Here is a 54,652-nt window from a genome sequence, read left to right on the forward strand (position 1 = left end):
CGAGGTTCGTCAGCCGGAGCGGGGTTGGTGGCCCCGTGCGGCACCACAACCCCGCACCGAGCCTCCGACGACGCACCCGCCAGCGAAAACCGCACCGTGCGACCCCGGCTCCGCGAATCTCGCACGGTGCGAGGTTCGTCAGCCGGAGCGGGGTTGGTGGCCCCGTGCGGCACCACAACCCCGCACCGAGCCTCCGACGACGCACCCGCCAGCGAAAACCGCACCGTGCGACCCCGGCTCGACAGCACGACAAGCCCGCACGGTGCGAGCCGAGCGCGTCAGCGCCGCGCAGGCCGCGCGGGCGGGGGCGGCGGGACGCGCTTCGCGGCGACGACGTCGGCGAGCCGGACCTCGACCGGGCCGCGGCGGGTGGTGATCGTCACGGCGTCCGGCGTCCGGGCGACCAGGTCACCGAGGGCGTCCTGCGCGCCGTCACCGTGGTGCGCCCGGACCACCAGGCGGTCCCCGATCGCGGCGTCGTGCAGCACCCCGAGGGCACGGGCCCGGGCGATCGCCGCCTGTTCGTCCGCATGCACCGCCCCAGGGTACGGGCCGCCTAGAGTGTCGGCATGGAGAAGGCCCGGGTCGACAGCTGGATCTGGGCCGTCCGGATCACCAAGACCCGGTCGGCCGCGACTGCCGCGTGCAAGGCCGGTCACGTCCGGGTGAACGGCGAGCGCGCGAAGCCGGCCCAGCCGATCGGGCCCGGCGACGAGGTGCGGGTGCGGCAGAACGGCTTCGACCGGATCGTCATGGTCACCGGCATCATCCTGAAGCGGACGAGCGCCCCCGAGGCGGCGAAGCACTTCGAGGACAAGACCCCGCCGCGGCTGTCGAAGGAAGAGGCCGGCTTCGTCCCGATGCGTGATCGCGGCGCCGGACGGCCGAGCAAGCGGGAGCGCCGCGACCTCGAGAAGCTCCGCGGCTACTGACGCTTCGCGGGCCCGGACCCGGGCACGTGGACATCGACCACGATCTCGAACGTGTCGGACTCGACCTCGATCCGTTCCCCGGTCCACGGCGCCTCCAAGTGCCCGTCGTCGTCCGGATCGGATCCGCCCAGCGCGCGACCGGACGGGATGCGGTGGACGGGGGTGCGGGTGCCGTCCTCCGCGACGACGAACAGGTCGGCCACCCGACCACGGAACGCCGTGATGCCGAACGGGTCGTCGTGGTGCCGGGACTCGGCGAACCGCGGCGTCCTCCCGTAGGCGGTGAACGCCGCCGTGGTCTGCCGTTCGTAGGCGGGCCCGCAGCAGTCGTGCTCCCACCCGCCGACCACGACGACGACCTCTTCGCGCATGCCGTGATCGTACGACGCGTCGGACGGTGCCGGTCGGAGCCCGGGTCGAGGGTCAGGCGTCAGGCGTCAGGCCGCAGGCCGCAGGCGTCAGGGTCAGACGAAGCGGACGGTCTGCTGCAGGCGGTCGCGGATCTCGAACACGTCGACGGAACCGGCCGGCGACCAGACGCCGTTCAGCACCTGGGCGAGCGCACTCCGGCGGACGACGAGCGCGGTGGGCTTCTTCGGGGAGCCGACGAGCTGCACGTCCTCGGTGACGGCAGCGTCCGGCACGACGAGCAGCCGCCCGGAGAACCGAACCCGGGTCTGCTTCTGCACGGCACGGGCGGCGCGGACGAGTTCCTTGACGGGTCGCTCCCCCGGCGCGAGCGTCTCGCCGACGATCTCGCCGTGCTCGACGCGGACCGGAGCGCCCCAGTCGATGGACTCGACGGCCCAGAGCCCGCTCGGGGTCAGGACGGCGTGGTCGAGCTTGCCCTCGGCTCCGGCGTCGAGGTCGTGCCACACCGTGACGCCGATCCCCATGTCGGAGACGATCAGGGCGGTCGCTTCTTCGGCCAGGGCCTCGGCGAGCAGGCGCCGGATGTGTCGGGGCGCGGAGCGGATGAGCGTGGGGTCGTAGGGGTCCTCGATGGGGTCGCCGAGCCCGACCCACTCGCGTTCGGCCTGCAGGAAGACCTCGCGCGACCGACCGCCGGGGTGTCCGTGGGACCGAGCACGGGGGCGGGTGTCGCGACGCGCTGCCGGGGGTGCGTAGGCGTCGCGACCGGTGTCACCCCTGCCGGCGGTCGCCCCGGACGCGCCGTACGCGCCGGACCCGATGTCGTACGCGCGCCGGGCCGCCGGCGTGCCGATGCGCTCCCATGCGAGCTGGACCTGGCGGAAACGCTGGGCGTCGCCGCCGAGGTCGGGGTGCGTCTCGCGGGCGGCCCGCCGGTAGGCACGGCGGAGCGCTTCGTCGTCAGCCGTCGCGGGGACGCCGAGGACTTCGTAGGGGGTGGCGTCGGCCGGGCTGTCCGTCATGGCCCTGCGACATTACCGGAGGCAGTGTCGGAGTCCGCCGCATGGTTGCTGGGTGCGGTCTGGGCCCACGCCGCCGGTTCCGTACCGACGCGCCAGCGGCGGGGCGGCCGTGCCGGTGGGGAGAGGGGAGGCGCGGCCGGGCAGCCTCGGCACACGGTCCGCATGTGGTCGCGTCAGACCACCGTGGTCGCGACGGGCGCACCGAGGAACGCCGCGTACCGCGCGGCCGCTGCCTCGAGTGCGCGGACGGACGACGCGTCGAGGGCACCGAAGGGTGTGACGGTGACGAGGTGCCCGGCCCGGCGCTCGGTGCACTTCCAGGTGCCGACGACGCGACCGCGGACGACGGCCATCGGCAGGAACATGCCGTTGGCCCCGGGGACGACCCGGTCGGCGTGGGCGGGATCGAGCTGCGCGGACCGGTCGGCGTACCCGAGCAGGTACTCGTCGAAGCCGGGGAGCAGATGCCCCGTGGGGACGCGCGCGGCTGCCTGCCGGTCGGCGAGGGCGAGGAGCCCGTCGCCGAGGTCCTCGACCGCGTCCCCCGCCGCGGCCCGCGCTCGGCGGAGGTCACCGAGCGGCAGCTTCGTCCAGCTCGCGGCGTCGGCCTCGGTCGCGGGGCCACGGCCGCGCAGGTACCCGAGCAGGACCCGGCGGAGGGCTTCGTCGCGGTCCGGCGGGTCAGCGGTGGCGGGTGCCCACTCGTCGAGCAGCACGAGCCCCTGCCCGACGCGGGCGGTGGGGCCCCAGGCGACGAGGCCCTCCTGCGCGAGCTGCAGGACCAGGTGGTAGCCGCGGCCTCCGGCCGGGTCGATGCCGGCAGCGCGGTACGCCGCGAACAGGTCGTCCCGGACCAGCGCACGACCACCGACCAGGGCCGCGATCGTCGCGTCCCTGGCCCGGCCGAGCAGGGCGTCGTCGATGCCGAGCTCGGCGGCGCGCCGGGCGATCGTGCGGAGCGTCCGCTCGGCGGTGAGCGAGAGCAGCAGTCGCAGGTCGTCGGGACGCAGGGCGTGCAGGGTGCCGCGCATCGGCCATGAGCGGACGAGTTCCCCGCGGTCGAAGGCCTCGCGGACGTCGTCCCGCGACGATCCGGGAGCGCGGACCCCGATGGTCCAGAGCACCTGGCCGAGGTCCTGCCCCTGCACCGCCAGCATCCGCTCGACGACCTCGGTGGGGCGCAGCCCGGGCACCGCGATGCCCTGCGCCGCGAACCGCGCCGTGCGGAGCCGCGCGGCGCTGGTGGTCACGCGACGGCGGCGGTGACGGCGTCGGCGTGCTGCTCCAGGTAGGCGACGTCGGCGCGGTACAGGTCGGCGTGGCCGTGCTGCAGGTCGCTGACGAACTTCGGGTTGCCGGCGGCGGCCTCGTGCTCGATCGTCGTGACCAGGGCGACGAGGGACGCGATCATCGTCTCGGCCAGGACGCCCCGGGAGCGGTCGTCGAGGGCGTAGGCGCGGCAGAACTCGGCGGCCCGTGCGAGCCGCTCGTCGAGGTCGGGGGCGGTCGATCCCTCGACAGCGCCGGTGGTGAACGGTGCGAACCGGTAGACGGCACTCGCGACGTCCCAGACGCGGGGCCCGGGGTGGGCGGTGTCGAAGTCGATCAGGCCGACGGCGGCGATGCCGTCGTAGACGCAGTTGTACGGGGCGAAGTCGCCGTGCACGATCGTCTCGACGGGGGCACGGTCGGCCTGGGACCAGAGGTCGTCGGTGGCGCTGCGCGGGAAGCTCGCGGCGGCGTCGTGGAACTGGCGGAGCAGTCGGGCGCTGGTGACGAGGGCGGCCTCACTGGCGATGTCCTCGGTCCAGGGGTACTCGCCCGCGACACCGGGGACGAACGAGACCGTCTCGAGGGTGTCACCGAGGGCGATCGGTTCGGGGGCTGCGACGAACCCCTGCTCGTGCAGGTGGGCGAGCAGCCGGTGCACCGTGGGGGTCCACGGCCCGGCGGGGCGGTGGACTCGGTCGTCGGCCCTGGTGATGCGCTCCAAGGGGAACCTCCTGCGTGTTGCGTCTCCGTTGACGGAGGGCCAGCGTACCGGCAGCGACCGACGGCCGCTCGGACACCATCCGGAACGCGGCGGTCCAGGCGGCTACAGCTGATCGCGCAACCAGGACGGCCCGTGGACGATCGCGCCGAGGGCCTCGACGCGGTCGCGGAGCTCGCGGTCGGCCGTCACGACGACGACCGGCCCGTCTCCGGCCTGCACCGCGGCCCGCGCGGACTCGACGATGGCGTCGTCGCCGGAGGCCGGAGCACGGACGACGTCGACGGCGCCGGTGGCGGCGCCGCGGTCTGCGCCCGCACCGCCCACGTCCGCAGCGGCCCGGGCCTCCCCCTCGAGCACCACGGTCCACCGCGGCCACCACCGTGCGAACGGCAGGTCGAGCAACGATGCGGAGACCCCGCCCGCGGCGAGCGCCGACACCTGTTCCAACAGGCGCGATGCGGCGCCGGCTCGGTCCTTCCACCAGCCGTCGGGCACGCTGCCGACGACGTTCGCTGCGTCGACGACGACGTGCGGTGTGGTCGCGATCGTGGCGCGGAGTGCCGGCCACGACCTGCCGAACCCGGGGTGCAGGGGCAGCTCGTCGACCTGGTCGATCGGGATCCACGACAGCGCGAGGCTCTCGCGGTCGGCGATGACGGGTTCGAAGGGTCGGGAGGCGCGCCCCACGACGGTCGTGTAGGTCCAGAAGCCCAGGTCGAGCAGCGCCGTGTGGCGCAGGGCGATCGCGTCGTCGGGCACGCCGGCTTCCTCGGCGGATTCGCGGAGGGCGGCGGTCACGGCTGCTTCGCCCTGGTGCCGTGCGCCACCGGGGATGCCCCAGGTGCCGCCGTGGTGGCTCCACTCGACGCGGTGCTGCAGGAGCACGCGGCCGGCGCCGTCGTCGACGAGCAGGCCGGCGGCGCCGAAGCGTCCCCACGCCTTGGTGCCGTCGGGGCCGACCGCCCAGGCGTCACCGGGGTCGCGGGGGCCGGGTGGGGGCCCGGGGGGCGTTGCGTCTGGCACGGTCCAACCCTGGCACACGGTGCCCGGAGCGGGCCTCGAAGTGGTCACCGGGCGTCGTGTACGGTGTCGCTCGAGACACGGGGTGCCGCATCCAGCGGCTGAGATCACACCCGTCGAACCTGCTCGAGCTCGTACTCGCGAAGGGATCGTCCATGGAAACCGCTGCGCCCTCCCCTGCCTGGGCCCACCGAACCGCCGAACTGCTCGAGGCCGTGCGTGCCCGGGCCCCGCTGGTGCAGTGCATCACGAACACGGTCGTGCAGAACGTCACGGCGAACGTGCTGCTCGCACTCGGGGCCTCGCCCGCGATGGTCGACGTGGCGACCGAGGCGGGGCCGTTCGCCCGCGTCGCGGACGCCCTGCTGGTGAACACCGGTACCCCGCACGCCGAACCGCGGGTCGCCGCACTCGAGGCCGTGCACGCCGCCCGTGACGCGGGGACCCCGTGGGTCCTCGACCCGGTGGCGGTCGGCTCGCTGCCGGTGCGCACCGCTCTGGCGCGCGATCTGCTCGCGCTGCACCCGACGGTGCTGCGGGGCAACGCCTCCGAGGTGCTCGCCCTGCTCGGCGACTCGGCCGGTGGCCGCGGGGTCGACAGCACGGTGGGCACGGAGGACGCCCGGGTCGCGTCCGTCGCTGCTTCGGACGGGAGGCTCGTGGCCGCGGTGGCCGTGTCGGGTGCGGTCGACCTGTTGGTCGCGCCGGGCATCGGTGTGGTCCGGGTGGCGAACGGCACCGACCTGCTGACGCGGATCACCGGTGGTGGGTGTGCGCTCGGCGCGGTCGTCGCCGCGTTCACGTCGGTCGCGCCGGAGGACGCGGGTGCCGCTGCCGTCGCCGCCACCGCCGTGCACACGATCGCCGCGGAGCTCGCGGCGCGGGATGCCGGTGGGCCGGGGACGTTCCAGCCGCTGTTCCTCGACCGGTTGGCGTCGCTGACCTCGGAGGACGTCGTCCGCGAGGCCCGGATCACGGTCGAGACGGCTCCTGCGGTCGATGCCCCGGCGGTGTCGGCATGAGCGGGCTGCAGTCTGCGGGGTTCGGCGTCTACCTGGTGACCGACGGCGCCCTGGCCGACCGGCACGGCATCGGGGTGCTCGGGGTCGTCCGTGCCGCCGTGCACGCCGGGGTCCGGATCGTGCAGGTACGGGACAAGGACGCCTCGGCGCGTGACCTGCTGGCACTCACCGCGGCCGTCGCCGACGCCGTCGGGGACCGTGCGACGGTGGTGGTCGACGACCGGCTCGACGTCGCCCTCGCCGCACGGCACGCCGGACACCGGGTGGCGGGCGTGCACCTCGGCCAGTCCGACGTCCCCGTCACCGCCGCCCGCGCCCTGCTCGGAGCGGACGCCCACGTGGGCCTCACCACGAACACGCTCGCGCACCTTGCTGCCGTCGAACGGCTCCCCCGCAGCACCGTGGACCTGCTCGGCGTCGGGGTCGTGCACCCCACGACGACGAAGGCGGACCACCCGCCGGCGCTGGGCCACGACGGGTTTGCCCGGCTGGCCGCCGCGACCGACGTGCCGTGCGTGGCGATCGGCGGGGTGACCCTCGACGACGTCGCGCCGCTCCGGGCTGCCGGTGCCGCGGGGGTCGCGATCGTGTCGGGCATCTGTGCCGCGGCCGACCCCGGATCCGCGGCGGCGGCGTACGTGGCCGCGTGGGGCCCTGGACCCGATCACGGGACGGAGGCGGGGCCGTCAGGTGCTGGCGATCCGTCCCTCCAGGCCGACGCCACGCACCACGGGGCGGACGCATGAGCGTCCCACGGGTGCTGACCATCGCCGGGACCGACCCGACGGGCGGGGCCGGGATGCAGGCGGACCTCAAGGCGATCGCCGCGCACGACGGGTACGGGATGGGGGTCGTGACAGCGCTCGTCGCGCAGAACACGCACGGGGTGCGATCGGTGCACGTGCCGGACGTCGGGTTCCTGCGGGAGCAGCTCGACGCGGTGTCGGACGACGTCGTGGTCGACGCGGTGAAGATCGGGATGCTCGGCACCGCCGACGTCGTGCGGGTCGTGACGGACTGGCTCCGGGAGCACCGGCCGCCGGTGGTCGTCGTCGATCCGGTGATGGTGGCGACGAGCGGGGACCGGTTGCTCGACGAGGACGCGGCCGCGGCCATGGGGGCGCTGTTCGCGCTCGCCGACCTGGTGACGCCGAACCGGGCCGAGCTCGTGGTGCTGGCGGAGCTGGCCGGGGTGTCGACGTCGGCGTCGTCGCTGGATGCCGCGCGTGCCGTGGCGGCGCGCTGGGACGTCCTGGTGCTGGCGAAGGGTGGGCACGACGAGGGGCCGACCTCGGACGACGTGCTCGTGGCACCGGACGGCACCGTGCGGGTGTTCACCGGCCCCCGGGTCGCGACGACGAACACGCACGGCACCGGATGCTCGCTCTCCAGTGCGATCGCGACGGTCGCCGCGCGGCACGGCGACTGGGAGCTCGCGGTCGGGGTGGCGAAGGAGTGGCTGACGGCAGCGCTGCGCGGGGCCGACGCGCTGTCGGTCGGGAGCGGCAACGGCCCGGTCGACCACGGGGCGCAGGCGCGGGCAGCCCTGCCGGCGCTGTCGTACACGGACGTGTGGTGGGCGGATGCGGCGTCGGTGCTGCAGGAGACGATCGACTGCGCGTTCCTGGTGGGGCTCCGGGACGGGACGCTCGAGCCGGAGGTGTTCGCGGGCTACCTGGCGCAGGACGTCCACTACCTGCGGGCGTACGAGCGGCACCTGGCGGCGCTCGGGGTCGGTGCTGGTGCTGGTGCTGGCGGTGCTGCTGCGTTCTGGGCGGCGGCTGCGCAGGGGTGTGCCGACGAGGCGCGCGACCTGCACCACCGTCGTCTGGCCGGTTCGCACGCCGACGACCCCGTGCACCCCACGTGCGCCGGGTACCTCGCGCACCTGCAGGAGGCCGCCGACTCCGGCTCCCGTGCGGTGCTCGCCGCCGCGGTGCTGCCGTGCTTCCGGGTCTACGCCTGGGTCGGGTCGCAGCTCGGGGTCGCTCCGGACGGGCACGCCTTCGCGGACTGGATCACGGCGTACGGGGACCCGGGGTTCGCGGCGTCGAGCGCCGAGGCGACCCGGCTCGTCGAGGAGGCAGCCCGTGCGGCGACGCCCGACGAGCGGGGGCGGATGGCGCGGGCGTTCCGGCGTTCGGCGGAGTGGGAGCTCGCGTTCTTCCGGATGCCGCTGGCAGGGGCTGCTGGTGCCGGGGCCACCGCGGCTGCGGGCGACGCGGTCACGGCTGGCGGTGCGGTCGGTGCCGCCGAAGTGACACTGCTGCGCTGACGGCCGTCGAACACCCCGCGAAAGCGACAGATGTCCGGAGAAGTTCCGCAGGGATCTGTCGCTTTCGGGAACGGGGCGCGCCGGCACAGGCGGGCGACCCGGGCTAGCGGGCGACCGGCGGCAGCCGCACCAGTTCGACGGACAGCTCGGCGCCGCTGACCGTGCCGCGCATCCACGTGTGGTCCGGCTGGCGACGGCGGTCGGTCGGCGAACCGGGGTTCAGCAGGCGCATCCCCGACGGCGCCACGGTGTCCCACGGGATGTGCGAGTGGCCGAAGACGAGCACGTCGGTGTCCGGGTACTCGGCGTCCATCCGGCGCTCCCGACCGGTCGATGCCCCGGTCTCGTGCACCAGGGCGAAGCGCAGGTCCTCGACACCGAACCGGGCGACGAGCGGCAGCCGGTCGTCGAACTCCGGACCGTCGTTGTTGCCCCGCACGCCCTCGAACCGGCTGGACCGCGCCTGCACGGCGTCGAGGGTGGCCAGGTCGACCCAGTCCCCCGCGTGCACCACGAGGTCGGCCGCGTCGACGTCGTGCCACAGTCCGGGCGGCAGGTCCTTCGCGCGCTTCGGCAGGTGTGTGTCGGACAGCAGGACGAACGACGTCGTCACGACTCGGTGGGTGCCGGCATCGGGAGCCCGGCCTCGTCCGAGGCACCGAGGCGCTCCAGCAGCCCGGCGAGCAGCGCGATGTCGTCGTCCGACCAGTCGGCGAGCCGTTCGTCGAGCGCGTCGCGGTGCAGCTGCACCGACCGCTCGAGCGCTGCGCGGCCGGCGTCGGTCGCCTCGAGCGGCTTCGCGTTGCCGCTGCCACCGTCGGTCGTCCGTACCAGCCCGGTCGCGAGGAGCCCGGACAGCTGCCGCGAGATCGTCGACCGGTTCAGCCGCAGGTAGCGGGCGATGTCGATGGCCATGCAGCCCGGGTGCTGGACGACGAAGTCGACGAGGGACTGGTCGACGACGCTCAACACCTGGTCGGAGCCGCGGGCACGGATGCTCGCCCGACGGGTGATGCGGGCGAGCTCGGTGTACGCCCGGCTGATGTCGCTGTTGCGGACCCTCGAACTCGGGTGGTCCATGGTGGCTCCAGCCTGTCTGTGCCGGCGCCGGCCGGCGGTCTTCTCGTCCGGTCACACTACCGGCGGGTCCGCGTGGAGTGGGGTCAGTGACCGGAGGCCGCGGCCTGCAGCGCGGGGATGTCGAGCTTGACCATCTGCATCATGGCCTCGAACACGCGGGCGTTGGCCTCCGGATCACCCGATCCGCTCATCAGCTCCCCCAGCATCGACGGGGTCACCTGCCACGCCAGACCCCAGCGGTCGGTCAACCACCCGCACGCCATCGGGCTCCCGCCGTCGGCGAGCAGTGCGTCCCACAGCCGGTCGAGCTCGTCCTGCGTGTCCACGTCGATCTGGAACGAGACCGCGTCGGTGTGCGGGTGCCCGGGGCCGCCGTTCATCGCGCGGTACGGGGCGCCGAGCAACGTGAACTCCACGACCAGGGCACGGCCGTCGGGCATCCGGCTGACGCTGTCGACGCGACTGTCGGGGAACAGTCCGACGTAGTACTCGGCCGCTTGCTCGGCCTGGTCGTCGTACCAGAGGAACGGGGTGATGGTGGGCACGGGAGCCCCTTCGTTCGGTGCTCAGTCCGCGGCGCTGCGGCTGAGCAGGTCGGCTTTCTCGGGGTGTTCGTCGAACCACTTGCCGACGAACCAGCACATCGGGACGATGCGCTTCGGGGTCGACGACTCGACGTCGGCGACGGCGTACTCGACGAGTTGCGCCGCGTAGCCGTGGCCGCGGTGCTTCGGGACCGTGTACGTGTGCGGGAACGCCACCGCGTCACCGTTCACCCGGTAATCGAGCACGCTCACGAGCTCGGCGCCGACGTACATCGCGTAGCGGTCCTGATCGGTCTCGTCGCGGAACTCGGGGTCCATGCCGCCATCATGCTCCCGGCGGGGCGATCGCGCCCCCGGGGAATGCACGACGGCGGGCAGCGTTGCAGGGACACCATGACAACCATCGGAATCATCGGCGCCGGCAACATCGGATCCCAGCTCGCTCGACTCGCGGTACGGAACGGCCACCAGGTCGTCATCGCGAACTCCCGCGGCCCGGAGACCCTGACCGACCTGGTCACGGAACTCGGCGACGACGCACGCGCAGCGACCCGCGACGAGGCAGCCGCAGCGGGCGAGATCGTCATCGTGACGGTGCCGCTCGCCGCGATCGAGACGATCCCCGTCGAGCCCCTCGTCGGCAAGGTCGTCATCGACACGAACAACTACTACTGGGAGCGCGACGGCCACATCGCCGCCCTCGACGACCAGTCCACGACCACCGCCGAGATGCTGCAGGACCACCTGCCCGGCGCCCGTGTCGTGAAGGCGTTCAACCACATCGGCGCCGACGACCTCACCGGCCACGCGACGCCCGCCGACACCCCGGACCGTCGTGCCCTCGTCATCGCCGGCGACGACGACTCCGCCAAGCAGACCGTCACCGAGCTCATCGACGCGTTCGGCTTCGACGTCGTCGACGCCGGGCCGCTCGCCGAGGGCTGGCGCATCCAGCGGGACACCCCCGGCTACGGCCCGCGGATGACCGCCGCCGAGCTGCGCGACGCCCTGGCCGCCGCGACGCGCTAGTCCGCAGCACCGCGCGGCACTGCCGCTGGCGACGTTTCGCGCTGAGCGACACCCCACGGGCTCCGCAGCCCGTGACCTGTCGCTCAGCGCGAAACGACCGGGCGCGAAGCAGCGCGAAACGCCCGCTCAGGCCCGGTCGAAGATCGTCGTCATGTCGGCGATGTCGTCCTCGGTCGGCGCCCAGGTGGTGCCGGCCTCGACGTTCTGCGTGATCTGCTCCGGCTTCGTCGCCCCCGCGATGACGCTCGACAGCCCCGGCTGCGCCAGGAGCCACGCGAACGTCGCCTGCAGCATCGTCACGCCCCGGTCGTCGCAGAACCGCTGGTAGTCGTCGAGCACGTCCCACGGGGCGTCCTCGAGCACCTGCGGCTTCGAGGTCGTCAGCCGCCCGTCGGCCGGGCCGCCCGCCTTCGTGTACTTGCCGGTGAGCAGCCCGTTGTCCAGCGGGAAGAACGGCAGGAACCCGAGCGCGTACGCCCGCACGGCCGGCAGGACCTCGGCCTCGGCGTGCCGGGCGAGCGGGCTGTACTCGTTCTGCGCGGACACGAACGCGGTGGTGCCGGCGATCGATGCGGTGAGCTCGGCCTCGGCGATCTGCCACCCCGCGAAGTTCGAGTGCCCGACGTACCGGATCTTGCCCTCGCGGACCAGGTCGTCGAGGACCGACAGGGTCTCCTCGATCGGGGTCACCTCGTCGGGCCGGTGCATCTGGTACAGGTCGATCCAGTCCGTGCCGAGACGGCGGAGCGACGACTCGACCGCGAGCCGCACGTACCGGCGGGACCCGCGGACGCCCCAGTCCGGGCCGTTCGCGCCCTGCATGTCCATGCCGAACTTCGTGGCGAGGACGATCTCGTCGCGGCGGCCGCGGATCGAGCGTCCGAGCATCTCCTCGGACATGCCCGGCACGCCGCCGTAGATGTCCGCGGTGTCGAAGAGCGTCACCCCGGCGTCCAGGGCCGCGGCGACGACGGCGTCGGTGCCCTCCTGCGACTCGGACGCGGTTCCCCGCCGCCCGAAGTTGTTGCAGCCGAGGCCGACGGTGGAGACGACGAGCCCCGAGGGGCCCAGGGGACGGTGTTCGATTCCGGTCATCACCCGAACGTACCGGCGACCCCGAACTGGGGCTGCGATCCGCACAGCGGTTGCCGCTACAACTGAGCATGGATCAGTCGACGGAAGGAGCGCCGCAGTGGCAGCGCATCGCATGCCCGAATCGGACCGGCCCCGTCGGCCCGTCCCGGCCTGGGTGACCGCGCCGCCCGTCGACGAGGTCGCGCCCGAGCGGGTCGCCGCCGCCGGTCACGTGAACGCCTCCGGCCGGGAGGCCCGCCCCACCCCCGCCTCGTCACGCGCCGCCCACGCGGCGCCGGTCCCACCGACCACGGTCGCCCCGGCAGGGAACGCCGCGGCTGAGCGGTCACCCGCAGCGCATGCGCCGGCCGCGCACGCACCGACGTCCGAACCCGCGTCGATCGCCGCCCTGGTCGAGGCCGACGGCCCGGTGCCCGACTTCCCGCCGCAGCAGGAACTGCTGCCCCCGGCCCCGATGTCGCCGAACGTGCACACCGTGCCGTTCGAGACCCCCGCGGTGCCGCCGTCGTCGGTCGTCCCCGCCTCCGGGCTCGTCGTGCCGGTCTCCCCGGTCGCCGCCGCACCCGCCTCGGCGGACGCCGCACCACTCGTCGCACCGCTCACCACCCCGTCGCCGGAAGCCGCCCCGGCACCGCCGACCGCCACCCCCGCGGTGCCCGTCCCCGGCCAGCCCCGGTTCTCGGTGCCCGGCCTCGAGCACGTGGTCGTCGAGGGCACCGAACCCGAGCCCGTCGGCCCGATCGGCTACCGGACGCCCCGACGCTTCGCCCACCAACAGGCCGCCGCACGGTCGGCCGCAACCGCTCCCGCAGTCGCACGGTCGTTCGACGCCGTGCTGCACGCGGCGCCGACGACCGCCGCTCCCGGCGGCCCCGCCGTCGCGACCCGGAACACCGCCGCGACCACGGCCCTGGTCGCACCCGCCCCGGTGCCGCAGGGTACTGACGGGGGCGAGGCGGGCCTCCCGACCGAACTGCTCGACCAGCCCGCGGCCGCAGCCGCCCTGCCGGAGCCACGCCGTGCGCTCGGCGCGACCGCCGGCGCGGTGCTCGGTGCCGTCGCCGGGATCGCGACGATCGGTCTGGCGGCCTGGTGGTTCACCGCTCCGGCGACCGTGCACGGCGTCGGCGTGGTGCTCGGACTGCTCGCGCTGGTCCTCTCGATCGTGACGCTTCGCGACCGCACGGCCACGTGGCAGCGGCCGGTCGCGCTGCTCGGCGCCGTGCTCGGTGGCGTCGGCACGGTCGTGCTGCTGTGGGCGGTCGCTGCAGCGCTGCTGCCGCTCGTGGGCGTGACGCTGCCGGACGTCACCGGCACCGGCACGACCCCGACGCTCGCCCCGTAGCGCCGCACGCGCTCAGACGGCGCGGACGACCCCACGGGACAGGATCGCGTTCGTCAGCGCGTCGATCGGCTCTCGCTGCACCGTCGGGTTCGCGATGAGGACGTAGTCCACCGCCGGCAGGTCCGGCAGCCCGAGCCGCTGCGACACCTTCACCAGGTCGGCCGGGATCAGCGAGTGCGGGAACACCGCGACGCCGATGCCCGCGCGCACCGCGGCGAGCACCCCGTTGACGTCGCGGGTGTTGCACGTGATCCGCCAGGTGCGGCCGGCTGCCTCGAGGGCGTCGATCGCCATCTGCCGGCTGATGCTCGGCGCCTGGTACGCGATGAGCGGGACGGGTTCGCCGGGTTCCAGGGCGATGCCGTCCTGCGCCATCCACACCATCTGGTCGGTGGCGACCCGGGTGCCCTCGGCGGACTCCCCCGCCGTCTGCTTGATGAACACCAGGTCGAGCTGGCCGGCGTGCACCCGGCGGAGCAGCGGTGACGACTGGTTCACCGTGAGCTCGAGGTTCACCTGCGGGTGCAGCCGTCGGAAGTCCCGCAGGATCCGCGGCAGCTGGGTGATGGCGAGGTCGTCCGCCGCCCCGAACCGCAGGCGTCCGCGGGTGGCCGCCCCGGAGAAGTAGGCGTCGGCGGTGGCGTGCGCGGCGAGGATCGTCCGTGCGAACCCGGCCATCGCGTCCCCGTTGTCGGTCAGGGCGACGCCGCGGGTGTCCCGGGCGACCAGGGTGCGCGCCACCGCGGTCTCCAGGCGCCGGACGTGCTGCGACACCGTCGGCTGGCTGATGCCGAGCCGGGTGCCGGCCTGCGTGAAGCTGCCGGTCTCCGCCACGGCCAGGAACGTCTGCAACAGGACCGGATCGAGCACGTCGCGCCTTCCGTCGGTGCGACCTCATTCGACATCGCAATGGAGTGATAGCCACCATAGGGGTATCGAATGGCCCGGCGCCACGTAGTTTCGTTGGGGTACCAGATCCACACCGACGTCCGGAGAACCCCGCACCGTGAGCGCGTCACCGACGACCCTCCCCCCGCCCACCGAACCGCTCCCGATCCAGGCCACGCGACCGCCGTGGCGCCACACGCTCATCGCCCTGTCCGTGCCGAACTTCCGGCTGTTCACGGCGACCAACCTGGTGGCGATGACCGCCGGCTGGATGCAGCGCATCGCCCAGGACTGGCTCGTGCTGCAGCTGACCGGGTCGGTCGCGCAGGTCGGCATCACGGTCGCCTGCCAGTTCGCGCCGATGCTGCTGTTCGGGCTGCTCGGCGGCGTCCTGGTCGACCGGTTCTCGAAGCGCGCGCTCATGATGATCACCCAGGGAGCCTTCGCGGTGCTGTCCGCGCTGCTCGCCGTCCTGACGCTCGCCGGCGTCGTCGAGGCGTGGCACATCTGGGTGATCGCCTTCCTGGTCGGCATGGTCACCGTCATCGACAACCCGGCACGGCAGGTGTTCGTCACCGAGATCGTCGGGCACAAGCACCTGCGGAACGCCATCAGCGTGAACTCGTCGGTGTTCCAGCTCGGCGGCATGATCGGCCCGGCGCTGTCCGGGGCACTGCTCGTCGCGGTCGGCGCGGGGTGGTCGTTCGGTGTGAACGCGATCGCCTGCGTCGCCGTCGTCGTAACGCTCGGGTTCCTGAAGGTCTCCGAACTGCACCGCACACCACCGGCACCCCGCGGCAAGGGGCAGCTCGTGGAGGGCCTCCGCTACGCCGTGCACAAGCCGACGATCATCGTGCCGGTGATCCTCGTCGCGTTCTTCTCGGTGTTCGCGCTGACGATGCCCGTGCTGCTGTCCGCCTTCGCGTCACAGGTGTACGACGTCGGCGCCGGCGGCTACGGGGTGTTCAACTCCGCCGTGGCGATCGGCGCCCTGGTCGGTGCGCTGCTCTCCACCCGCAGGGCCGTCGTCCGGCTCCGCACCATCGTCGGCGGGGTGTTCTGGACGGGCGTGCTGCTCGTCGTCTCGGGGTCGATCCCGGCGATCGCACCGTTCACCGTCGCGCTGGTTGCTGTCGGGATGTCGCAGCTGCTGTTCCAGACCGCGTCGAACTCGCTCGTGCAGCTGTCGTCGAACGTGGCGATCCGCGGCCGGGTGATGTCGCTCTACGTCCTCGTGCTGCTCGGTGGGCAGGCGATCGGCGGGCCCCTGATGGGGCAGATCGTCGACCACTTCGGTGCGCACGTGGGGATGATGGTCGCCGGTGGCGTGCCGGCTGCGGCCGCCGCCGTGATCGCGCTCGTGCTCGCCCGCCGGGGCGGCCTGCACCTGGCGGTGCGGATGCGCCACCACCTGCCGGTGCCGGCGATCGTCGCGCACTGACGCGGGCCCTGGCGGTGACCACCCGCCGGCCTGGAGGCCCGTGGCGGCCCCGCCCCGTGCCTCCCGTCCGCCCGTTGGTCGCGCCCGGCGGTACGCAAGACACCGGTGTCCACGCTCGACGCCGCAGGATCCCGCGGTGTGTTGCGTGAACACCGGTGTCTTGCGAGGGGCAGTGCCTCAGTAGGCGACGCCGAAACGCGTCTGGTGGTGCGCCGGGGTGACGATCTCGTCGACGAACGCGATCGCGTAGTCGGCGCCGGAGATGTCCGAGTTGCCCTCGGCGTCGGCGAGCAGGACCTCGTCCGAGGCGCGGTAGGTGCCGCGACGCTCGCCCGGGTTGTAGCTGCCGAAGGCCGCGGCGGGGCTCACGTAGAACCAGTCGACCTCGGTGTCCGACGCACGGAGGGCGTCGAGGATCTGCGCGTGGCTCTTCGCCTCACCCTTGAAGGCGTCCGGGAAGCCGTCGGTGTCGAAGAGTCGGGGGCCGTCCTCGGACACGCGCATCGAGCCGGCACCGCCGACGATGCCGAGCCGCGCACCGGCTGCAGCGGCGGCGTCGACGAAGTGCTGGAACTTGTCCTTCAGCTCGCTGCCGTCGGCCTGCACGGCGTGGAGCGAGACGATGACGACGTCGGCACCCTTGGTGACCTCGGACACGAAGTCGGCGTCGAACGCGTCACCCTGCGCCAGGGTGAGACCCTCGGCCGGCTCGAGCTTGCTCGTGTCGCGGGCCACCGCGGTGACGGCGATGCCGCGGGAGAGTGCCTCGTGGGTGATGGCGGAGCCGGCGTAGCCGGTGCCTCCGAAGACGACGATGTTGGTCATGGTGTTCCCTTCGTGGACGTGCTGGGCGTCAGCGACGTTGACAGTCACCGTACAAGAGTTACTCTCTTTGAGTAAGTAGGCACCTGGCGGTGCGTTGCGGAGGAGACCATGTCAGCACTCGAGTACAGCCCCTACGCGGCGGACTGCCCCAGCCGGCAGCTGCTCGACCGCATCGGCGACCGGTGGAGCGTGCTGACGATCGGCGCCCTCGCCGACGGTCCCGCACGGTACTCGGCCGTGGCGGCCCGGGTGCAGGGGGTCTCCCAGAAGATGCTCACCCAGACACTGCGGGCCCTCGAGCGCGACGGCATGGTGACGCGGACGGTGTTCCCCGAGATCCCGCCGCACGTGGAGTACGAACTGACCGAGCTCGGGCGGTCGTTGCGCACGGTGCTCGTCCCGCTGGAGGACTGGGCCACCTCGCACATGCCCGACGTCGCCGAGGCGCGCGAGGGGTACGACGCGCGCTGAGCACCCCGCACTCGGAATCCCCGACGGCGACGAGTGGTTGCCTGGGGACATGCGATCGATCGTCTACACGAAGCCCGGTGCCAGCAGCGTCCTCGAACTCGTCGAGCGGGAGATCCCGGAGCCCGGAGCCGGCGAGGTCCGCGTCCGCGTCGTCGTCTCCGGCGTCAACCCGACCGACTGGAAGGCCCGTGCCGGCGGCACGTACGGCGACGGACTGCCCTTCCCCGAGATCACGCCGAACCAGGACGGCGCCGGTGTCGTCGACGCCGTCGGCCCCGGAGTCGACGGGCTGGCCGTCGGCGACCGCGTCTGGCTGTTCATGGCGGCGGCGTCACGGCCGACCGGCACGGCACAGGAGTACACGGTCGTGCCCGAGTCGCGCGTGGTCCCGCTGCCCGACGGTGTCTCGTTCGACGTCGGCGCCTCGCTCGGCGTCCCCGCGATGACGGCGCACCGCGCCCTCACCACCCACGAGGACGGCCCCGCACGTCTAGGCCCCGGATCCCTCGACGGCTTCACCGTGCTCGTCGCCGGCGGCGCCGGTGCCGTGGGGCACGCCGCGATCCAGCTCGCCCGCTGGGCCGGAGCGACCGTCATCACGACGATCAGCTCGGACGCGAAGGCAGCCCTCGCCACGGCGGCCGGCGCCCACCACGTCGTGAACTACCGCGAGGAGGACGCCGCCGAGCGCATCCGGTCGATCGCACCCGACGGTGTCGACATCGTCGTCGAGGTGTCGATCCCGCAGAACGCCGCGCTGGTCGCCGACGTGCTGGCGAACCACGGTGTCGTGTCGATCTACGCGAACAACGGCGGCGACGAGGCGAGCCTGCCGATCCGCCCGAACATGAGCGTGAACGCCCGCTACCAGTTCCTGCTGCTCTACACGATCGGCGACGAGGCGCTGTCCGCGGCGGCCGAGGACGTCACCGAGGCGCTGCACGACGGTGTGCTGCCGGTCGGCGAGGACGCCGGGCTTCCGCTCACCCGCTTCGCGCTCGAGCAGACCGCCCAGGCGCACGACGCGGTCGAGCAGGACACGGTCGGCAAGGTGCTCATCGACGTGACCGAGGCGCCGTAGCTGCGACACCAGTTCCGGCTCCGGCTCGGGCTCAGCAGACGACGAACGGCTCCCACGCATGCGTGGGAGCCGTTCGTCGTGGACGATGCGGGAGGGGTCAGCGACCCAGACGCGCGGCGATGGCTGCGGTGACCCGGAGCCGGGCTGCAACGCGCTCGCGTTCGATGTTGGCGGCGATGACGTCGAGGTCTTCGTAGTCGGCGTCGGTGGTGGTGTCGTTCCAGTTCGGCGAGGAGATCCGGGCACGCCCGAACGACGGCGGAGCAGGGTTCACGGTCGTCATGGGGGCATCGTACGTCGAGCGTCCGACAGAGCGTGTGAGCATCACGGGCCTTTCCTTGGATTGCGGTCGCGCTCGGGGAACGAGTAGGTCAACGAGAACGCGACGGCCATGAACGACGCCATCATCGCGATGTTCTTGGCGTCGAGTTCGGTGAAGGCGTCGGGGACCGGGGAGTCGACGGTGAGCATGCCGAACGAGTACTGGTCGGACCGGATCACCACCGAGACGTACGAGGTGTACCGCGGCTCGAAGCCCGGCAGGTCCTGGTCGACGTCCACGTCGGCCGAGCGGTCACCGACGATCCGGGGTGATCCCCCGACCAGCACCCACTCGAGGTTGCGGTCGCCGTAGGGCGTGCCCGCTCGGAAGACCCCGGCGGTGTCGCCGGCGCCACCGTGACCGATCGGCTCGAGCGCCCGCAGATCGGTGGACAGCTGGTACACGTTGGCGCGGACGTCGGGCACCTTCGGCAGCAGGTAGAACGCCAGGGCCACGGCGACGCGGTCGGCGACGACCGAGAGCTCGCCGTGGCGCTCGGACCGGGGCAGCTCGGTGAACCGGACGAGCCGGGTGGCGATCTGGCCGAACGCGTACCGGACCGCCGTCGACTGCTCGAGCTCCGCCGCGGTGGCGTTGTCCTCGGCCACCGACCGGGCGGCGTCGCTGCGCCGGGTCCGGACCACCTGCACGGTCACGGCGCCGACGAGCACGACGAGCCCGAACGCGACGAGCGACAGCCGGACCGCCGGCGTGACGAACAGGTTCGGCAGCTGGAACGCCGCGGTGGGCGCAGCAGCCACCACGATCGGCCACACGACCGTGCCGACCCGTCCTGAACGCTGGTTCCCCATGACCACGACGCTAGGTCACGCCACCGACGCGGACGGAGTTGTCCACAGGCGGGTTCTCCACAGGATCCATCGGCCTCCACCGGCCCGTCGCACGCAGCTGGTAAGCAGGACTCATGACCGACGTCAGCACGCCCGTTCCCGGATCCAGAGCCCTCGTCCTCGGTGGCGGAGGTGTCGCCGGCATCGCGTGGGAAGTCGGTGTCCTCGTCGCCCTGCAGGAAGCCGGCGTCGACCTCGACGCGGCCGACCTCGTCGTCGGCACCAGCGCCGGCAGCGTCGTCGGCGCGTTCGTCCGGAACGGGGCCGTCCAGCAGGCCTACGACCAGCAGCACACCCCGGCGCCGACCACCTACCAAGAGCCGGCCCCCATCGACGTCGAGGCCGTGCAGCAGCACATCGGCGCAGCACTGCAGGGTGCGACCGGCGAGCAGGACGCCCGGGCTCGACTCGGTCAGGCCGCCCAGCAGGTCGTCGGTGGTCAGAGCGACGACGAGCGCACGGCGACCTTCGGCGAGACGCTCCCGTCCACCGAGTGGCCGGAGAAGCCGCTCGCCGTCACCGCGGTCGACGCCACCGACGGCACCTTCCGCCTGCTGACGGCGGCCGACGGCGTGCCGCTCCCCCGTGCGGTCGCCGCGAGCTGCTCGGTGCCCTTCGTCTGGACCCCTGTCACCATCGACGGCCGCCCGTACGTCGACGGTGGCGTCCGCTCGGGCACCAACGCCGACGCCGCCGCCGGGTACGAGCGGGTGCTCGTCATCGCCTGCGGCCCCGAGGGCCCGTCCCCGTGCGGGCCGTGGCTCGACGTCGCCGTCGAGGCCCTGCGCGCCGGTGGTTCGTCGGTCGAGGTCGTCGTGGCGGACAGTGCCTCCCAGCAGGCCTTCGGCACGAACTCGCTCTCGCTCGCCACCCAGGCACCGTCAGCCGAGGCCGGCCACGCCCAGGGCACCGCGGTCGCCGAGCAGGTCGCCGCCTTCTGGGCCGAGGACCTGGCGAGCGTGCACGCATGAGCACCCCGTTCTCCGACGTCGACCAGTACGTCGCGCTCCCCCGTGTCGACGGCATCGACATCAGCGCCGACGGCACCCGCGTCGCCCTGACGGTCAGTGCCCTCGACCCCGACGGCACCGGGTACCGCCGGTCGATCTGGCAGGTACCAGCAGCCCCGGCGGAGGACACGGACGACGCCGGCACACCCGCCGCACGCCCGGTCCGCCTCACGCGCTCCGCCAAGGGCGAGGGCGGCATCGCCTTCACCCGCACCGGCGACCTGCTCTTCGTCTCCGCCCGGCCCGACGCCGACGCCACCGACCTCGAGACAGCCCAGCTCTGGGTGCTGCCCGCGACCGGTGGCGAGGCCCGTCCGCTCACCCGCCTGGCCGGCGGCGTCGGTGGGGTCCTGGCCACCGCGGCCTCGTCGGACGTCGTGGCGCTGACCGCCGACCTGCTGCCGGGGGCCGGCTCCGACCCCGCGACCGTGCTCGAGGCCGACGCGGAGCTCCGGAAGAGCCGGAAGGACAAGCAGGTCCGCGCGATCCTGCACGAGACCTACCCGGTCCGGTACTGGGACCACGACCTCGGGCCGGCCCAGACGCACGTGCTGACGCTCGACACGGCCGACAGCGACAGCGACACCGGCAGCGACGCCGTCGGCGCCAGCGCCGAGCCCGTCCAGCCCGTCGACCGCACACCGGCCCCCGGACGCTCGCTCGACCACGTCGACGGGGCGCTCACGCCCGACGGTTCGGTCCTGCTGGCCTCCGTGGGCGTCCGGGAGGCCCGTGGAGACCGCTCGACGCTCGTCACCATCGACCTGTCCAGCGGCCACCGCACGGTGCTGTTCGACGACGTCGACGTCGACCACGAGATGCCGGCGCTCAGCCACGACGGCCGGACGATCGCCTGGGTCCGCACCGTCCGCTCCACCCCGGCCGGCGCGAACCAGCAGGAGGTCTGGGTCGCCGGCATCGACGGCTCCGACGCCCGCCGCGTCGCGACCGGCTGGGACCGCTGGCCGAGCGAGCTCGTGTTCGAACACGGCGACCGCGCGCTCCTGGCGGTCGCCGACCAGGACGGCCGCGCGCCGGTCTTCCGCATCCCCCTCGACGGCGGAGCCGTCGAGCAGCTGACGCACGACGACTGGGCGTACTCGAGCCTGCGCGTGGCGGCGGCGACGGGCGTGGTCGTGGCGCTCCGGGCCTCCTGGGCGGCCCCGCTGCACCCGGTGCGGATCGCGGCGGACGGCACGGTGACCCCGTTGGCGACTCCGGCGCCCCTGCCGGACGTGCCCGCCCACCTGGAAGAGGTCGAGACGACCGCAGCCGACGGCGCCCGCGTGCGCGGCTGGCTCGTCGTGCCCGACGGTGAGGGGCCGCACCCGCTCGTCCTGTGGATCCACGGCGGACCGCTCAACTCGTGGAACCAGTGGTCCTGGCGCTGGAACCCGATGCTGCTCGCAGCCCGGGGCTACGCCGTGCTCCTGCCGGACCCCGCGCTGTCCACCGGTTACGGACTCGACTTCGTGAACCGCGGCTGGAACGCCTGGGGGCAGGCGCCGTACACCGATCTGATGGCAATCACCGACGTGGTCGAGGCGCGGGCGGACATCGACGCGACCCGCACCGCCGCGATGGGTGGGTCGTTCGGCGGGTACATGGCGAACTGGGTCGCCGGGCACACCGACCGGTTCCGCGCGATCGTCACCCACGCGAGCCTGTGGGCGCTCGACCAGTTCAACGGCACGACGGACTCGTCGCAGTACTGGTCGTCGATCTTCGACGCCGACGGGATCGCGGCGAACGACCCGCACCGGTTCGTGGGTGACATCACGTCACCGATGCTCGTCATCCACGGCGACAAGGACTACCGGGTGCCGATCGGCGAGGGGCTGCGGCTCTGGTCCGAGCTCGCGGAGCACCACGCGGCACCGGACGGCTCGATGCCGCACCGGTTCCTGTACTTCCCGGACGAGAACCACTGGGTGCTCGCTCCGCAGCACGCGGTGGTCTGGTACGAGACGGTGTTCGCGTTCCTCGGGCAGCACGTGCTCGACCAGGAGTGGGAGCGGCCGGCGCTGCTCGGGTAGCGCGGCGGGCCGGGCTGGCCGCTAGACGAACGCGGCCTGCCCGGTGATCGCCCGTCCGACGATCAGGGTGTTGACCTCGCGCGTGCCCTCGTACGAGTAGATCGCCTCGGCGTCGGCGAAGAACCGGGCCACGCCCTTGTCGAGCACGATGCCGTTGCCGCCCTGCACCTCGCGGCACCAGGCGACGGTCTCCCGCATCTTCGCGGTGGCGAACGCCTTCGCCATCGCCGAGTGCTCGTCGCCGCCGACCCCGGCGTCCTGCATGGCCGAGGCCTGCGTGCACAGTGCGATCGAGGCCGTGATGTTCGACAGCGACTTGACGAGCAGGTCCTGCACGAGCTGGTGCGCAGCGATCGGCTTGCCGAACTGGATCCGCTCACGGGCGTAGGCCAGCGCGGCCTCGTACGCCCCGACCGCGATGCCGACGGCCTGCCAGGCGACCTCGGTGCGGGTCAGTCGGAGCACCTCGGCGGTCGAGCGGAACGACGTGGCGTTCTGCAGCCGACGCGACTCGGGCACCCGGACGTCCTGCATGACGATGTCGGCGTTCTGCACCCCGCGCAGGGCGATCTTGTCCTCGATCTTGGTCGCGGTGAAGCCCGCGGTGTCGGTGGTGACGAGGAACCCCTTGACCTGACCGTCGGCGACGTCCTTCGCCCAGATCACGACGACGTCGGCGAAGGTGGCGTTGCCGATCCAGCGCTTCTCGCCGTCGAGCACCCACTCGTCGCCCTCGCGCCGGGCGGTGGTGCGCAGGCCCTTCGCGGAGTCGCTGCCGGAGTACGGCTCGGTGAGCCCGAACGCCCCGACGATCTCACCCGCGGCCATCCGCGGGAGCCACTCGCGCTGCTGTTCGTCGCTGCCGGCGACCGCGATCGAGTTCATCGCCAGGCCGGACTGCACGCCGATGAAGGTGGCGACGCTCGCGTCCACGCGTCCGAGTTCGAGGGCCGCCCAGCCGCGGTACACCGCCGAGTTCTCGAACTGCCGCACGAGCGGGACGCCCGGCCCGTACATGCCGAGCTCGGCGAGGGGCGCGATGACCTGCATCGGGAACTCGGCGCGCGCCCAGTACGCGTCGGCGATGGGCGCGACCTCGCGCTCGAGGTACTGCCGGAGCTGCCCGAGCGATGCGCGCTCCTGCTCGGTGAGCTGTTGCTGGAAGCCGTAGAAGTCCGATTCGAGCAGGGGCGTCGCGGGCATCGTCGTTGACATGGGAACCACGATGCATCATTCTCGAAAACGTTGCAAGAGAGGATCGCGTGTACACATCGGACTCTGCGCTGCGCGCCTTCCGGGAGGCCCGTCACACCTTCATCGCCGGCTCACGGATCGACATGGGGGCGTTGGCTGCCGCACTCGGCGTCGACCGCACGTCGCTGTTCCGGTGGGTCGGCAACCGTGACCGGTTGCTGTCCGAGATCCTGTGGTCCCTCGCAGTCCCGACCCTCGACGGAGCCACCCACGCCGCCGACGAGATCGGGGCGACCGGAGCAGCCCGGCTCGTCGTCGTGCTCGACCGGTTCACCGCCGACCTGATCGACGCCCCGTACTTCCGGGCGTTCCTGACGCGCGAACCCGCTCGGGCGATGCGTCTGCTCACCACCTCGGACAGCGACGTGCAGAGCCGGTTCGTCGCCCGGGTCACCGCACTCATCGAGCAGCAGGAGTCGTCCGGTACGTTCGATCCGGCACCGTTGTCGGCTGAGGAGCTCGCACGGCTGCTCGTCCGGATCTCCGAGTCGTTCACCTACGCCGAGTTCATCTCCGGTGAGACCCCTGATCCCGACCGGGCACGTGCGGCGTTCGAGTACGTCCTGCGGCCCGACGCGGTGCACGCCACACCCGCACCACCGATCGGAGACCGATGACCATCGACGAGTACCCGTTCCGCCGCTCGTACCCCACCAGGTGGAACGACAACGACATGTTCGGGCACGTCAACAACACGATCTACTACTCGGCGATGGACAACGCGTCGACGTACTGGTTCCGCGAGGTCGCCGGGCTCGACCCGTTCTCGTCGGAGTGGATCGCCGTGCTGGTGTCGTCGAGCTGCCGGTTCGTCGAGTCCGCCGTCTGGCCGGACGTCATCGAGGTCGGGATGCGCTCGAAGCACCTCGGCACCACGAGCCTGTCGTGGGAGTTCGGCCTGTTCCGGCAGTCCGACGGCGCCCTGCTCGCCACCGGTGAGTTCGTGCACGTCATCATCGACCGCGAGGGCGCCCGCCGACCGATCCCGCTGCCCGCCGAGCTCCGCGAGCTCGTGACCGGCTCGATGGTCGCGCAGCAGCCCGCCGTCGCTGACTGACGACCTCAGCCCTTCAGAGCAGCCAGCTCGAGGTTGATGTCGTCGGGGTCCTGCACGGACAGGATCACCATGCCGGCGTCGCCGAGGTCGGTGACCTCGCCGTGCTCGACACCCGCGGCGTCGAGTCGGGCGGCCGCCTCGTGCAGCTCGTCGACCGAACCCACGACGAAGCTCACATGGTCGAGGCCGACGCTGTCCGGATCGAACGTCTGCCCCGAGGGAGCGACCGGACGGAGTCCGAACACCTGGTCACCGAGCCGGAACACCGATCCGCCGTAGAAACGCTCGCGGTCCTCGCGGACACCCGGCTCGTCGACCTGGTCGCTGAAGTCGATCGCCGGATCCGTGCCGAGCAGCAGCTGGTAGAAGGCCTTGCTCCGGTGGATGTCGGTCACGGTGACACGGACGTGGGCCAGGGCGGTCGGGCGCGCGAACGGCTCGGTCATGGTGGAGCTCCTCAGGGGTTGCGCGCCGTGGTTGCGACGCGCACCCCAGGCAACGCTCGGTCCCTCCGAGGCGCCCGAGGGCGTGCGGCGACCGGACAGCCCCGTGGACGACGTTCCGCACGCCACACAACCGAAGTGCCCCCGAACCACGCGATCGCGCGGTTCGGGGGCACTTCGGTCGTGCAAGCGGCGCTGGACCCGAACGCCAGCGCCGCAGTCCGGGGTCAGATCAGGTCGTCGGTCAGGTGGTTCGGCGTGCCGAAGCGGTGCGCCGTGATCGACACCGCCTGCTCGCGGACGAACGGCAGGATCTCGAGCCGCCCGGCCTCGGTCACCGGGCCGCCGTACACCGCGACGTCCGGACGACCACCGACGGCCGAGTACAGCGCCGAGGTGTCGCCGCCGATGAGCCGCACCCGGGTCGAGGGCCCCGAGGCGACCGAGCTCGCGAAGGCCTCGTCGGACACTGTCTGCGACAGCGAGCGGACGATCGGCAGCGAACGGATCGCCGCGGCGACGGACGACGGCAGCGTCGCGGCCGTGGAGACCTCGATCGTCGTGCCGGCACGGAGCGCAGCGGCGACGACGCGGACGAGCTCGACCACCGAAGCGTCAGTGTCTGCGTCCGATTCGGCGACCGCGGCCAGCCGCACCTGCACCGACGGGAACGGCAGGTACCGGGCGATGTTCCGCTCAGCGGAGAGCGCCGAGACGTCGGTCGCGGTGCCGAACAGCGTCGACCAGGCCTGCTCGTCGGACGCCAGCGCGCGGTCGAGCATCGGCGAAGCGACCTCGGCAGCCCGGGCGAACGCCGAGACCGGACCCGACACGGCGACACCGGACGCACCGGACGCCGGTGCCGGCGTCCACGACCCGAGCCCGAGCAGGTAGTTCAGCCCACCGGCCTTCGTGCCGGCGCCGACGGCCGACTTCTTCCACCCGCCGAACGGCTGGCGGCGGACGATGGCGCCCGTGATGCCGCGGTTGACGTAGAGGTTGCCCGCCTGGATCCGCGACAGCCACGTGCCGATCTCGACCGGGTCGAGCGAGTGCAGGCCCGAGGTCAGGCCGTAGTCGACCTCGTTCACGATGTCGATCGCCTCGTCGAGCGAGTCCGCGGTCATCATGCCGAGGATCGGGCCGAAGTACTCGGTGCGGTGGAACTCCGAGCCACGGCGGACGCCCTGTCGGACACCCGGGCTCCAGAGCTTGCCGGTCTCGTCGAGCTGCTTCGGCTCGACGGCCCAGGACTCCCCCGCGCCGAGCTTCGTGAGGCCGTCGAGCAGCTTGCCCGAGGCCGGCTCGATGACGGGGCCCATCTGCGTCGCGGCGTCGGTCGGGTACCCCACCGTGAGCGAGGCCACCGCGTCGAGCAGCTGGTTGCGGAAGCGCTTCGACTTCGCGACCGAGCCCACCATGACGACGAGGGACGCGGCCGAGCACTTCTGGCCGGCGTGCCCGAACGCCGACGCGACGACGTCCTTCACGGCGAGGTCGAGGTCGGACGACGGCGTGACGATCACGGCGTTCTTGCCCGAGGTCTCGGCGAGCAGCGGCAGGTCGGGACGGAACGAGCGGAAGAGCTCGGCCGTCTCGTACGCACCGGTGAGGATGACCTGGTCGACCATCGGCGACGCGATGAGCTGCTGTCCGAGGTCGCTCTCGGACACCTGCAGGAACGCGAGCACGTCGGCCGGGGCCCCGTGGGCGTCGAGCGCGGTCTCGATGATCGAGGCGAGCACGGCGCCGGAGCGCTCGGCGGGCGGCGCGGGCTTCAGCACGACGGCGGACCCGGCCGCCAGCGCGGCGAGGGTCGATCCGGCGGGGATCGCGACGGGGAAGTTCCACGGCGGCGCGACCAGGGTCAGCGCCGCGGGCGTGAAGGTCGCACCGTCGACGTCGTCGAGCGAGGACGCCAGGGTGCCGTAGAAGTGCGCGAAGTCGATCGCCTCGGACACCTCGGGGTCGGCCTGGTCGATGGTCTTGCCGGTCTCCGACGCCATGACCTCGATGAGGGCGGCGCGGTTCGCCTCGAGTGCGTCGCCGACGGCGTGCAGCACGGCACCACGCGCACCACCGGACCAGGTACCCCAGACCGCACCGGCGGCCTTGGCGCGGCTGAGCGCGGTGTCGAGCGCCGTGGCGGAGTCGACCCGGGCCTCCTGGACGGCGCGGACGCCGAGCGTCGACGAGGCGACCCGTGCGGTGATGGCGTCGCCCCAGGCGCGGACGGCGCCGACCGAGGGGTCGCTGTCCGGGGTGTTCTCGAAGTGGCCGGGGCCGGGGCGGCCGACGGCGGCGTACCGGTCGGCGACCCGGTGGGAGGCCGGCGCTTCGAGACCCTCGGGTGTCGCGAGCGGCACCAGGGACGCGCGGAAGCGCTCCTCTTCACGGGCGAACAGCGGCGGCGAGGACACCAGCGAGAAGACCGCGGACATGAAGTTGTCCTGCGACGCGCCCTCTTCGAGGCGACGGATCAGGTAGGCGATCGCGACGTCGAACTCGCCCGGGTGCACGACCGGTGTGTAGAGCAGGAGCGAACCGACGGTGTTCTTCACGGCCGACGCCTGCCCCTGCGCCATGCCGAGCAGCATCTCGAACTCGATGCCGTCCCGCACGCCGCGCTCACCGGCGAGCAACCAGGCGTGCGCGACGTCGAACAGGTTGTGCCCGGCGACACCGACGCGGACGTTCTCGACGCGCGACGGGGTGAGCGCCCAGTCGAGCACGCGCTTGTAGTTGGTGTCCGAGTCCTGCTTGGTGTGCCAGGTGGCGAGCGGCCAACCGTGGACCGAGGCCTCGACCTGCTCCATCGGCAGGTTCGCGCCCTTCACCAGACGGACCTTGATGCCGGCACCACCACGAGCGCGGCGGGCGGCGGACCACTCCTGCAGCTCCTGCATCGCGGCGAGCGCGTCGGGCAGGTACGCCTGCAGCACGATGCCGGCTTCGAGGCCGAGGAACTCGGGCTCGTCGAGGAGCTTCGTGAAGACCGCGATGGTGAGGTCGAGGTCCTTGTACTCCTCCATGTCGAGGTTGATGAACTTGGCCGGGGTGGCGGCTGCGGCACGCTGGAAGAGCGGTCGGAGCTGCTCGACGATGTCGTCCACCGCGTGGCCGAACGCCCACGGCGAGTGCGGGTGCACCGTCGAGGACACCTTGATGGAGACGTAGTCGACGTCGTCGCGGGCCAGGAGCTTGTGCGTGCCCTCGAGTCGGCGGGCGGCTTCGCGCTCCCCCAGGACGGCCTCGCCGAGCAGGTTGACGTTGAGGCGGACGCCTTCGCGCTTGATGCCGGCGATGGCCGGGCCGAGCTTGGAGTCGGTGGCGTCGACGATCAGGTGGCCGACCATGTTCCGGAGGACCCGTCGAGCGATGGGGACGACGACGTTCGGCAGCACCGGGGCCATGCCGCCGCCGAGCCGGACGAGTCCGCGGAGCGCGGCGGGCAGGAACCCGGGGGCGTCCGGGGCGATCTGGCGGAGCTTGCGTGCGGCGACGGCGAGGTCTTCCGGTCGCACGACCCCGTCGACGAACCCGACGGCGAAGTCGAGTCCGGCGGGGTCGGCGAGCACGCCGGCGAGCTGCTTCGCCGAGCCGTCGACCGGGTAGGACTCGGCCTCGGCGAGCCACTGTCGGACGAGCGCGACGGACTGGTCCGCCAGGGCGTCGTGGTCGATGGCGGAGTCCTCGTGCAGCGTCGTCATGGGTTCAGTGTGGAGGTCGGGGATGCGGTAGCGGAAGTGAGCGTTCCTGATGGATACCGTTCAGTTCCGCTACCGTTCTGTTCCTGATCCGGCTAGCGTCGGACCATGCTCGACGTCCGCCGTCTCGTGCTCCTCCGTGAGCTGTCCATCCGCGGCACGATCGCGGCCGTCGCCGAGGCCGTGAACTTCACTCCGTCGGCGGTCTCGCAGCAGCTGAGCGCCCTGGAGCGGGAGGCCGGCGTGCAGCTCCTCCGCAAGGCCGGGCGTCGGCTCCAGCTCACCCCGCAGGCCGAGGTACTGGTCGCTGCGGCGGGCCAGGTGCTCGACGTCCTCGAGCACGCGCAGTCACAGGTCGAGGAGACCCTGTCGTCCGTGCAGGGCCGCGTCCGGGTCGCCGTGTTCCAGTCCGCGGCTCTCGCCCTGATGCCGAGCGCCCTGCACGAGATGGCCACGGAACACCCCGACGTCCGGGTCGAGATGGTCCAGCGGGAACCGGAGACCGCACTGAACGAGACGTGGGCTCGTGACTTCGACATGGTCATCGCGGAGCAGTACCCGGCCCACGCCGCTCCGCACCTGCCCGGGCTCGACCGCTCCGACCTGACGACCGACGCCGTCCGGCTCGCCCTGCCCCCGCTCGACACGGCCCTGCGCCCGGTGTCGTCGCTCGAGGACGCCCGCACCATGCCCTGGGTGATGGAACCCCGCGGCACCGCGTCGCGGCACTTCGCCGAGCAGGTCTGTCGGCGCTGGGGCTTCGAGCCCGACGTCCGGTACGAGACCGCGGACCTGCAGACGCAGATCCGCCTGGTCGAGTCGGGGAACGCGGTGAGCCTGATGCCGGACCTGATGTGGACCGGTCGGACGACGACCTGTCGGCTGCTCGAGCTGCCGGAGGGGCCACGACGCACGATCTTCACCGTGGTGCGGTCCGCGGGGTCGTCGTCCCCGGCGGTCCGCGCACTCCGTGACGCGCTCGAGCGCGCGGCGGCGGCTGTCGGCGACTGATCCGCCGGCGCGAACGCCAGCCGACGCGCACGCCAGCCAGCGCGCACGCGAGACGGCGCCGTGACCGGATCGAGACCTGTGCATCCGTCAGGATCTCGTCGACGCAGACATCTCCTGGATGAGGGCACCTCCCGGTGCCCAGACCGGCATCCGAGGGGGATCCCATGAACCAGCCCTGCACCTCCACCACACGACGGGTCGCTGCCATCGGCGCAGCGGTCGCCATCGTCACCGCGTCGTCGGCGTTCGGCATCGGCGCCGCGACCGCCGTCGCGGCCGAGCCCACGACCGCCACGAGCACGGCGACACCCGGTACGCCGGCCGAGCCCGGTACGCCGGCCCAGCCCGCCGCGCCCGTCACGACGGTCGACACCGACGAGCAGCCGGGAGGCCCGTCCACCGGCCCGACGCCGACTGCGGTCCCGGAAACGCCGGCACCAGAGCCCACGGCACCCGCCGCACCGGCGACACCTGCGGCACCCGCGGCCGACGACGGCAGCGACCTCGCCTTCACGGAACCGTCCACCGCCGAGGACCCGATCGAGCTCACCGCCACCAGCGGCACGCCCTTCACTCGCACCTTCGAGACCACCGGCGGCGACGGCACCGTCGGCTACGCCATCCAGGACGCCCCGTCCTCCGACTACTGGGTCAACGTCGACACCGGCGTCCTGAGCGGCGACCCGAAGGAGGCAGGGACCTTCCGGTTCCAGGTCGTCGCCCTGAGCGGCTCGACCGAGATCACCCAGTACGTCGAGCTGACGGTCGCTCCCGGTGACCCCGTGGGCGTGACGTTCGGCGTCGCCACCCCCGACTACAACGGGCTGTGGCAGGTCGAGACCGACGGCACGATCTGGGAACAGGCAGCCGGTCAGGGCCGGGTCCGCATCGTGCCGAGCATCCCCGTCGCCGAGGGCACCCCCCTCACGCTCGCCGGGCTCGCAGTCGACGCGTACGGCAACCGGACCACGCCGGGTCCGGACTACCCCCGGTCGACGGTCACGAGCACGGACGACTCCGACTCGGCGGTGTGGAACGACGGGGACTCCTCGAACACCGTGACCTTCGGCGGCACCGGCACCCGGACCGTGACCGTCTCCGAAGGGGGTGTCTCCACGTCGTTCGAGGTCGTGGTCGGCGCCGAGGACACCGACGAGCCCTCCGCCCCGGACACCATCACGTTCACCGACCCCTCGACCCCCGAGTCACCCATCCGCATCGAGACCACCGCGGGCGAGCAGATCGAGCGCACCTTCACCGCGACGGGGTCGTCGACGGAGCTGCACTACGTCCTGCTGACCGGCCCGACGGCGTTCCCCGTCCCGGGCAACGAACACCCGATCGCACCGCTCGGCCTCGCCGTCGGTGACACGAGCGGGGTCCTGAGCGGCGCCCCGACGGTGGCCGGCGAGTACGACTTCCAGGTCATGGCCATGAACGGGTCCCGCGCTGCCACCCAGTACGTCCACCTGTCCATCCGTCCCGCCGCGACGGAGGAACTCAGCCTGCTCGTCGGCACGATCGGTTCCCCGAAGGGGTGGCTCCGTGACGCCGAGGGCCTGCGCGAGATCTTCGCGGAGAGCCCGAAGTCGATCCCGGTCGACGCCGTCCCGGTGGCCCAGGGCGCGACGATGGTCGTCCGGGTGACGGCCCTCGACGCGTTCGGGAACAGCACGAAGGAGTCCGACGGCGCGCAGCCCGTCGTGACGAGCAGCGTGGCCAGCGACGAAGTGACGCTGCCGTACGGCGAGTGGGCGCCCCGCGTCGGGTTCCCGCACGCCTCGCCGCACACCATCACGGTCGCCCTCGGTGACGTCTCGACCACGTTCGACGTGGACGTGCGGCCGTCGGTCGCGACCGTCGGCGACACGACCCCGACGGCCGGCGGCGGTGGGCACCTCGCCTACACGGGCGCTGACGCCTCCGGGCCGCTCGCGTGGGCGCTGGGCCTGCTCGCCGCCGGCGGCGGTCTGCTGATCCACCGTCTGCGTCGCCGTCGCGCCTGAGACGCGGCCCCGGACGGACGGGAGGCGCGGTGCGGGCCCGCACCGCGCCTCCCGTCCGTCCTGCCGCCCCCCCCCCCAGGGCGCGCCGCGCGTGCGGGGGTCCGGCGGTTTCCCGCACGCACCCCCAACCCGGGTCACATTCCGGTGAATCGTCACAGCCCGGCAACCTCATCCCGCTACGATCCGAGAACGCCGACATTCTCGGCAAATTCACATGATCTGGGCGATGAGCCCGGACCGAATCCCTGGGGGATCCCGTGCACCGCAGCACCTCCACTGTCCGTCGCGCCTGCGCCGTCGGCACCACCGTCGCCTTGGTCGGCCTGACCACCGGCCTCGGCATCATGACCGCGACGGCCGCCAACGCCGAGACGCTCGACACCACGCAGCCGATCGTGGCCGCCGAGACGCCCGCTCCGGTCGTCTCCGACGAGACACCCACGCCGACGGACCCGCCCGTCGAGACCGCGCCCGAGACCCCGGCTCCGGCCGAGGAAGCCCCGGCGCCCACCCCCGAGGCCACCGAGCCCGCCGCGCCGGAGACCACCGCGCCGGCCGCCACCGAGGCTCCGAAGCCGACCGAGACCCCGAAGCCGGACGTCACGGCCAAGGCCGCCGACGCCACCGTCACCATCGAGGGCACGGCCAAGGTCGGCACCCGACTCGTCGCCGTCGTCACCGGCTTCGACGACGAGGCGGGGTACAAGTACTCCTGGACCGACCAGGACGGCAACGTCCTGTCGAAGGCCGCGAGCTACGTCGTCGACCCGACCGACGTCCGCAAGACGATCACGGTCGCCGTGACGGGCACGCTGCCCGGCGCGACCGAGACCTCCACGGTCGAGTCCGAGGCCACCGCCGCCGTGACGCAGACCCCGGCGTTCCTCGGTGAGGACGGCCAGCCCACCAAGGCCGGTGCCACGCAGGACAGCCCGCTCGAGCTGAGCACCGCCGCCGGTGACGCCTTCTCGCACACCTTCCGTGCGCAGGGCTTCCCGGAGCCGAAGTACAGCCTCACCTGGTTTGACGACGAGGAGCTCGAGGACACCACGTACTTCGACGAGAACGGCGACGAGTACATCCCCGAGCCCGACGAGCAGCTGCCCTACGGCGTCTCCTTCGACGCCTCGACCGGTGAACTCAGCGGCGTCGCCACCGACGCGTGGGAGTACACCTTCGCTGTCACCGCGACGAGCGGCACCGAGTCGGTCACCCAGTACGTTTCGCTGAACGTCGAGGCCGGCGCACCGCTCGGGGTGCAGGTCTACACGATCGACCGCGCACAGCTGACCGCTGACAAGCAGCGCACGTGGATCATCGCGCCCGACGGCTCGGTCTACACGGTCGACTCCGAGTCCACCGACGACTCCTTCTCGGTCGAGCTCACCGAGGGTGGCCGTCCGACGGTCAAGCAGGGCGGCACGCTCGTCGTCCAGGGCGGGCTCGTCGACCGGTTCGGCAACGACGTCCTGGCCGACGAGGACGAGGTGGTGCTGCCGACCGTCACGTCGGACATCGCCAGCGACGTGATCGCTCCGGACCCCGAGCTCGGTGACTTCGGCGTCGTCGGCGTCACCTTCCCGCACGCCTCGGTGCACAACCTGTCCGTCGCGTTCGGCTCGTTCAGCACGTCCTTCGCCGTCGAGGTCCAGCCCACCGTCACCGGCATCGTCGCGCCCGTCCCGGCTCCGCCGGCAGCAGCGGCCCCGGTCGCCCCGGTCAACACCGGCGGCCAGCTCGCCTACACCGGTTCGGACACCACCGACGCGCTGCCGTGGGCCCTGGGCCTGCTCGTCGCCGGTGCCGGCCTCATCGGCGCCCGCTTCGCGCGTCGTCGTCGCGCCCAGCGCTGACACCCCGAGACGTCTCCCGTCCGTCGCGTGCCCGCGCGGTGGACGGGAGGCCCGTGACGGCCCCGCCTGCTCCTCCACCGGAGCAGGCGGGGCCGTTTCGCATCCGCGCCCGGCCGGGTCCGCGCCGGTAGCGTTGGCGACATGCCCACGCTGCTGCACATCGACTCCTCGGCCGACCTGTCCCACTCCCGCTCGCGCGCACTGACCGCGGCCTTCGCCGACGCCTGGCGCGCCCGCGGCCCGGAGTACACGGTCGTCCGGCGGGACCTGCACGTCGACCAGCTCCCCCACCTGGAGAGCTCGGCGCTGCACTGGGCCGCCGCCGACCGCACCGCCGAGGAGACCGTCGCGCCCGAGGCCGAGGCCCTCCGTCAAGAGATCATCGACGAGCTCCTGGCCGCCGACGTCGTCGTGGTGGGTGCGCCGCTGTACAACTACACCGTGCCGTCGACCCTGAAGGTCTGGATCGACCGCATCCACGTGCCCGGCGTCCTGACCGGCGGCGTGCAGCCCCTGGCCGGACGCCCCGTCGTGACCGTGGTGAGCCGCGGCGCCACCTACGACGCCGGCACCCCGACCGAGGGTTGGGACCACGGCTCCCCCGTCCTGCACATCGTGCTCGGCACCGCGCTCGGCATGAAGCTGTACCCGATCACCGTCAGCGCGACCCTGGCCGACCGACTGCCGGACCTCGCACCGCTGGCCGAGCACGCTGCCGCGGAGTTCGCCGACGCGAAGACGACGATCGAGCGCCTGGCGACGACGCTCGGCTGACCCCGGCGGCCGCGGCGTTCGTCAGGCGGGCCGCACCTCGTCGGCCCGCCCGAGCAGCTCCGCGTGGAAGGCCGTCTGCGTCAGCGCGCTCGCGAGCAGGAACCCGGTCATCGACTCGATCCCGCCGCTGAAGGGCACCCGGGCGGCGACCTCGAACAACGTCGGACGGTCCAGCGCGTCGAGGGCCGCGGCGACGTGTCGGGAGCGTTCCTCCCGGTGCCGGGCCAGCGTCTGCGCGCGGGTGACGACGTCGCGGAACCGGTACTCGTGCCCCGGGCAGACCTCGAGGTCGGCGTACGGGTCGAGCCGCGCGAGCGACGCCAGGTAGTCGCCGAGCGGGTTCGTGCCGGTCCGTCCGCCGAGTCCGACGCCTGAGTTGATCCGCGGCAGCACGTGGTCGCCGGAGAACAGCAGGCCGTCGGCCTCGTCGAGGAAGCACACGTGCCCGCTCGTGTGCCCCGGAGTCCACAGCGTGCGGATCGTCCGACCGGGGATCGGCAGCAGGTCGCCGTCCTCGAGCAGCACGTCGGCGTACGGCGCCTCGATCCGGCCCATCCCGATCCGGCGTCCGCTGCCCCAGGCCTCGACGACCCCGGCCCGGAGGTGTTCCGGCAGCCCCCACGTCGCGATGTCGGCGTCGTTCCGCTCGGCGTCGGCGCGTTCCCGTTCGAGCGCGCTGACCTCGAGGCCGTGCATCGCCACACGTGCACCCGTCGCCCGGCGGACGGCCGCCGCGGCACCCAGGTGGTCGGCGTGCAGGTGCGTCACGGCCACGAGCGACACGTCGTCCAGGTTCCGACCGATCGCAGCGAGCCCGTCCCGCAGCTCGGCGAGCCCACCGTCGGCCGACCACCCGGGGTCGATCACCGCGAGCGAGCCGTCCGACCCCTCGACGACGTAGACCAGGGTGGCGTCGGGCACCCCGAACCGGAACGGCACCGCGAGGGTCCAGATGCCCGGCCGGACCTGCTCGACGGGTGGCAGGACGCCGTCGCGGAGCGCGGCGGCCTGCACGGGGCTGATCGGTTCCGGGGCCGGCGCTGCCGGCGGAGGCACGGTCGTCACGCCGGCCACCCTACCGACGCGCGCCGACCTGCCCGGCGACGGCCCTGCTCCCGACGCATGGTGAGCAGAAATGGTCGGGTGCGGGCACTGGACCCGACCATTTCTGCTCACCGAACGCACGTGCCGGGCGGAGCACGGGCCTCCAGGCAGACGGCGCAGGCCGCGCCGACAGCCCCCGCGACGCCCGCGAGTAGACAGGACCCATGGAGATCGCACCGATGCTCGCCAAGGCCGTCGCCACCGTCCCCGACCCGGACAGCACGAAGGGCGGGCTGCGGTACGAACCGAAGTGGGACGGCTTCCGGGGCATCGTGACCATCGACGGGGACGACGTCGAGATCGGCAGCCGCGGCGCCAAGCCGCTCACCCGGTACTTCCCCGAGCTCGTCGAGGCGTTCCGCGCGCAGTTCGGCGGCCGCGACCACCCGGTCGTCCTGGACGGCGAGGTGATCCTGCGTTCCGGTGCGCCCGGTGCCGAGCGCCTCGACTGGGAGGCGCTGTCGCAGCGCATCCATCCGGCAGCCTCGCGGATCGCCAAGCTCAGCGTCGAGACGCCGGCGCAGTTCGTGGCCTTCGACCTGCTGGCGGTGGACGGCGAGGAGCTGGTGGACCGCCCCTTCGACGAGCGTCGCGAGCGCCTGGAGCAGCTCGGCGACGCGATGACCGATCCGCTCTTCGTCACCCGCACCACGCTCGACGTCGAGCAGGCGCGCGAGTGGCTCACCACGTTCGAGGGCGCCGGGCTCGACGGCGTCGTCGCGAAGCCGCGAGCGCGGCCGTACGAACCGAACAAGCGCTCGATGCTCAAGATCAAGCACCACCGCACCGCCGACGTCGTCGCCATCGGCTACCGCGTGCACAAGAGCGGCTCCGGCGTCGGGTCCCTGCTGGTCGGCCTGTACGACGCGGACGGCGAGCTCCGCCAGGTCGGCGGCGTCTCCGCCTTCTCCGACAAGCGCCGGGCCGCGTTGATCGACGAGCTCGAGTCCGTCGTGCTCCGCGATGCGGACGGGAGGCCTGTCACCGGTGACGGGGAACGGTCGCGGTTCTCGTCGGGTCGCGACACGTCGTTCGTCCGGCTGGCGCCGGAGCTGGTGCTCGAGGTCCGGTACGACCAGATGGAGGGCGACCGGTTCCGGCACACCGTGCAGTTCGAGCGGTGGCGGCCCGACCGTGACGCGACGTCGTGCGGGTTCGAGCAGCTCGAGGTGCCGAGTGCGTACGACCTGAACGACGTGCTGTCCTGACGACGGAACGCGCTGCGGTGTCCGTTTGTCGCTGTTCTGTCACGTTCGGGGAAAAGTAGTTAGCCGAACTAGCGATGCCGTGCCAGGATGATCTCAGCAGCACGAGGCGTCCAGTCCGGGCGCCCGGATCGAAAGCGGTCGACATGAGCACCAGCACGCTTGTCCGCCACCCTCGGCGGAGCCCCTTCACAGAAGTCCGAGAGGCACGGCGCCAGCGCGTCCTGCAGCTCAGCGCGGTCATCAGCGCCATCGCCGGCGTGACCGCCACGGCGCTCGCACTCGTCACGGTCGGACTCGGCTCGTGATCGTCGACGGCATCACCGACGTGCACCGCGGCACCTGGTCGCGGCTCACCCGCCTGCACACCGCCAGCATCGGGCTGCCGACGCACACCACGCGCGTCGAGGACCCGGACCGTCAGCGGGACGTCTCCTCTGCAGCCTGAGGTTCGGTTCGGCTCGGCTGGGTCCGGTTGCTCGGCCGTTGGGCCGCTGGGCCTCAGCTCGGCTTCTTCGCCCGCGAGGGCTGCACGCGCGGCGGCTCCCCCGGCATCTTGGGGAAGTCCGGCGGGAACGGCAGCTCACCCTCGCCGTTCGCCAGGTCCCGCTCCCACCACTCGAGCAGCGATGCGATGCTGCCCGGCTGCTCCCCCATCGACTCCCACGGGTCGCCCGTGGTCCGCAGCCGCTCCGGCACCGTGCGGATCGTGAAGGTCGTCGGGTCCGCGGTGCGCAGTTCCTCCCAGGTGATCGGCGTCGACACCGAGGCGTGTGCGAGAGCTCGGGGGCTGTAGGCACCGGCCATCGTGCGGTCGCGGTTCGCCTGGTTGAAGTCGACGAAGATCCGCTGTCCTCGCTCTTCCTTCCACCACGCCGTCGTGACCCGGTCGGGCATCCGGCGTTCGAGCTCGCGCGCCGCAGCGATCACCGCGTGCCGGACCTCGAGGAACTCGTGCTCGGGGCGGATCGGCGCGAACACGTGCAGGCCGCGGTTGCCGCTCGTCTTGATCCAGGTTGTCAGACCGACCTCGTCGAGGACCTTCCGGAGTTCCTCGGCCACTGGCACCGTGTCGCCGAAGCCGGTGCCGGGCTGCGGGTCGAGGTCGATGCGGAGCTGGTCCGGGTGGTCGCTGTCCTCGGCACGAGAAGCCCACGGGTGGAACACCACCGTGTTCATCTGTGCGGCCCACACCGCCACGGCCGGCTCGTCGATCACGAGCTGCGGGTTCGACCGCGCACTCGGGTAGGTCACCGTGACCGAGCGGACGTAGTCGGGCGCCCCCTTGGGCGGGTTCTTCGAGAAGAACTGCTCGCCGTCGACGCCGCCGGGGAACCGCTGCAGCGAGATCGGCCGGTCCCCGTTCGCCCGGACGAAGGCGTCGCCCACCGTGACGAGGTACTCCGCGAGGTCGAGCTTCGTGATGCCCGCCTCGGGCCAGAGCACCCGCGAGGGGCTGCTGATCCGGACCTCACGGTCACCGTCGGGCCCCGGCACCCGCACCGTCGTCGCTTCGCTCGCCATGCAGCGGACCGTACACGCGTGGCGGCCGCCCGCCCGCAGCCGGGACCGCTCTTGTTCCCGCAAGACACCGGTGTTCCCTGGTCGAACACGCGCACGCCGGTGTTCAGCGCGCGGACACCGGTGTCTTGCGGGCAGGGTCGGCAGGATGGGCGGGTGAACGCGTACCTCGGCATCGACCTTGCGTGGGGGCTCGGCTCCGAGCGGAAGGCCGCGAACGAGACCGGGCTGGTGGCGATGGACCACGACGGCACGATCACCGACGCCGGGTGGGCCCGCGGAGTCGACGCCGTCACGGACTGGATCGCCGAGCACCTCGGGCCACGCTCCCTGATCGCCGTGGACGCCTCGCTCGTCGTGACGAACCCGACGGGCATCCGCGAATCCGAACGGCAGGTCGGGCAGCGGTACGGCCGGTGGAAGGTCGCGGCGAACCCGACCAACCAGGCGTCTGCGGCGAGCGCTGGCTCAGCGCTGCTCGACCGGCTGACCGCGCTCGGCGTCGGGTACGTCTCCGACACGGACTCGATGCGGGGACGCACCGGTCCGGCGATGTTCGAGTGCTACCCGTACACGACGCTGGTCGGCGTGGAGGAGCTCGGCTACGACGTGGAACGACCCCGGTACAAGCGGCTCGACCTCCGCATCCCTGCCGCCGAGGCACGTGCCCGTCGCGCCGAGGCCTTCGACGAGCTGGTCCGGCGGCTGCGCGAGACCCCGCTCGACCCGCCGCTGCTGCTCGACTCCCACCCGCTGACGCAGCGGCTCGCCGACCCGTCGGTGCTGCACGGTCCGACGCACAAGCACCGCGAGGACCTGCTCGACGGGGCGCTGTGCGCGTGGACGGCGGCGTTCTGGGAGCGACACGGCGACGACCGCGTGCAGATCCTGGGAGGTGATCCGGCCCTCCTGTGCGACCCGCCGGACGAGGCGGGCCGCCGGCCCGTCGTGGTGGCGCCCGCACGCCCGTCGCAGCGGGGGCCGCGCGGCTAGGGTTGAGCGGTGAGCACGACGACCGAACCCCTGCACATCGGGCTGGTGTCGCTGCACACCTCCCCCGGAGACGAACCCGGTTCGGGCGAGGTCGGCGGCATGAACGTCGTCGTCCGGCACCAGGCCGAGGCACTCGCCGACCTGGGCCACCACGTGGACATCATCACGCGCCGGTCCGCCCCGACGCAGCCGGACTCGGTGTCGCTCGTGCCGGGCGTGTGCCTGCGGTTCCTGTCCGCGGGGCCGGCCGAGCCGGTGCCGAAGGGCGAGCACGACGCGTTCATCGAACCGTTCCGCCACGAGCTGGAGCAGCTCGGGCCGTTCGACGTCCTGCACTCGCACCACTGGTTCTCCGGCGCGGCCGCGCTGCCCGTCGCCCGCGAGCGCGGTATCCCCCACGTGCAGTCGTTCCACTCGATCGCCGCCGACCCGGCCACGCCGCTGTCCGAGGGTGAACGTCCCGAGTCCGCCGGCCGCATCGCCGGCGAGGAACTGCTCGCCCGCGAGTCGGACGCCGTCGTCGTGGTCTCCGAGGCCGAAGCGTCGACCGTGCGCACCCGGCTCGGCGGCGACGACGCCCGCATCTGGATCGTGCCGCCGGGGGTCGACGGGTCCGTCTTCCGCCCCGCCGCCGTCGGTGCGCGCCGCGCCGCCACCCCCTACGTCGTCGCAGCGGCGCGCGTGCAGCCCCTCAAGGGCCTGGACCTGGCGATCGAGGCGATCGCGGACATCAGCCTGGAGGCCCGCCCCACCCTGGTCATCGCGGGCGACGTGTCGAGTGAGGCGGGCGACTACGTGGACGAACTGCGTCGGCTCGCCGACGAGCGGGGCATCGCCGACCACGTCACCTTCATCGGGCCGCAGTCGCGTGCCGACCTGGCGTTCCTGTTCCGTGGCGCGGCAGCCGTGCTCGTGCCGTCCCACTCCGAGACGTACGGGCTCGTCGCGCTCGAGGGCTCCGCTTCCGGGGTGCCGGTCGTGGCCGCGGCTGCCGGGGGCCTGCGTGAGGCCGTGGTCGACGGGGAGACGGGCGTCGTTCTCGAGTCCCGTGACCCGCAGGAGTGGGCGGCCGAGATCGAGCGGATCCTGACGGATGCGCCGTACGCCGCCGGGCTCGCCGCTGCGGGCCGGGAGCACGCGGAGCGCCTGAGCTGGGAGCGGTCGGCCGCGGGACTCGAGGACGTCTACCGCCGGGTGCTCGGGCGCTCGTGAGCGGGACGGGCGGGCGGTTCGCGGCGTTCTGGGCCGCGCTCGACGCCGTGCCCGTCGAGTCGGACGCCGAGGCGCTCTACGACGTCGGATCGGCCGAGGGACGACTCCGCCGAGCGAACCTCACGCGGTACCTGGAGCAGTCCGGGGCGGGGGCCGACACGTTGCTCGTGGCCGAGGCACCGGGGTGGCGCGGCATGACGAACACCGGTGTCCCGTTCACGAGCATGCGCGAGCTCGGACACGAGTACGGCGTGCCACCGGAGCCGACGGCACCGTGGGAGGCCTCGTCCCGCGTCGTGCACGCTGCGCTGGAGGGCTGGCGCGGTGCGCTCCCCGTCGCGTGGGCGATCTTCCCGCACCACCCCTTCGTGGCGCCGGACCGGCTGACGAACCGGACGCCACGGCCCGCGGAGGTCCGCTCGGGAGCACCCGTCGCGCTTGCGCTGCTGGAGGCACTCGGCGGCGTGGACCGTGTCCGGGTGGTCGCCGTCGGTCGGAAGGCGCAGGGAGCGCTCGCCCTGGCCGGCATCGAGGCGACCGCCGTGCGGCACCCGGCGCAGGGCGGCGCGACGCAGTTCACCGAGCAGCTGCGAGCGCTGGACCGCTAGCCGTCCGTCCGCCCCGGTGCGTCCAGGTCGCGTCCCGGTCAGGCGGAGCGGACCTCGATGCCCTTGGTCGCGAGCCGCTCGGCGACGTGGGCGGGTAGCGGTGCGGCGGCGTACACGGTGCGGAGCTCCGGCAGGTCGAGCAGGTCGTCCCAGTTCTGCGGGTCGAAGCGGTCGTCCGAGCCGTCCCAGCCGGGGTGGACGTCCTGCAGGACCTCGAGGTCGGAGTCCACGGTGATCTCGGTGACGAGCGACAGGTGCGACGGCAGCAGGTCGAGGTCGTCGTAGTACTCGCGCGCCCGGTCGTCCTGCCCGTCGACGTCGAGGTCCTCGTCGGTCTCGTCCTCGGCGTCCGGGTCGTAGGGGTCCAGGACGTCGAGGTCGTAGCAGAGGACGTCGAGCACCAGGAGCTTCGCGTTGAAGTCCGCGAACTCGATGGGCTCCTCGGTGGTGTTCGACTGCTGGTCCATGGCCGGAGCGTATCCGTCGCCGAGCGACCGTGTTGCGATCGCGAGAAACCTTCCTGTGGGACTGGACAGAAAGGCATCCAGCGCGCAAGGGTGACGCATGGCCACCACCAAGACGGACCGCCCACAGCAGGAGCAGCACGAGCTCCGCCGGGTCATCGGTCCCAAGCTCCTGCTGCTCTTCATCGTCGGCGACATCCTCGGCACGGGTGTCTACGCGCTCACCGGCCAGGTCGCGGCCGAGGTCGGCGGGGCAGCGTGGCTCCCCTTCCTCATCGCGTTCGCGGTCGCGCTGCTGACGGCCTTCTCGTACCTCGAACTCGTGACGAAGTACCCGCAGACCGCCGGTGCCGCCCTCTACGTGCACAAGGCGTTCGGCATCCACTTCGTCACCTTCATCGTGACGTTCATCGTGATGTGTTCCGGGATCACGTCGGCGTCGACGGCGTCGCGGGCGTTCGCGGCGAACCTCGGCGCCGGGTTCGGCATCGAGCTGCCGAACGGCGTGGTGATGCTCATCGCGATGGGCTTCATGCTCGCGGTGATGTTCATCAACTTCCGCGGGGTGAGCGAGAGCGTCAAGACGAACGTCGTGCTGACGCTGGTCGAGCTGTCCGGTCTCGTCATGGTGATCCTGATCGGGTTCTGGGCGATCGCGGGCGGCAACGCGGACTTCTCGCGGGTCGTGATGTTCGAGACGCCGGAGGACAAGTCCCTGCTGCTGTCGATCAGCACCGCGACGTCGCTGGCGTTCTTCGCCATGGTCGGGTTCGAGGACTCGGTCAACATGGCCGAGGAGACCAAGGACCCCTCGCGCATCTTCCCGAAGATCATGCTCACCGGCCTCGGCATCACCGCCGTGATCTACGTCCTCGTGTCGATCTGCGCCGTGGCCGTCGTGCCGATCGGTGAGCTGGCCGGCAACGAGACCCCGCTCGTCACCGTCGTGCAGACCGCCGCGCCGGACTTCCCGATCGCCGACCTGCTGCCCTTCATCTCGATGTTCGCCGTCGCCAACACCGCCCTGATCAACATGATGATGGCGTCGCGCCTGCTCTACGGCATGAGCAAGCAGGGTGTGCTGCCGGGCTTCCTGTCCCGCATCTCCCCCGCCCGTCGCACCCCGTCGACCGCGATCGTCTTCACCACGCTCATCTCGCTGCTGCTGATCGGGTGGGTCTCGCTCGACCCGGACTCCCCCATCGTCGTCGTCCTCGGTGGCACCACCTCGCTGTTGCTGCTGACGGTGTTCGCCGTCGTGAACGTGACCGTGCTCGTGCTGCGCCGCGACAAGGTCGACCACAAGCACTTCCGCGCGGGCGTCATCATCCCGGTCATCGGCATCATCACGTGCCTGTGGCTCGTCCTGCCGTTCTCGTCCGGTCGTGACCCGCAGCAGTACCAGATCGCCGGCGCGCTGCTGGCCCTGGGCGTGCTGCTCTGGATCCTGACCTGGTTCACCCACGGACGGAAGCAGGCCGAGAAGGCCCCGACCGGACTCGTGACGGAGCCGACGAAGGTGCAGCGCCAGCCGCACGACCACCGCGACGTCTGATGGAAGCGACCGGTGTCATCTGGACCATCGTCATCGCGGTGATCGCCGCGCTGTCGCTGTCCGCCGGAGGCTGGCGCCTGCGTCGGGGTCGACGGGCCGACCGACGCGACCGGTGACCGCCGCGCACGAGTGACCCGTGACGGTTCTGGTTCGCGAAGCCCCCGCTTCGTGAACCAGAACCGTCACTCGTGAAGCGGGCGACCACGGCGGGCCGCCGCACGCTTCCCAGGAGGCGCCCGTACGCTCGTGCTGCTCTTCCCGCTCCGCCCGCCCAGCACCCGCCCAGCCCCTCGAGAGGTCCCGTCATGCGCCGTGTCGGCATCACCCTCGCCTCGGTGTTCGGCGCCGGGATCGTGGCGGTCGGCATCGGCGTGGTCGTCCTCGTGGTGATCGCGGTCAACTCGCTCGCCGGCATCGCGAAGTCGAGCGCCGCCACCCCGACTCCCGCGTGCCCGGCCGTCGCCTCGAAGACGATCGGCGGGATGGTCGTGCCGGCCGGCCCCGTCGGTGGCTTCTGCCAGGACCGCCTGGTGAACGCCGCACACGTGATCGAAGCCGCCCAGGCGCTCGGCATCGGCCCCCACACGCAGGCCGTCGGTGTGATGACCGCGATCGGCGAGTCGAGCCTGGTGAACCTGGACCACGGCGACGCCGCGGGCCCGGACAGCCGCGGCCTGTTCCAGCAGCGCGACAACGGTGCCTGGGGCACGTACGAGCAGCGGATGAACCCGTACACGGCCGCGACGATGTTCTACACGAAGCTCGTGAAGGTCCCCGGCTGGAAGACGATGAGCCCGACGCAGATGGCGCACGCGGTGCAGATCAACTCCGACCCGGACCACTACGCGAAGTCGTGGCCGCAGGCGAAGGCGATCGTCGAGGAGCTCACCGGCCAGGACGTGCCGGACGCCGCTCCCCAGGGTTGACCGCTCACGAGGCCACCGCCTGCGTCTCTTCGTCGAACTCGACGATCGCGGCTCCCCCGGAGTGCACGACGACCTGGGCGCGGAGCCGGACCGACTGCTCGTCGAGGGCGCAGGCACAGGCGTCGACCCACTCCCAGTCCACCGGGTAGAGCCGGTCGGCGTCGGGGCGTTCCCACACGAGCACGACGTCGACGGCGCCGAGCTGCGCCACGATGTCGGCGATCAGGGCCGCGAAGTCGTCGACGTGTTCGTCCGGGGAGTACGGCAGGTCGGCGATCGGCAGCAGGAACGGGATCGACATCCCTCGGTCGTCGAGGAACAGCACCCAGCACTGCCGGCGCAGCGGTCGTTCGACGACGGCTTCGACGAGTCGGACGACGTCGTCGTCGGTGCGGACGGGTTCACGGATCAGGCGGTCGAGCATCTCGGTGTCAGGCATGGCTCCAGCGTGGCGAACCGGAAGCCACCACCCGAGGCGCGGTCCGGGTTCTGTGGAGAACCGCTCCACGAACGCGGCCTGTGAGGGAAGAATGCCTCAGATGCCGTGCGTGACCGAGCTGTCGACGAGCAACAGCGAGGCGAAGAACACCGCGACGATGGCCGCCATGCCGACGAGCACCACCGGCCAGGTCAGCCGACGCCGCACGAGCCGCAGCACGCAGACCGCGATCGTCGCGACCAGCACCGCCGCCACGACGATCGGTCCGACGACGACGACCGAGTCCCCCAGCGTCTCGTTGCAGGTGTTCCCCGGCGCCGCGCACGACACGAACGCCAGCGACATGAGCCTGATCCCCCACCCTGCTGCCAACGCACCGACCGTGAGCACGACGAGCAGCGCGGTGGACGCGACCACGTCCGCGACGCGAGCGCGTCCTGCCAGGGGGTGCCGGGCCTCCCGACCGAAGCGCGCCGGGCCGGACCCGAGCGGATCGGGACCCGACGCAGGACCCGCCCCGGGGGCCGGGCCGGACTGCCGCGCGGGCGCGCCCATCAGGAGCGCCGGCCGCGCGTCGACCAGAGGGCGAGCGCGATGAGGACGGGCTGACCGAACAGGCGGACGAAGCGCTTCTCGTCGCTGTCCAGGCCGAAGGCGTCGCGACGGTTGACCCACTGCGACAGGTTGCCGGGGAAGATCACCGTGAAGAACAGGGCCGCGACCGAACCGACGAAGCGGCGGGCCGGCTTCGGAGCGAGCACCAGGGCCGAGCCGAGTGTGATCTCCGCGACCCCCGACGCGAGCACCGTCGTGTCGTCGTCCAGCGGGACGAACTCGGGGACCTGCGCCGTGAACTCCTTGCGCGCGAAGGTGAGGTGACTCGTGCCCGCGACGACGAGGGCAAGGCCGAGCAGGACGCGGAAGAAGGAACGCATGCCTCCATGGTGCCCGTTCCCGCGACCGGGTGCCCGCGCTGCGCGACTCGGACGTGTTCGAAGCGAGGTTCACTCGCTAACATGCGGTCCATGGGAGCAGTCGCTCGAGACCACGAACCGCCGGCAGCTCCGGCGACCTTCGCGGTGGTGCTCGGACCGGTCGCGTTCTACCTCGGCATCATCGTGCCCGCGCAGTCGACCGTGCAGCACGTGCTGCTCGGTGCGGTGTTCGGGCTGGTGTGCGTGCTCAGTGGCTGGCGGGCGATCCGGATCGCCGGTCGTCGCAGGGCCGTGCAGGTGTGGTCGTGGATCGGCATCGTGATCGGGACGGCTGGGCTCATCATGCTCGTCTGGCAGGTGCTCGTGATCGTGACCGGGGGCGCGTTCCCGCCGCCGTTCTGGTCGCCGTACGCCAACCGCTGACGCGGGGTCACCAGCCGAGCGTGCCGGGCGCGCCCTTGAACGGCCCGACGATGTCCGCCGTGATCCAGCCGCCGTAGAAATCGCCGTCCTGCGCCTGGACCTGTTCGCCGCCGACCTCGCACGAGTCCATCGCCGACGGGTAGATCGCGACGCGTTCCCGCAGCGACTCGTAGCCGGGGACCGGTGTCGGGTAGTTCCAGGCGGCACGGCTCGCGACCGTCCCGTCACCGCCGACGACGTCGAAGTAGCGCGCCAGCCCCTTGAACTCGCACATGCTCGAACCCGGCGCCTTGGCCAACGCACCCTCGGCCAGGTCGGCCATCGGCAGGTAGTAGACCGGCGGGTGTGAGGTCTCGAGCACGCGGACGGCATCGGTCGTGTCGGCGACGACCGTGCCGCCCAGACGGACGACGACGCGTGCGGTGACCCGCTCGACGGCGGGTGGGCGGGGGTAGTCCCAGACGGACTCCTGGCCGGGGCCGGGCTCGGTCCTCTTCGGGTGGCGCATGCTCCAGGTGTACGCCCGGTGCCTGCGGTGCAGCCGCGTGCGCGGGCGGGTCGCGCCGTTCTTTCGCGCTGAGCGACAGTTCACGGGCTCGGCGGCGCGAGAAGTGTCGTCCAGCGCGAAACTCCGCCCGTGCGCGGAGTCGCCTCCGGGTGCACCATGGGCGGGTGACGACGACGACACGCACCCTGTTCCGACGGAAGCCCATCGACACGATCGATGACGAGGCCGGGGGCGAGGGCGGCCTGAAACGGCACCTCGGCCTGTGGCAGCTCACGGCGATCGGCATCGGCGGCATCATCGGCGCCGGCATCTTCACCCTCGCCGGCACCGTCGCGAACGGCGTCGCCGGACCCGCGGTGCTGATCAGCTTCCTGGTCGCCGGGGTCGCGAGCGCCGCCGCCGCCCTGTCCTACGCCGAGTTCGCCGGGCTCATCCCGAAGGCCGGCAGTGCGTACACGTACGGCTACGCGGTGCTGGGCGAGATCGTCGGGTGGTTCATCGGCTGGGACCTGCTGCTCGAGTACACCGCGATCGTGGCGGTGGTCGCGATCGGCATCTCCGGCTACGTCGGGTTCCTGGTCGGTCAGTTCGGCATCGACCTGCCGGCCTGGATGCTCGGCGCACCCGGTACCGGTGACGGCCACGTGATCGACGTCTTCGCGATCGCGCTGTGCCTGCTGACCGCGTTCGTCCTCACGCGCGGCATCCGCAGCGCCGCCCGGTTCGAGTTCGTCGCCGTCGGCATCAAGGTGGCGCTCGTCGTGCTCATCGTCGTGCTCGGCGTGTTCCACATCAACAGCGCGAACTACTCCCCGTACTTCCCGTTCGGCTTCGGCGGCGTGATGACCGGTGCCGCGACCGTGTTCTTCGCCGTGTTCGGCTACGACGCCATGTCCACCGCGGCCGAGGAGTCCACCGACGCCCGCAAGCACATGCCGAAGGCGATCCTGCTGTCCCTCGGCATCTCGATGGTGCTGTACGTCCTGGCGACCCTCGTGCTCACCGGGATGCAGAAGTACACCGACATCGACCCGGCGTCGGGCTTCTCGTCGGCGTTCGCGTCCGTCGGGCTCGGCGGTGTCGCCAACGTCATCGCGATCGGTGCCATCGTCGGCATCGTCACGGTGCTCGTGACGTTCATGCTCGGTGCCTCGCGCGTCTGGTTCTCGATGAGCCGTGACGGCCTGATGCCGAAGTGGTTCGCGAAGACCGACCCGAAGCGGCACGTGCCGACCCGGGTGACGTGGATCCTCGGCATCGCATCGGCGATCCTGGCCGGGGTGCTGCCGATCGGTGTCGTCGCCGAGCTCACGAACATCGGCATCCTGCTCGCGTTCGTCGTGGTGTGCTCGGCCGTGGTGGTGCTGCGTTACCGGCAGCCCGACCTGGACCGCCAGTTCCGGCTGCCGTTCATGCCGGTCATCCCGATCATCGGCGTCATCGCGTCGCTGTGGCTCGTCACGTTCCTGCAGTGGGAGACGTGGGTGCGGTTCGCGATCTGGTTCGCGATCGGGCTCGGCGTGTACTTCGGGTACTCGCGGAAGCACAGCAAGCTGGCCGAGCCGGCAAAGCGCTGAGCACAGCCGACGAAGCGCCGAGCACAGCCGACGCCCGCGCGCCCCTCAGCGCCGCAACGTCTCCCGCGGGTACTCCCCGAACCGGTTCGCGTACACCGAGGCGAACCGCCCCATGTGCGCGAAGCCCCACCGCCGGGCGACGTCCGCCACCGAGGTCGCCTGCGGGTCCAGGATCCGCAGTTCCTCGTGCACCCGTCCGAGCCGCACCTCGCGCAGGTACGTCATCGGCGAGCGCTCGAACGCCCGCTGGAACGACTCCTGGATCCCTCGGATGCTCAGCCCCGCGGCCTGCGCGATGTCGGCGACGGTGAGCGGCTCGTGGGCGTGCGCCTGGATGAACTCGACCGCGGCGCGGAGCCGTCCGTCACTGCGGGTGCCGTAGCCAGCGGGGAACCGCTCGGCCTGCAGCGGGTACATGCGGAACAGGGCCCGGGCGACGTCACGCTGCGCCTCGTGCCAGGCGAGGGACTCGTCGCCCTCCTCGCGCAGCGCACGGAGCGCGCCGGACACGGCGGTCCGCCACAGGCCGACGGCGGTCAGGTTCGGCGCGGCCGTGGTGTCGAACGCCATGGTGCCGTCGACCAGGTGGTCCTCGGCGGCGACGTCGAGCACCAGGTCACGGCGCAGGTGCACGAGCCGCTGGTCCCAGTCCTGGTACTCCATCTCGAACCGGCGCTCGACGGGGAACAGCGTCGGGACGCCGGGCTGCATGCGCACCTCGTCGCGGCCGACGTCGACTCGGGCCTCGCCGCGTTCGAGCCACTGGACGACGACCTCGCCCTCGGTGGCGACGTCACCGCGCAGGTACCCGTGCATCTGGGAACGGCGGACACTCAGTCGTTCGTCACCGACACCGACGTACTTGAACCAGTAGTCCTGGTCGAGGGCTCGGGAGTACCAGGCCTTGCCCGCGTACATGCCGGCGAGCGAGCTGATGGCTTCGTCGGTGTCCTGACCGGCCACGGCGACGAGCGAACGTGACTGGGCGGGGCGTGCAGCAGGATCGGAACCCGGAGCGGGCGCCTGCGACTCGGTCGTGTCGGTCATGGGAACACCTCTCTCTCCTGGAGCAGAGCGGTGTGGTCACCTCCGGGTGGTCCCCGGCCTGCCCTCTCACGCTAGGGAGCAGCGGGTGGACGTACAACCGGGTTGCGCTCTGCGGCCTAACGGCCGGTCCAGCGCACCCAGCCGTGCACCTGAGCCGCCGCGCTCTCGAAGGACGAGTGCCCGCCGGTCAACGAGTGGTCCGGGGAATCGACGGTGTACGTGTCGGTCCGGGTGATGTCGCACACGACCTCGGCGTCGATCCACCCGTTCCAGTGGTCGGCTGAGTCGCGTACCCACCGCAGTCGGTCCGGCATGCGTTTCCAATCAGTTCCGTGGACCGCAGTCGTCGCGCTCCGAGTTGGACGGTAGTCCTGTCAGATGTTCGTCGCACAGGGTGGCGGGCCGGATCGTCGGTGGCGACTGGCACGATGGTCCCGTGCCTGCTGCCCCGATGATCGACGCCGTCGACGTCATCCGCTTCGTGGGGCCGCAGACCTTCGGCAGCGCACGCGACGTCGTCCGCGCCGGCCTGGTCGACGACGCCACCTGGCACGACGACGACGGCACGGTCACCGCGGTCGTGTCCGGCACCGCCGACGACCCGTACGAACTCCGCGTCGACACCACCCCGGCACGCGGCGACTTCGTCCGCCCGGTCCGCAGCACCTGCAGCTGCCCGCTCGGCGGCGACTGCAAGCACGTCGCGGCCGCGCTCCTCACCATCAACGCCCGCGCCCTCGCCGCGAACGCCGGCCCACGCCCGGAAACGCCGGCTCCGCCGCCCTCGGACTGGAGGCACGACCTCGCCCGCCTCGCCAGTGACGACGAGCGGGCGCCCACCCCGCAGGGCACCCGGATGGGACTGCAGTTCGAGTTGCGTGACGCGGTCCCCGCCAAGCTCGCCTCGCGCGCCCGTGCCGCCGGCCGCGCCCTGCCGGCGCCGTCCCGCAGCGTGCGGCTCGGGGTCCGGCCGGTGACCCGCAGCGACGCCGGCAACTGGGTGCGCGGGCAGCTGACCTGGGGCACGCTCCCCTACTCGCAGAACCGGCTCGGCGTCGGTGCCGAGCAGCACGCCTGGTTCCTGCAGCTCGCCGCCCTGCACCGCGCCGGGCAGCTCGCGGGGCTGCCGGGTGAGAGCGACTGGCTGCACCTCGACGACTTCCGGAGTCCCCTGCTCTGGCCGCTCCTGCAGCAGGCCGCGGCGCTCGACATCGCGTTCGTCACCGGCAAGCGCGAGGGCGGTGCGGTCCTCGGCACGCAGGCGCAGGTGCTGCTCGACGTCGCCCGGCACGACGACGCCGTGGTGATCGGCGCGAGTGCGGTGCTCGACGGCCGGCCCGTGGTGCCCGGTGCCGCGCGGATGATCGGCGACCACGGCGTCTACGTGTTCCGCGAGAGCCCCGAGTTCACGGTCGCCGTCGCCCCGACCCCGGCGCCGGTGCCCGAGGACCAGCGGCGCATGCTCGTCGAGGGCACCCGGATCACCGTGCCGACCGCCGAGGTCGACGAGTTCCTGGCCGACTGGTCGCCCCGGTTGCGCGGTGCCCTCGGGCTGGTCAGCTCCGACGGCTCGGTGGAGCTGCCGGAGCGCACCCCGCCGGAGCTCGTGCTCACCGCGACCTTCGAGCCGGCCCGGGCCCCGCGCACCGACGACCGCGTGCACCTGCACTGGCGCTGGCACGTCGACGGCCGGAAGGACCCGGTGTCCCTGCACGGCCCGCTCCCCGACCTGTCCGGGCTCCGTGCCGCCGATGATCCGACGGGCACCGACGAAACTTCCGTCGCGGACCCGGCCGCGGCGGTGGAGCCGACCACGGCCACGACGACGGCCGACGACGCGACGCAGGCCGGGCCTCCCGTCCGCCCTGCCGGACCCGGTGGCGGGCTGGACTGGTTCCAGGACGGCACCATCGACGGGGCCGACGTCGCGGTGTTCGCGAACGAGTTCCTGCCCGAGCTGCCGTCGCTCGGCGTCCGCACGGTCGTGCAGGGCGAGCGACTCGACTACGAGCGGCTGAGCGGGCGGCCGCACATCCGTGTCACGACGATGCCGTCGGACAAGCACGACTGGTTCGACCTCGGCATCATCGTCAGCGTCAACGGCAAGCAGATCCCCTTCACGCCGCTGCTCACCGCGCTCGCGGGTCGGCAGCGACGGCTCAAGCTCGTCGACAACTCGTACCTGTCGCTGGCCGACCCCGCGTTCGACCGTCTCAAGGAGCTCATCGACGAGGCCCGCGACCTGGACGAGTGGGAGCCCGACCAGCCGATCGCCGTCACGCCGCTGCACGCCGGGCTGTGGACCGAGTTCGACCTGCTGGCCGACGAGACCTCGCACGACGAGCGGTGGCAGGCGATCACCTCGGGGCTGCTCGGGGCGACTCCCCCGGGTGACGTCCCCGTGCCGGACACCGTGCACGCCGACCTGCGGCCGTACCAGCACGCCGGGTACGCGTGGCTGTCGTTCCTGGTGACGCACGGCATCGGCGGGGTGCTCGCCGACGACATGGGGCTCGGCAAGACGCTGCAGGTGCTCGCGATGGTCGCCGCCCGTCGTGCCGCGGAGCCCGACGCACCCCCGTTCCTGGTCGTCGCACCGACCTCGGTCGTCGGGAACTGGGCCGCCGAGGCGGCCAAGTTCGTGCCGTCGCTGCGGGTCGCGACGGTGACCTCGACGTCGTTGAAGGACCCGGGGCTCGTCGCCCGGACCGCCGCTGCGTCGGACGTCGTCGTCACCTCGTACGCGCTGCTCCGGCTCGACGCCCGCGCCTGGACCGACCTGCCGTGGTCGGCGCTGGTGCTCGACGAGGCCCAGTTCGTGAAGAACCCGCAGTCCCAGACCCACCGTGTGGCCTCGGAGCTGCAGGCACCGGTGAAGTTCGCGATCACCGGCACCCCGCTCGAGAACGGCCTGACGGACCTGTGGGCGCTGTTCCACATCGTCGCGCCGGGGCTGCTGTCCACGTGGACCCGGTTCGGCGACGACTACGTGAAGCCCCTCGCCTCGCCCGAGCTCCGCGGCGAGGCCCGGCAGGAGCTCACCGGGCGGCTGCGCCGACGGATCCGGCCGCTCATGCTCCGCCGCACGAAGGAGGCCGTCGCGGCCGACCTGCCGCCGAAGCAGGAACAGGTCGTCCGGGTCACGCTCGACCCCGCGCACCGGGAGCTGTACGAGCGCACCCTGAACCGGGAGCGCCTGAAGGTCCTCGACCTGATCGACGACCTGTCGAAGAACCGGATGATCGTGTTCCGGTCGCTGACGCTGCTGCGGATGCTCGCGCTGTCGCCGGCACTGGTGTCGGCGGGGGCGTCCGGGTCAGCGTCATCGGACTCGGACGTCACGTCGGGCTCGACCCCGATCCCCTCCGCCAAGCTCGACCTGCTGCTCGACGAACTCGAACAGCTCGCGGCAGAGGGCCGTCGCGCCCTGGTGTTCAGCCAGTTCACCTCGTTCCTGCGGATGGTCTCGGACGCCCTCGACGCCCGGGGCATCGGCTACGAGTACCTCGACGGCTCCACCCGCAAGCGCCCGGAGGTCATCGAGCGCTTCCGGCAGGGCACCGCTCCGGCGTTCCTCATCTCGTTGAAGGCCGGCGGGTTCGGGCTCACCCTGACCGAGGCGGACACCGTGTTCGTCCTCGACCCGTGGTGGAACCCGGCCGCCGAGTCCCAGGCCGTCGACCGCACGCACCGCATCGGGCAGACCCGGTCGGTCAGCGTCCAGCGGTTCATCGCCGAGGACACCATCGAGGAGAAGGTCCTCGCCCTCGCCGCGCGCAAGGCCGAGCTGTTCGCCACGATGATCGACGACGACGCCCTGTTCGCCGACGACCTGACCGCCGACGACATCCGCTCGCTGCTGACCTGACCCGCCGCCCACGCCCCGTTCGACCCGCACCACGTTCCGCCCCGCACCACCTGGAGTCCCACCGCATGACGTCCCGCCGACGCCGCAGCCGCATCACCCTGACCTCCGTCCTCGTCGTCCTGGCCCTCGCCGTCGGCGGGTACGCGCTCGACGCCACGGGCGTCCTCGGACCGGACGCCGACGCGGCGGGCACGACCGCTGCGGGCGGCCCCACTGCCGGGGAGACGACCACCATCGGACCGCAGCAGGCGTCGTCGGGGGCGAGCCCCGCCTCCAGTCCGACCGTCAGTCGCGGAACCGACGCCGACGCGGTCCGCGCACGCACCCAGCTCGCCGACCTGCCCGTCAAGGGCAAGGCAGCCGGCACCGGCTACGACCGCACCGGTGACTTCGGCAGCGCTTGGCTCGACGTCGACCGCAACGGGTGCGACACCCGGAACGACGTCCTCGCCCGCGACCTCGCCGACATCACCCGCGAGGGCCGCTGCAAGGTCCTCACCGGCACCCTCGTCTCGCCGTACACGGGTGCGACGGTGGACTTCGTGCGCGGCAACACGACCTCGACGCTCGTGCAGATCGACCACGTCGTCGCGCTCGAGAACGCCTGGCGCACCGGGGCCCAGCGGCTCACCGAAACCGAACGGCAGGCGCTGGCGAACGACCCGGTCAACCTGTTCGCCGTCGACGGCCGGTCCAACTCGCAGAAGGGCTCCGGCGACGCGGCGACCTGGCTGCCCGCGAACAAGGCGTTCCGCTGCACCTACATCGAGCACCAGGTCACGGTGAAGGCGAAGTACCGCCTGTGGGTGGCTCCGGCGGAGCGGGATGCGATGGTGCGGGTGCTGGACGCCTGCTGACGTCGGGCGGGTCCGGCGCCGCTGGGTGTCGGCTCGGAGGCCCGGCGCACCTCCGCCCCGCGTGGCAGGCTGCGGGCATGGCTGAGCAACTCACGGTCCCACAGGCGTTCGCACTCCTGCAGGTCGAGCCCGACGGCCGCAAGTCCCTCGACGGGCAGACGCTGGACACCGGTCTCGCGGGTGCGGTCCTCGCCGACCTCGCACTCCGCGGTGCCATCTCGCTACAGGACGGCCTGGTCACCGTCGTCAACGGCGCCGCCACGGGCGACCCGGTGCTCGACGGCGTCGTCGGGTCGATCGCGGCATCCGGTGCACCGCGCAAGGCGAAGTGGTGGGTGAGCCGACTCGGCAAGCAGCGGCTGCGCGACGACGTGTTCGCCGGCCTCGTCGCCAGGGGCATCATCAGCGTCGAGCAGGGCAAGGTGCTCGGCCTCTTCCCCACCACGAAGCACCCGGAGCGGGACGGAGCCCCGGAGGCACTGCTGCGTTCCGGCATCGGGGACCTGCTGGCTGGCCGAGCAGGACCCACGCCGTTCTCCGCCGCGGTCATCGGCCTGCTCGACGCGACGAACACCCTGCGCAAGCAGTTCGGCGCCGTCGACAAGGACCTGGTGAAGGGGATCACCTCGGGTACCTGGGCGAGCCCGGCG

56 protein-coding genes, 1 pseudogene and 1 riboswitch (1 of these 58 cut by a window edge) are annotated in these 54,652 nt (G+C 72.3%); of the genes and pseudogenes, 30 read left to right on the forward strand and 27 right to left on the reverse strand.

Translation table 11 applies throughout. From position 1 onward, the window contains the following. Window positions 1-278: 278 nt before the first annotated feature. Window positions 279-536 carry a hypothetical protein gene (locus tag DEJ02_RS16125; RefSeq protein ID WP_258378764.1) on the reverse strand — a complete coding sequence of 86 codons (258 nt, stop codon included), beginning with the start codon at window positions 534-536 and terminating at the stop codon, window positions 279-281. Window positions 537-569: 33 nt separating this feature from the next. On the opposite strand from DEJ02_RS16125, the gene DEJ02_RS16130 reads away from it, so the two are divergent. Continuing rightward, window positions 570-932, forward strand: coding sequence for an RNA-binding S4 domain-containing protein (locus DEJ02_RS16130; protein ID WP_071405402.1), 363 nt, complete (start codon window positions 570-572; stop codon window positions 930-932). Here the strand turns inward: DEJ02_RS16130 and DEJ02_RS16135 are convergent. The 5 genes from DEJ02_RS16135 to DEJ02_RS16155 form a co-directional block, all read right to left on the reverse strand. Then, complete coding sequence (locus tag DEJ02_RS16135; protein ID WP_181440404.1) at window positions 926-1,303, reverse strand: hypothetical protein; 378 nt, start codon at window positions 1,301-1,303, stop codon at window positions 926-928. The genes DEJ02_RS16130 and DEJ02_RS16135 overlap by 7 nt on opposite strands. A gap of 93 nt (window positions 1,304-1,396) precedes the next feature. Next, window positions 1,397-2,326 carry a DnaJ domain-containing protein gene (locus tag DEJ02_RS16140; protein ID WP_111033781.1) on the reverse strand — a complete coding sequence of 310 codons (930 nt, stop codon included), beginning with the start codon at window positions 2,324-2,326 and terminating at the stop codon, window positions 1,397-1,399. A 173-nt stretch (window positions 2,327-2,499) separates the two neighbouring features. Continuing rightward, entirely contained in the window at window positions 2,500-3,576 is a 1,077-nt protein-coding gene (locus DEJ02_RS16145) for a winged helix DNA-binding domain-containing protein (RefSeq protein WP_111033782.1), read from the reverse strand. Then, window positions 3,573-4,319 (reverse strand): phosphotransferase enzyme family protein, encoded by a 747-nt coding sequence (locus tag DEJ02_RS16150; protein WP_111095034.1) that lies wholly within the window; start codon window positions 4,317-4,319, stop codon window positions 3,573-3,575. Before DEJ02_RS16150 ends, DEJ02_RS16145 begins: the two co-directional genes overlap by 4 nt. A gap of 102 nt (window positions 4,320-4,421) precedes the next feature. Beyond that, window positions 4,422-5,342: an NUDIX domain-containing protein gene (locus tag DEJ02_RS16155; RefSeq protein ID WP_111033784.1), complete on the reverse strand. Its 921-nt coding sequence runs from the start codon at window positions 5,340-5,342 to the stop codon at window positions 4,422-4,424. 68 nt (window positions 5,343-5,410) lie between these two features. Then, window positions 5,411-5,506, forward strand: a riboswitch (TPP riboswitch). Between DEJ02_RS16155 and thiM the strand changes: the two genes are divergently transcribed. The 3 genes from thiM (at window position 5,495) to DEJ02_RS16170 (ending at window position 8,636) form a co-directional block, all read left to right on the forward strand. Then, window positions 5,495-6,361, forward strand: a complete 867-nt coding sequence (thiM, locus tag DEJ02_RS16160) for a hydroxyethylthiazole kinase (RefSeq protein WP_181440405.1) — start codon at window positions 5,495-5,497, stop codon at window positions 6,359-6,361. (Overlaps the previous riboswitch by 12 nt.) After that, a complete protein-coding gene (thiE, locus tag DEJ02_RS18715) occupies window positions 6,358-7,107 on the forward strand; it encodes a thiamine phosphate synthase (RefSeq protein WP_111033785.1) in 750 nt (249 codons plus the stop codon). The genes thiM and thiE overlap by 4 nt, the downstream gene beginning before the upstream one ends. Beyond that, window positions 7,104-8,636: a bifunctional hydroxymethylpyrimidine kinase/phosphomethylpyrimidine kinase gene (locus DEJ02_RS16170; protein ID WP_111033786.1), complete on the forward strand. Its 1,533-nt coding sequence runs from the start codon at window positions 7,104-7,106 to the stop codon at window positions 8,634-8,636. The genes thiE and DEJ02_RS16170 overlap by 4 nt, the downstream gene beginning before the upstream one ends. 103 nt (window positions 8,637-8,739) lie before the next feature. On the opposite strand, the gene DEJ02_RS16175 is transcribed toward DEJ02_RS16170, so the two are convergent. From DEJ02_RS16175 to DEJ02_RS16190, 4 genes are all read right to left on the reverse strand, one after another. Further along, a complete protein-coding gene (locus DEJ02_RS16175) occupies window positions 8,740-9,249 on the reverse strand; it encodes a metallophosphoesterase (protein ID WP_111033787.1) in 510 nt (169 codons plus the stop codon). Beyond that, window positions 9,246-9,716, reverse strand: coding sequence for a MarR family winged helix-turn-helix transcriptional regulator (locus DEJ02_RS16180; protein ID WP_051596672.1), 471 nt, complete (start codon window positions 9,714-9,716; stop codon window positions 9,246-9,248). The genes DEJ02_RS16175 and DEJ02_RS16180 overlap by 4 nt, the downstream gene beginning before the upstream one ends. An 83-nt stretch (window positions 9,717-9,799) precedes the next feature. Further along, the gene (locus DEJ02_RS16185; protein WP_111033788.1) at window positions 9,800-10,261 is read right to left on the reverse strand and encodes a VOC family protein; all 462 of its coding nucleotides are present in this window, start codon (window positions 10,259-10,261) and stop codon (window positions 9,800-9,802) included. Window positions 10,262-10,282: 21 nt separating this feature from the next. Beyond that, a complete protein-coding gene (locus DEJ02_RS16190; RefSeq protein WP_111033789.1) occupies window positions 10,283-10,579 on the reverse strand; it encodes a GNAT family N-acetyltransferase in 297 nt (98 codons plus the stop codon). A gap of 75 nt (window positions 10,580-10,654) precedes the next feature. On the opposite strand from DEJ02_RS16190, the gene DEJ02_RS16195 reads away from it, so the two are divergent. Beyond that, a complete protein-coding gene (locus DEJ02_RS16195) occupies window positions 10,655-11,290 on the forward strand; it encodes an NADPH-dependent F420 reductase (RefSeq protein ID WP_111033790.1) in 636 nt (211 codons plus the stop codon). Between the two features lie 126 nt (window positions 11,291-11,416). Here the strand turns inward: DEJ02_RS16195 and DEJ02_RS16200 are convergent, their stop codons facing one another. Then, the gene (locus DEJ02_RS16200) at window positions 11,417-12,385 is read right to left on the reverse strand and encodes an aldo/keto reductase (protein WP_111033791.1); all 969 of its coding nucleotides are present in this window, start codon (window positions 12,383-12,385) and stop codon (window positions 11,417-11,419) included. A gap of 97 nt (window positions 12,386-12,482) precedes the next feature. Here DEJ02_RS16200 and DEJ02_RS16205 point away from each other — a divergent pair, with 97 nt between their 5' ends. Continuing rightward, entirely contained in the window at window positions 12,483-13,730 is a 1,248-nt protein-coding gene (locus tag DEJ02_RS16205) for a hypothetical protein (RefSeq protein WP_146249314.1), read from the forward strand. Window positions 13,731-13,742: 12 nt separating this feature from the next. Here the strand turns inward: DEJ02_RS16205 and DEJ02_RS16210 are convergent, their stop codons facing one another. After that, window positions 13,743-14,600, reverse strand: coding sequence for a LysR substrate-binding domain-containing protein (locus DEJ02_RS16210; RefSeq protein ID WP_017886578.1), 858 nt, complete (start codon window positions 14,598-14,600; stop codon window positions 13,743-13,745). 136 nt (window positions 14,601-14,736) lie between these two features. On the opposite strand from DEJ02_RS16210, the gene DEJ02_RS16215 reads away from it, so the two are divergent. Beyond that, entirely contained in the window at window positions 14,737-16,059 is a 1,323-nt protein-coding gene (locus DEJ02_RS16215; RefSeq protein WP_071405388.1) for an MFS transporter, read from the forward strand. A gap of 177 nt (window positions 16,060-16,236) precedes the next feature. On the opposite strand, the gene DEJ02_RS16220 is transcribed toward DEJ02_RS16215, so the two are convergent. After that, entirely contained in the window at window positions 16,237-16,884 is a 648-nt protein-coding gene (locus DEJ02_RS16220) for an NAD(P)-dependent oxidoreductase (RefSeq protein ID WP_111033793.1), read from the reverse strand. A gap of 108 nt (window positions 16,885-16,992) precedes the next feature. Here DEJ02_RS16220 and DEJ02_RS16225 point away from each other — a divergent pair, with 108 nt between their 5' ends. Together DEJ02_RS16225 and DEJ02_RS16230 are read left to right on the forward strand one after the other, a co-directional pair. Then, complete coding sequence (locus DEJ02_RS16225; RefSeq protein WP_071247254.1) at window positions 16,993-17,355, forward strand: helix-turn-helix domain-containing protein; 363 nt, start codon at window positions 16,993-16,995, stop codon at window positions 17,353-17,355. 49 nt (window positions 17,356-17,404) lie between these two features. Continuing rightward, a complete protein-coding gene (locus DEJ02_RS16230; protein WP_111033794.1) occupies window positions 17,405-18,436 on the forward strand; it encodes an NADPH:quinone reductase in 1,032 nt (343 codons plus the stop codon). Between the two features lie 97 nt (window positions 18,437-18,533). Here the strand turns inward: DEJ02_RS16230 and DEJ02_RS16235 are convergent, their stop codons facing one another. Together DEJ02_RS16235 and DEJ02_RS16240 are read right to left on the reverse strand one after the other, a co-directional pair. Further along, window positions 18,534-18,719 carry a hypothetical protein gene (locus DEJ02_RS16235; protein ID WP_027465208.1) on the reverse strand — a complete coding sequence of 62 codons (186 nt, stop codon included), beginning with the start codon at window positions 18,717-18,719 and terminating at the stop codon, window positions 18,534-18,536. A gap of 41 nt (window positions 18,720-18,760) precedes the next feature. After that, on the reverse strand, window positions 18,761-19,570 hold the full coding sequence (locus tag DEJ02_RS16240; RefSeq protein ID WP_110865089.1) for a GAF domain-containing protein: 810 nt from the start codon (window positions 19,568-19,570) through the stop codon (window positions 18,761-18,763). A gap of 113 nt (window positions 19,571-19,683) precedes the next feature. Between DEJ02_RS16240 and DEJ02_RS16245 the strand changes: the two genes are divergently transcribed. After that, window positions 19,684-20,580, forward strand: a complete 897-nt coding sequence (locus tag DEJ02_RS16245; RefSeq protein WP_111033796.1) for a patatin-like phospholipase family protein — start codon at window positions 19,684-19,686, stop codon at window positions 20,578-20,580. Next, a complete protein-coding gene (locus DEJ02_RS16250; protein WP_111033797.1) occupies window positions 20,577-22,655 on the forward strand; it encodes an alpha/beta fold hydrolase in 2,079 nt (692 codons plus the stop codon). The genes DEJ02_RS16245 and DEJ02_RS16250 overlap by 4 nt, the downstream gene beginning before the upstream one ends. Window positions 22,656-22,676: 21 nt before the next feature. Here the strand turns inward: DEJ02_RS16250 and DEJ02_RS16255 are convergent, their stop codons facing one another. Further along, window positions 22,677-23,858, reverse strand: coding sequence for an acyl-CoA dehydrogenase family protein (locus DEJ02_RS16255; protein ID WP_071405382.1), 1,182 nt, complete (start codon window positions 23,856-23,858; stop codon window positions 22,677-22,679). A 59-nt stretch (window positions 23,859-23,917) separates the two neighbouring features. Between DEJ02_RS16255 and DEJ02_RS16260 the strand changes: the two genes are divergently transcribed. Then, window positions 23,918-24,526 carry a QsdR family transcriptional regulator gene (locus tag DEJ02_RS16260; protein ID WP_071247243.1) on the forward strand — a complete coding sequence of 203 codons (609 nt, stop codon included), beginning with the start codon at window positions 23,918-23,920 and terminating at the stop codon, window positions 24,524-24,526. After that, window positions 24,523-24,966 (forward strand): thioesterase family protein, encoded by a 444-nt coding sequence (locus DEJ02_RS16265; RefSeq protein ID WP_111033798.1) that lies wholly within the window; start codon window positions 24,523-24,525, stop codon window positions 24,964-24,966. The genes DEJ02_RS16260 and DEJ02_RS16265 overlap by 4 nt, the downstream gene beginning before the upstream one ends. Window positions 24,967-24,971: 5 nt before the next feature. Here the strand turns inward: DEJ02_RS16265 and DEJ02_RS16270 are convergent, their stop codons facing one another. Together DEJ02_RS16270 and DEJ02_RS16275 are read right to left on the reverse strand one after the other, a co-directional pair. After that, a complete protein-coding gene (locus tag DEJ02_RS16270; RefSeq protein WP_111033799.1) occupies window positions 24,972-25,412 on the reverse strand; it encodes a VOC family protein in 441 nt (146 codons plus the stop codon). Window positions 25,413-25,636: 224 nt separating this feature from the next. Further along, complete coding sequence (locus tag DEJ02_RS16275) at window positions 25,637-29,119, reverse strand: bifunctional proline dehydrogenase/L-glutamate gamma-semialdehyde dehydrogenase (RefSeq protein WP_111033800.1); 3,483 nt, start codon at window positions 29,117-29,119, stop codon at window positions 25,637-25,639. Between the two features lie 105 nt (window positions 29,120-29,224). Here DEJ02_RS16275 and DEJ02_RS16280 point away from each other — a divergent pair, with 105 nt between their 5' ends. From DEJ02_RS16280 to DEJ02_RS16295, 4 genes are all read left to right on the forward strand, one after another. Then, a complete protein-coding gene (locus DEJ02_RS16280; RefSeq protein WP_071405378.1) occupies window positions 29,225-30,127 on the forward strand; it encodes a LysR substrate-binding domain-containing protein in 903 nt (300 codons plus the stop codon). A gap of 164 nt (window positions 30,128-30,291) precedes the next feature. Next, window positions 30,292-32,133 (forward strand): hypothetical protein, encoded by a 1,842-nt coding sequence (locus DEJ02_RS18770; protein WP_111033801.1) that lies wholly within the window; start codon window positions 30,292-30,294, stop codon window positions 32,131-32,133. Between the two features lie 257 nt (window positions 32,134-32,390). Further along, window positions 32,391-33,986: a putative Ig domain-containing protein gene (locus DEJ02_RS16290; RefSeq protein WP_111033802.1), complete on the forward strand. Its 1,596-nt coding sequence runs from the start codon at window positions 32,391-32,393 to the stop codon at window positions 33,984-33,986. Between the two features lie 141 nt (window positions 33,987-34,127). Further along, a complete protein-coding gene (locus DEJ02_RS16295) occupies window positions 34,128-34,760 on the forward strand; it encodes an FMN-dependent NADH-azoreductase (protein ID WP_111033803.1) in 633 nt (210 codons plus the stop codon). Between the two features lie 21 nt (window positions 34,761-34,781). Here DEJ02_RS16295 and DEJ02_RS16300 read toward each other — a convergent pair whose 3' ends face one another. Continuing rightward, window positions 34,782-35,825 carry an MBL fold metallo-hydrolase gene (locus DEJ02_RS16300; protein WP_181440406.1) on the reverse strand — a complete coding sequence of 348 codons (1,044 nt, stop codon included), beginning with the start codon at window positions 35,823-35,825 and terminating at the stop codon, window positions 34,782-34,784. A gap of 203 nt (window positions 35,826-36,028) precedes the next feature. On the opposite strand from DEJ02_RS16300, the gene DEJ02_RS16305 reads away from it, so the two are divergent. From DEJ02_RS16305 to DEJ02_RS18565, 3 genes are all read left to right on the forward strand, one after another. Beyond that, complete coding sequence (locus DEJ02_RS16305; protein ID WP_111033804.1) at window positions 36,029-37,072, forward strand: ATP-dependent DNA ligase; 1,044 nt, start codon at window positions 36,029-36,031, stop codon at window positions 37,070-37,072. 143 nt (window positions 37,073-37,215) lie between these two features. After that, a complete protein-coding gene (locus tag DEJ02_RS18560) occupies window positions 37,216-37,377 on the forward strand; it encodes a hypothetical protein (RefSeq protein WP_163343780.1) in 162 nt (53 codons plus the stop codon). Then, window positions 37,374-37,517, forward strand: a complete 144-nt coding sequence (locus DEJ02_RS18565; RefSeq protein ID WP_155896788.1) for a hypothetical protein — start codon at window positions 37,374-37,376, stop codon at window positions 37,515-37,517. The genes DEJ02_RS18560 and DEJ02_RS18565 overlap by 4 nt, the downstream gene beginning before the upstream one ends. Window positions 37,518-37,570: 53 nt before the next feature. Here the strand turns inward: DEJ02_RS18565 and ligD are convergent, their stop codons facing one another. Further along, window positions 37,571-38,593 (reverse strand): non-homologous end-joining DNA ligase, encoded by a 1,023-nt coding sequence (ligD, locus tag DEJ02_RS16310; protein ID WP_111033805.1) that lies wholly within the window; start codon window positions 38,591-38,593, stop codon window positions 37,571-37,573. Between the two features lie 153 nt (window positions 38,594-38,746). Here ligD and DEJ02_RS16315 point away from each other — a divergent pair, with 153 nt between their 5' ends. From DEJ02_RS16315 to DEJ02_RS16325, 3 genes are read left to right on the forward strand one after another with little or no spacing between them, the layout of a single operon-like run. Then, entirely contained in the window at window positions 38,747-39,583 is an 837-nt protein-coding gene (locus DEJ02_RS16315) for a DUF429 domain-containing protein (protein WP_111033806.1), read from the forward strand. A 9-nt stretch (window positions 39,584-39,592) separates the two neighbouring features. Continuing rightward, a complete protein-coding gene (locus tag DEJ02_RS16320) occupies window positions 39,593-40,795 on the forward strand; it encodes a glycosyltransferase (RefSeq protein ID WP_111033807.1) in 1,203 nt (400 codons plus the stop codon). Then, on the forward strand, window positions 40,792-41,403 hold the full coding sequence (locus DEJ02_RS16325; protein WP_111033808.1) for a uracil-DNA glycosylase: 612 nt from the start codon (window positions 40,792-40,794) through the stop codon (window positions 41,401-41,403). Before DEJ02_RS16320 ends, DEJ02_RS16325 begins: the two co-directional genes overlap by 4 nt. Window positions 41,404-41,441: 38 nt before the next feature. Here DEJ02_RS16325 and DEJ02_RS16330 read toward each other — a convergent pair whose 3' ends face one another. Then, the gene (locus tag DEJ02_RS16330; RefSeq protein ID WP_111023826.1) at window positions 41,442-41,870 is read right to left on the reverse strand and encodes a DUF6892 domain-containing protein; all 429 of its coding nucleotides are present in this window, start codon (window positions 41,868-41,870) and stop codon (window positions 41,442-41,444) included. Window positions 41,871-41,967: 97 nt separating this feature from the next. Here DEJ02_RS16330 and DEJ02_RS16335 point away from each other — a divergent pair, with 97 nt between their 5' ends. Beyond that, on the forward strand, window positions 41,968-43,422 hold the full coding sequence (locus tag DEJ02_RS16335; RefSeq protein WP_111033809.1) for an APC family permease: 1,455 nt from the start codon (window positions 41,968-41,970) through the stop codon (window positions 43,420-43,422). A gap of 305 nt (window positions 43,423-43,727) precedes the next feature. Further along, on the forward strand, window positions 43,728-44,348 hold the full coding sequence (locus DEJ02_RS16340) for a hypothetical protein (protein WP_111033810.1): 621 nt from the start codon (window positions 43,728-43,730) through the stop codon (window positions 44,346-44,348). 4 nt (window positions 44,349-44,352) lie between these two features. Here the strand turns inward: DEJ02_RS16340 and DEJ02_RS16345 are convergent, their stop codons facing one another. The 3 genes and pseudogenes from DEJ02_RS16345 to DEJ02_RS18725 form a co-directional block, all read right to left on the reverse strand. Then, a complete protein-coding gene (locus tag DEJ02_RS16345) occupies window positions 44,353-44,787 on the reverse strand; it encodes a hypothetical protein (protein ID WP_071404198.1) in 435 nt (144 codons plus the stop codon). 96 nt (window positions 44,788-44,883) lie between these two features. Beyond that, window positions 44,884-45,375: pseudogene (locus tag DEJ02_RS18615) on the reverse strand (DUF6264 family protein); the annotation flags it as partial. Beyond that, complete coding sequence (locus DEJ02_RS18725) at window positions 45,342-45,722, reverse strand: hypothetical protein (RefSeq protein WP_071404200.1); 381 nt, start codon at window positions 45,720-45,722, stop codon at window positions 45,342-45,344. The pseudogene DEJ02_RS18615 and the gene DEJ02_RS18725, both read right to left, overlap by 34 nt. Window positions 45,723-45,812: 90 nt before the next feature. On the opposite strand from DEJ02_RS18725, the gene DEJ02_RS16360 reads away from it, so the two are divergent. After that, window positions 45,813-46,145: a hypothetical protein gene (locus tag DEJ02_RS16360; RefSeq protein WP_146249315.1), complete on the forward strand. Its 333-nt coding sequence runs from the start codon at window positions 45,813-45,815 to the stop codon at window positions 46,143-46,145. 7 nt (window positions 46,146-46,152) lie between these two features. Here the strand turns inward: DEJ02_RS16360 and DEJ02_RS16365 are convergent, their stop codons facing one another. Further along, a complete protein-coding gene (locus tag DEJ02_RS16365) occupies window positions 46,153-46,653 on the reverse strand; it encodes a DUF427 domain-containing protein (RefSeq protein ID WP_111033812.1) in 501 nt (166 codons plus the stop codon). 164 nt (window positions 46,654-46,817) lie between these two features. Here DEJ02_RS16365 and DEJ02_RS16370 point away from each other — a divergent pair, with 164 nt between their 5' ends. After that, window positions 46,818-48,230: an amino acid permease gene (locus tag DEJ02_RS16370; protein WP_110865115.1), complete on the forward strand. Its 1,413-nt coding sequence runs from the start codon at window positions 46,818-46,820 to the stop codon at window positions 48,228-48,230. Between the two features lie 45 nt (window positions 48,231-48,275). Here the strand turns inward: DEJ02_RS16370 and DEJ02_RS16375 are convergent, their stop codons facing one another. Together DEJ02_RS16375 and DEJ02_RS16380 are read right to left on the reverse strand one after the other, a co-directional pair. Next, window positions 48,276-49,277 carry an AraC family transcriptional regulator gene (locus tag DEJ02_RS16375; protein ID WP_111033813.1) on the reverse strand — a complete coding sequence of 334 codons (1,002 nt, stop codon included), beginning with the start codon at window positions 49,275-49,277 and terminating at the stop codon, window positions 48,276-48,278. 116 nt (window positions 49,278-49,393) lie between these two features. Beyond that, on the reverse strand, window positions 49,394-49,591 hold the full coding sequence (locus tag DEJ02_RS16380; protein WP_027465181.1) for a hypothetical protein: 198 nt from the start codon (window positions 49,589-49,591) through the stop codon (window positions 49,394-49,396). 122 nt (window positions 49,592-49,713) lie between these two features. On the opposite strand from DEJ02_RS16380, the gene DEJ02_RS16385 reads away from it, so the two are divergent. The 3 genes from DEJ02_RS16385 to DEJ02_RS16395 form a co-directional block, all read left to right on the forward strand. After that, window positions 49,714-53,145 carry a DEAD/DEAH box helicase gene (locus DEJ02_RS16385; protein ID WP_146249316.1) on the forward strand — a complete coding sequence of 1,144 codons (3,432 nt, stop codon included), beginning with the start codon at window positions 49,714-49,716 and terminating at the stop codon, window positions 53,143-53,145. 65 nt (window positions 53,146-53,210) lie between these two features. Further along, window positions 53,211-54,002, forward strand: a complete 792-nt coding sequence (locus DEJ02_RS16390; protein WP_258378765.1) for an HNH endonuclease family protein — start codon at window positions 53,211-53,213, stop codon at window positions 54,000-54,002. 77 nt (window positions 54,003-54,079) lie between these two features. Continuing rightward, on the forward strand, window positions 54,080-54,652 hold the 5' portion of the coding sequence (locus DEJ02_RS16395) for a GPP34 family phosphoprotein (protein ID WP_111033815.1). It continues 93 nt past the right edge of the window; only the first 573 of its 666 coding nucleotides appear in the window; it begins with the start codon at window positions 54,080-54,082; the stop codon falls past the right edge of the window.

It is taken from the genome of Curtobacterium sp. MCLR17_042, assembly GCF_003234695.1.
GTDB lineage: Bacteria > Actinomycetota > Actinomycetes > Actinomycetales > Microbacteriaceae > Curtobacterium > Curtobacterium flaccumfaciens.

What these genes read in the sequence shown, in the direction of transcription:
- thiM (WP_181440405.1), top strand. Translation starts at nt 5,495, where the DNA reads ATGGAAACCGCTGCGCCCTCCCCTGCCTGGGCCCACCGAACCGCCGAA.
- DEJ02_RS16255 (WP_071405382.1), bottom strand. Translation starts at nt 23,858, where the DNA reads ATGCCCGCGACGCCCCTGCTCGAATCGGACTTCTACGGCTTCCAGCAA.
- DEJ02_RS16330 (WP_111023826.1), bottom strand. Translation starts at nt 41,870, where the DNA reads ATGGACCAGCAGTCGAACACCACCGAGGAGCCCATCGAGTTCGCGGAC.
- DEJ02_RS16345 (WP_071404198.1), bottom strand. Translation starts at nt 44,787, where the DNA reads ATGCCTGACACCGAGATGCTCGACCGCCTGATCCGTGAACCCGTCCGC.
- DEJ02_RS16195 (WP_111033790.1), top strand. Translation starts at nt 10,655, where the DNA reads ATGACAACCATCGGAATCATCGGCGCCGGCAACATCGGATCCCAGCTC.
- DEJ02_RS16335 (WP_111033809.1), top strand. Translation starts at nt 41,968, where the DNA reads ATGGCCACCACCAAGACGGACCGCCCACAGCAGGAGCAGCACGAGCTC.
- DEJ02_RS18560 (WP_163343780.1), top strand. Translation starts at nt 37,216, where the DNA reads ATGAGCACCAGCACGCTTGTCCGCCACCCTCGGCGGAGCCCCTTCACA.
- DEJ02_RS16235 (WP_027465208.1), bottom strand. Translation starts at nt 18,719, where the DNA reads ATGACGACCGTGAACCCTGCTCCGCCGTCGTTCGGGCGTGCCCGGATC.
- DEJ02_RS16200 (WP_111033791.1), bottom strand. Translation starts at nt 12,385, where the DNA reads ATGACCGGAATCGAACACCGTCCCCTGGGCCCCTCGGGGCTCGTCGTC.
- DEJ02_RS16265 (WP_111033798.1), top strand. Translation starts at nt 24,523, where the DNA reads ATGACCATCGACGAGTACCCGTTCCGCCGCTCGTACCCCACCAGGTGG.
- DEJ02_RS16390 (WP_258378765.1), top strand. Translation starts at nt 53,211, where the DNA reads ATGACGTCCCGCCGACGCCGCAGCCGCATCACCCTGACCTCCGTCCTC.
- DEJ02_RS16270 (WP_111033799.1), bottom strand. Translation starts at nt 25,412, where the DNA reads ATGACCGAGCCGTTCGCGCGCCCGACCGCCCTGGCCCACGTCCGTGTC.
- DEJ02_RS16280 (WP_071405378.1), top strand. Translation starts at nt 29,225, where the DNA reads ATGCTCGACGTCCGCCGTCTCGTGCTCCTCCGTGAGCTGTCCATCCGC.
- DEJ02_RS16140 (WP_111033781.1), bottom strand. Translation starts at nt 2,326, where the DNA reads ATGACGGACAGCCCGGCCGACGCCACCCCCTACGAAGTCCTCGGCGTC.
- thiE (WP_111033785.1), top strand. Translation starts at nt 6,358, where the DNA reads ATGAGCGGGCTGCAGTCTGCGGGGTTCGGCGTCTACCTGGTGACCGAC.
- DEJ02_RS16170 (WP_111033786.1), top strand. Translation starts at nt 7,104, where the DNA reads ATGAGCGTCCCACGGGTGCTGACCATCGCCGGGACCGACCCGACGGGC.
- DEJ02_RS16250 (WP_111033797.1), top strand. Translation starts at nt 20,577, where the DNA reads ATGAGCACCCCGTTCTCCGACGTCGACCAGTACGTCGCGCTCCCCCGT.
- DEJ02_RS16130 (WP_071405402.1), top strand. Translation starts at nt 570, where the DNA reads ATGGAGAAGGCCCGGGTCGACAGCTGGATCTGGGCCGTCCGGATCACC.
- DEJ02_RS16295 (WP_111033803.1), top strand. Translation starts at nt 34,128, where the DNA reads ATGCCCACGCTGCTGCACATCGACTCCTCGGCCGACCTGTCCCACTCC.
- DEJ02_RS18770 (WP_111033801.1), top strand. Translation starts at nt 30,292, where the DNA reads ATGAACCAGCCCTGCACCTCCACCACACGACGGGTCGCTGCCATCGGC.
- ligD (WP_111033805.1), bottom strand. Translation starts at nt 38,593, where the DNA reads ATGGCGAGCGAAGCGACGACGGTGCGGGTGCCGGGGCCCGACGGTGAC.
- DEJ02_RS16380 (WP_027465181.1), bottom strand. Translation starts at nt 49,591, where the DNA reads ATGCCGGACCGACTGCGGTGGGTACGCGACTCAGCCGACCACTGGAAC.
- DEJ02_RS16240 (WP_110865089.1), bottom strand. Translation starts at nt 19,570, where the DNA reads ATGGGGAACCAGCGTTCAGGACGGGTCGGCACGGTCGTGTGGCCGATC.
- DEJ02_RS16375 (WP_111033813.1), bottom strand. Translation starts at nt 49,277, where the DNA reads ATGACCGACACGACCGAGTCGCAGGCGCCCGCTCCGGGTTCCGATCCT.
- DEJ02_RS16225 (WP_071247254.1), top strand. Translation starts at nt 16,993, where the DNA reads ATGTCAGCACTCGAGTACAGCCCCTACGCGGCGGACTGCCCCAGCCGG.
- DEJ02_RS16305 (WP_111033804.1), top strand. Translation starts at nt 36,029, where the DNA reads ATGGAGATCGCACCGATGCTCGCCAAGGCCGTCGCCACCGTCCCCGAC.
- DEJ02_RS16190 (WP_111033789.1), bottom strand. Translation starts at nt 10,579, where the DNA reads ATGGACCCCGAGTTCCGCGACGAGACCGATCAGGACCGCTACGCGATG.
- DEJ02_RS16340 (WP_111033810.1), top strand. Translation starts at nt 43,728, where the DNA reads ATGCGCCGTGTCGGCATCACCCTCGCCTCGGTGTTCGGCGCCGGGATC.
- DEJ02_RS16245 (WP_111033796.1), top strand. Translation starts at nt 19,684, where the DNA reads ATGACCGACGTCAGCACGCCCGTTCCCGGATCCAGAGCCCTCGTCCTC.
- DEJ02_RS16220 (WP_111033793.1), bottom strand. Translation starts at nt 16,884, where the DNA reads ATGACCAACATCGTCGTCTTCGGAGGCACCGGCTACGCCGGCTCCGCC.
- DEJ02_RS16275 (WP_111033800.1), bottom strand. Translation starts at nt 29,119, where the DNA reads ATGACGACGCTGCACGAGGACTCCGCCATCGACCACGACGCCCTGGCG.
- DEJ02_RS16230 (WP_111033794.1), top strand. Translation starts at nt 17,405, where the DNA reads ATGCGATCGATCGTCTACACGAAGCCCGGTGCCAGCAGCGTCCTCGAA.
- DEJ02_RS16135 (WP_181440404.1), bottom strand. Translation starts at nt 1,303, where the DNA reads ATGCGCGAAGAGGTCGTCGTCGTGGTCGGCGGGTGGGAGCACGACTGC.
- DEJ02_RS16180 (WP_051596672.1), bottom strand. Translation starts at nt 9,716, where the DNA reads ATGGACCACCCGAGTTCGAGGGTCCGCAACAGCGACATCAGCCGGGCG.
- DEJ02_RS16360 (WP_146249315.1), top strand. Translation starts at nt 45,813, where the DNA reads ATGGGAGCAGTCGCTCGAGACCACGAACCGCCGGCAGCTCCGGCGACC.
- DEJ02_RS16365 (WP_111033812.1), bottom strand. Translation starts at nt 46,653, where the DNA reads ATGCGCCACCCGAAGAGGACCGAGCCCGGCCCCGGCCAGGAGTCCGTC.
- DEJ02_RS18725 (WP_071404200.1), bottom strand. Translation starts at nt 45,722, where the DNA reads ATGCGTTCCTTCTTCCGCGTCCTGCTCGGCCTTGCCCTCGTCGTCGCG.